This is a genomic window from Comamonas terrae (assembly GCF_001544075.1).
GTDB classification, from domain to species: domain Bacteria; phylum Pseudomonadota; class Gammaproteobacteria; order Burkholderiales; family Burkholderiaceae_C; genus Comamonas; species Comamonas terrae.
This window is the reverse complement of record NZ_BCNT01000006.1, coordinates 54,720-111,173: the sequence shown is the minus strand read 5'-3', so window position 1 is coordinate 111,173 and position 56,454 is coordinate 54,720. Positions and strand designations below refer to the sequence as shown.

50 protein-coding genes and 1 riboswitch (2 of these 51 running past the window's edge) are annotated in these 56,454 nt (G+C 66.0%); of the genes, 29 read left to right on the top strand and 21 right to left on the bottom strand.

Translation table 11 applies throughout. The annotated features are described in order from the left end of the window. The 5 genes in view from Cte04_RS10780 to Cte04_RS10760 are tightly spaced (at most 33 nt apart) and all read left to right on the top strand, a layout consistent with a single transcriptional unit that may run on beyond the window. On the top strand, positions 1-199 hold the 3' end of the coding sequence (locus Cte04_RS10780; RefSeq protein ID WP_066476516.1) for a xanthine dehydrogenase family protein molybdopterin-binding subunit. Its footprint begins 2,189 nt before the window's first position; the window shows 199 of its 2,388 coding nt (coding positions 2,190-2,388); its start codon lies beyond the left edge, outside the window; the stop codon is at positions 197-199. Between the two features lie 20 nt (positions 200-219). After that, complete coding sequence (locus tag Cte04_RS10775) at positions 220-1,014, top strand: FAD binding domain-containing protein (RefSeq protein ID WP_066477076.1); 795 nt, start codon at positions 220-222, stop codon at positions 1,012-1,014. 28 nt (positions 1,015-1,042) lie between these two features. Further along, the gene (locus Cte04_RS10770) at positions 1,043-1,963 is read left to right on the top strand and encodes an AAA family ATPase (RefSeq protein ID WP_066476513.1); all 921 of its coding nucleotides are present in this window, start codon (positions 1,043-1,045) and stop codon (positions 1,961-1,963) included. Position 1,964: 1 nt separating this feature from the next. Then, entirely contained in the window at positions 1,965-3,218 is a 1,254-nt protein-coding gene (locus Cte04_RS10765) for a vWA domain-containing protein (RefSeq protein WP_083526614.1), read from the top strand. A gap of 33 nt (positions 3,219-3,251) precedes the next feature. Next, the gene (locus Cte04_RS10760; RefSeq protein WP_066476508.1) at positions 3,252-3,938 is read left to right on the top strand and encodes an SRPBCC family protein; all 687 of its coding nucleotides are present in this window, start codon (positions 3,252-3,254) and stop codon (positions 3,936-3,938) included. 60 nt (positions 3,939-3,998) lie between these two features. Here Cte04_RS10760 and Cte04_RS10755 read toward each other — a convergent pair whose 3' ends face one another. Next, entirely contained in the window at positions 3,999-4,379 is a 381-nt protein-coding gene (locus Cte04_RS10755; RefSeq protein ID WP_066476506.1) for a nuclear transport factor 2 family protein, read from the bottom strand. Between the two features lie 301 nt (positions 4,380-4,680). Between Cte04_RS10755 and Cte04_RS10750 the strand changes: the two genes are divergently transcribed. The 5 genes from Cte04_RS10750 to Cte04_RS10730 all read left to right on the top strand — a co-directional run bounded on the left by Cte04_RS10750 (position 4,681) and on the right by Cte04_RS10730 (position 15,110). Next, entirely contained in the window at positions 4,681-6,324 is a 1,644-nt protein-coding gene (locus tag Cte04_RS10750) for an efflux RND transporter periplasmic adaptor subunit (protein ID WP_441529263.1), read from the top strand. An 81-nt stretch (positions 6,325-6,405) separates the two neighbouring features. After that, complete coding sequence (locus Cte04_RS10745; protein WP_066476503.1) at positions 6,406-9,591, top strand: MdtB/MuxB family multidrug efflux RND transporter permease subunit; 3,186 nt, start codon at positions 6,406-6,408, stop codon at positions 9,589-9,591. Positions 9,592-10,198: 607 nt separating this feature from the next. Next, complete coding sequence (locus Cte04_RS10740; protein ID WP_157081944.1) at positions 10,199-10,402, top strand: hypothetical protein; 204 nt, start codon at positions 10,199-10,201, stop codon at positions 10,400-10,402. Further along, entirely contained in the window at positions 10,399-13,572 is a 3,174-nt protein-coding gene (locus tag Cte04_RS10735; RefSeq protein ID WP_066476501.1) for an efflux RND transporter permease subunit, read from the top strand. The genes Cte04_RS10740 and Cte04_RS10735 overlap by 4 nt, the downstream gene beginning before the upstream one ends. 23 nt (positions 13,573-13,595) lie before the next feature. Then, positions 13,596-15,110: an efflux transporter outer membrane subunit gene (locus tag Cte04_RS10730; protein WP_157081950.1), complete on the top strand. Its 1,515-nt coding sequence runs from the start codon at positions 13,596-13,598 to the stop codon at positions 15,108-15,110. A gap of 110 nt (positions 15,111-15,220) precedes the next feature. Here Cte04_RS10730 and Cte04_RS10725 read toward each other — a convergent pair whose 3' ends face one another. Together Cte04_RS10725 and Cte04_RS10720 are read right to left on the bottom strand one after the other, a co-directional pair. Then, positions 15,221-15,586, bottom strand: a complete 366-nt coding sequence (locus tag Cte04_RS10725; protein ID WP_066476494.1) for a hypothetical protein — start codon at positions 15,584-15,586, stop codon at positions 15,221-15,223. Between the two features lie 170 nt (positions 15,587-15,756). After that, on the bottom strand, positions 15,757-16,359 hold the full coding sequence (locus Cte04_RS10720; RefSeq protein WP_066476491.1) for a short chain dehydrogenase: 603 nt from the start codon (positions 16,357-16,359) through the stop codon (positions 15,757-15,759). A 101-nt stretch (positions 16,360-16,460) separates the two neighbouring features. Here Cte04_RS10720 and Cte04_RS10715 point away from each other — a divergent pair, with 101 nt between their 5' ends. Beyond that, positions 16,461-17,342, top strand: coding sequence for a LysR family transcriptional regulator (locus Cte04_RS10715; protein WP_066476488.1), 882 nt, complete (start codon positions 16,461-16,463; stop codon positions 17,340-17,342). On the opposite strand, the gene Cte04_RS10710 is transcribed toward Cte04_RS10715, so the two are convergent. After that, positions 17,311-17,742, bottom strand: a complete 432-nt coding sequence (locus Cte04_RS10710; protein WP_083526612.1) for a GFA family protein — start codon at positions 17,740-17,742, stop codon at positions 17,311-17,313. The genes Cte04_RS10715 and Cte04_RS10710 overlap by 32 nt on opposite strands. Positions 17,743-18,029: 287 nt before the next feature. Here Cte04_RS10710 and Cte04_RS10705 point away from each other — a divergent pair, with 287 nt between their 5' ends. Both Cte04_RS10705 and Cte04_RS10700 read left to right on the top strand, forming a co-directional pair. Continuing rightward, entirely contained in the window at positions 18,030-18,827 is a 798-nt protein-coding gene (locus tag Cte04_RS10705) for a DUF899 domain-containing protein (RefSeq protein ID WP_066476484.1), read from the top strand. Between the two features lie 237 nt (positions 18,828-19,064). Next, the gene (locus Cte04_RS10700; protein WP_245633344.1) at positions 19,065-19,700 is read left to right on the top strand and encodes an ABC transporter ATP-binding protein; all 636 of its coding nucleotides are present in this window, start codon (positions 19,065-19,067) and stop codon (positions 19,698-19,700) included. Here the strand turns inward: Cte04_RS10700 and Cte04_RS10695 are convergent. From Cte04_RS10695 to Cte04_RS10675, 5 genes are all read right to left on the bottom strand, one after another. After that, positions 19,687-20,520 carry a LytR/AlgR family response regulator transcription factor gene (locus tag Cte04_RS10695; RefSeq protein ID WP_066476472.1) on the bottom strand — a complete coding sequence of 278 codons (834 nt, stop codon included), beginning with the start codon at positions 20,518-20,520 and terminating at the stop codon, positions 19,687-19,689. The two genes, Cte04_RS10700 and Cte04_RS10695, sit on opposite strands and share 14 nt — an antisense overlap. After that, positions 20,520-21,608: a sensor histidine kinase gene (locus tag Cte04_RS10690; RefSeq protein ID WP_066476470.1), complete on the bottom strand. Its 1,089-nt coding sequence runs from the start codon at positions 21,606-21,608 to the stop codon at positions 20,520-20,522. Before Cte04_RS10690 ends, Cte04_RS10695 begins: the two co-directional genes overlap by 1 nt. Before the next feature lie 40 nt (positions 21,609-21,648). Beyond that, on the bottom strand, positions 21,649-21,951 hold the full coding sequence (locus Cte04_RS10685; protein ID WP_066476469.1) for a 2TM domain-containing protein: 303 nt from the start codon (positions 21,949-21,951) through the stop codon (positions 21,649-21,651). 44 nt (positions 21,952-21,995) lie between these two features. Beyond that, positions 21,996-22,409 carry a DUF2306 domain-containing protein gene (locus Cte04_RS10680; RefSeq protein ID WP_066476467.1) on the bottom strand — a complete coding sequence of 138 codons (414 nt, stop codon included), beginning with the start codon at positions 22,407-22,409 and terminating at the stop codon, positions 21,996-21,998. Between the two features lie 283 nt (positions 22,410-22,692). After that, entirely contained in the window at positions 22,693-22,971 is a 279-nt protein-coding gene (locus Cte04_RS10675; RefSeq protein ID WP_066476459.1) for a PsiF family protein, read from the bottom strand. Positions 22,972-23,170: 199 nt separating this feature from the next. On the opposite strand from Cte04_RS10675, the gene Cte04_RS10670 reads away from it, so the two are divergent. Next, entirely contained in the window at positions 23,171-23,998 is an 828-nt protein-coding gene (locus Cte04_RS10670) for an undecaprenyl-diphosphate phosphatase (protein WP_066476457.1), read from the top strand. A gap of 15 nt (positions 23,999-24,013) precedes the next feature. Then, positions 24,014-24,640 carry a DUF1697 domain-containing protein gene (locus Cte04_RS10665; RefSeq protein ID WP_306302926.1) on the top strand — a complete coding sequence of 209 codons (627 nt, stop codon included), beginning with the start codon at positions 24,014-24,016 and terminating at the stop codon, positions 24,638-24,640. 155 nt (positions 24,641-24,795) lie between these two features. Here Cte04_RS10665 and Cte04_RS10660 read toward each other — a convergent pair whose 3' ends face one another. After that, positions 24,796-25,749, bottom strand: a complete 954-nt coding sequence (locus Cte04_RS10660) for a LysR family transcriptional regulator (protein WP_169798046.1) — start codon at positions 25,747-25,749, stop codon at positions 24,796-24,798. Positions 25,750-25,851: 102 nt separating this feature from the next. On the opposite strand from Cte04_RS10660, the gene Cte04_RS10655 reads away from it, so the two are divergent. Together Cte04_RS10655 and Cte04_RS10650 are read left to right on the top strand one after the other, a co-directional pair. Continuing rightward, positions 25,852-26,838 carry a Bug family tripartite tricarboxylate transporter substrate binding protein gene (locus Cte04_RS10655; protein ID WP_169798045.1) on the top strand — a complete coding sequence of 329 codons (987 nt, stop codon included), beginning with the start codon at positions 25,852-25,854 and terminating at the stop codon, positions 26,836-26,838. A gap of 9 nt (positions 26,839-26,847) precedes the next feature. After that, positions 26,848-28,035 (top strand): M20 aminoacylase family protein, encoded by a 1,188-nt coding sequence (locus tag Cte04_RS10650; RefSeq protein WP_066476445.1) that lies wholly within the window; start codon positions 26,848-26,850, stop codon positions 28,033-28,035. 247 nt (positions 28,036-28,282) lie between these two features. Here the strand turns inward: Cte04_RS10650 and Cte04_RS10645 are convergent, their stop codons facing one another. Further along, on the bottom strand, positions 28,283-29,164 hold the full coding sequence (locus Cte04_RS10645; RefSeq protein WP_066476442.1) for an alpha/beta fold hydrolase: 882 nt from the start codon (positions 29,162-29,164) through the stop codon (positions 28,283-28,285). Positions 29,165-29,210: 46 nt separating this feature from the next. Beyond that, the gene (locus tag Cte04_RS10640) at positions 29,211-30,200 is read right to left on the bottom strand and encodes a proteasome-type protease (RefSeq protein WP_066476439.1); all 990 of its coding nucleotides are present in this window, start codon (positions 30,198-30,200) and stop codon (positions 29,211-29,213) included. A 272-nt stretch (positions 30,201-30,472) separates the two neighbouring features. On the opposite strand from Cte04_RS10640, the gene Cte04_RS10635 reads away from it, so the two are divergent. Further along, positions 30,473-32,395, top strand: a complete 1,923-nt coding sequence (locus tag Cte04_RS10635) for a methyl-accepting chemotaxis protein (RefSeq protein WP_066476437.1) — start codon at positions 30,473-30,475, stop codon at positions 32,393-32,395. Between the two features lie 3 nt (positions 32,396-32,398). Here the strand turns inward: Cte04_RS10635 and mutS are convergent, their stop codons facing one another. Together mutS and Cte04_RS10625 are read right to left on the bottom strand one after the other, a co-directional pair. Then, entirely contained in the window at positions 32,399-34,993 is a 2,595-nt protein-coding gene (mutS, locus tag Cte04_RS10630; RefSeq protein WP_157081940.1) for a DNA mismatch repair protein MutS, read from the bottom strand. 265 nt (positions 34,994-35,258) lie between these two features. Then, positions 35,259-36,185, bottom strand: coding sequence for a LysR family transcriptional regulator (locus Cte04_RS10625; protein ID WP_083526609.1), 927 nt, complete (start codon positions 36,183-36,185; stop codon positions 35,259-35,261). 109 nt (positions 36,186-36,294) lie between these two features. Between Cte04_RS10625 and Cte04_RS10620 the strand changes: the two genes are divergently transcribed. The 4 genes from Cte04_RS10620 (at position 36,295) to Cte04_RS10605 (ending at position 40,946) form a co-directional block, all read left to right on the top strand. Further along, positions 36,295-37,779, top strand: coding sequence for a nitronate monooxygenase (locus tag Cte04_RS10620; protein WP_066476431.1), 1,485 nt, complete (start codon positions 36,295-36,297; stop codon positions 37,777-37,779). Positions 37,780-37,849: 70 nt separating this feature from the next. Beyond that, the gene (locus Cte04_RS10615) at positions 37,850-39,091 is read left to right on the top strand and encodes a class I SAM-dependent methyltransferase (protein WP_066476428.1); all 1,242 of its coding nucleotides are present in this window, start codon (positions 37,850-37,852) and stop codon (positions 39,089-39,091) included. A 121-nt stretch (positions 39,092-39,212) separates the two neighbouring features. Beyond that, positions 39,213-39,986, top strand: a complete 774-nt coding sequence (locus tag Cte04_RS10610) for an SDR family oxidoreductase (RefSeq protein WP_066476426.1) — start codon at positions 39,213-39,215, stop codon at positions 39,984-39,986. A gap of 42 nt (positions 39,987-40,028) precedes the next feature. Further along, positions 40,029-40,946, top strand: a complete 918-nt coding sequence (locus tag Cte04_RS10605; protein WP_066476424.1) for a LysR family transcriptional regulator — start codon at positions 40,029-40,031, stop codon at positions 40,944-40,946. Positions 40,947-40,964: 18 nt separating this feature from the next. On the opposite strand, the gene Cte04_RS10600 is transcribed toward Cte04_RS10605, so the two are convergent. Both Cte04_RS10600 and Cte04_RS10595 read right to left on the bottom strand, forming a co-directional pair. Beyond that, positions 40,965-42,035 carry a sterol desaturase family protein gene (locus Cte04_RS10600; RefSeq protein WP_066477056.1) on the bottom strand — a complete coding sequence of 357 codons (1,071 nt, stop codon included), beginning with the start codon at positions 42,033-42,035 and terminating at the stop codon, positions 40,965-40,967. A gap of 260 nt (positions 42,036-42,295) precedes the next feature. Continuing rightward, positions 42,296-43,192, bottom strand: a complete 897-nt coding sequence (locus Cte04_RS10595; RefSeq protein ID WP_066476422.1) for an inositol monophosphatase family protein — start codon at positions 43,190-43,192, stop codon at positions 42,296-42,298. A 252-nt stretch (positions 43,193-43,444) separates the two neighbouring features. Here Cte04_RS10595 and Cte04_RS10590 point away from each other — a divergent pair, with 252 nt between their 5' ends. The 4 genes from Cte04_RS10590 (at position 43,445) to thiC (ending at position 48,162) form a co-directional block, all read left to right on the top strand. Then, on the top strand, positions 43,445-44,245 hold the full coding sequence (locus Cte04_RS10590) for an RNA methyltransferase (protein WP_066476417.1): 801 nt from the start codon (positions 43,445-43,447) through the stop codon (positions 44,243-44,245). A 37-nt stretch (positions 44,246-44,282) separates the two neighbouring features. Then, positions 44,283-45,095: a serine O-acetyltransferase gene (gene cysE, locus Cte04_RS10585; RefSeq protein ID WP_066476415.1), complete on the top strand. Its 813-nt coding sequence runs from the start codon at positions 44,283-44,285 to the stop codon at positions 45,093-45,095. 16 nt (positions 45,096-45,111) lie between these two features. Beyond that, positions 45,112-45,771, top strand: coding sequence for a nitroreductase (locus tag Cte04_RS10580; protein ID WP_066476413.1), 660 nt, complete (start codon positions 45,112-45,114; stop codon positions 45,769-45,771). A gap of 69 nt (positions 45,772-45,840) precedes the next feature. Then, positions 45,841-45,962, top strand: a riboswitch (TPP riboswitch). A 265-nt stretch (positions 45,963-46,227) separates the two neighbouring features. Continuing rightward, complete coding sequence (thiC, locus tag Cte04_RS10575) at positions 46,228-48,162, top strand: phosphomethylpyrimidine synthase ThiC (RefSeq protein ID WP_066476412.1); 1,935 nt, start codon at positions 46,228-46,230, stop codon at positions 48,160-48,162. On the opposite strand, the gene Cte04_RS10570 is transcribed toward thiC, so the two are convergent. Next, positions 48,137-48,379, bottom strand: coding sequence for a hypothetical protein (locus Cte04_RS10570; RefSeq protein WP_157081938.1), 243 nt, complete (start codon positions 48,377-48,379; stop codon positions 48,137-48,139). The genes thiC and Cte04_RS10570 overlap by 26 nt on opposite strands. A 234-nt stretch (positions 48,380-48,613) precedes the next feature. Continuing rightward, positions 48,614-49,603, bottom strand: a complete 990-nt coding sequence (locus tag Cte04_RS10565) for a YiiX/YebB-like N1pC/P60 family cysteine hydrolase (protein ID WP_066476409.1) — start codon at positions 49,601-49,603, stop codon at positions 48,614-48,616. Between the two features lie 661 nt (positions 49,604-50,264). Between Cte04_RS10565 and Cte04_RS10560 the strand changes: the two genes are divergently transcribed. Then, entirely contained in the window at positions 50,265-51,335 is a 1,071-nt protein-coding gene (locus Cte04_RS10560) for a putative endonuclease domain-containing protein (RefSeq protein ID WP_083526607.1), read from the top strand. 407 nt (positions 51,336-51,742) lie between these two features. On the opposite strand, the gene Cte04_RS10555 is transcribed toward Cte04_RS10560, so the two are convergent. From Cte04_RS10555 to yjgA, 3 genes are all read right to left on the bottom strand, one after another. Further along, a complete protein-coding gene (locus Cte04_RS10555; RefSeq protein ID WP_083526606.1) occupies positions 51,743-52,951 on the bottom strand; it encodes an ABC transporter substrate-binding protein in 1,209 nt (402 codons plus the stop codon). Positions 52,952-53,307: 356 nt separating this feature from the next. Continuing rightward, complete coding sequence (mog, locus tag Cte04_RS10550; protein WP_066476398.1) at positions 53,308-53,907, bottom strand: molybdopterin adenylyltransferase; 600 nt, start codon at positions 53,905-53,907, stop codon at positions 53,308-53,310. Continuing rightward, on the bottom strand, positions 53,900-54,604 hold the full coding sequence (gene yjgA / locus Cte04_RS10545) for a ribosome biogenesis factor YjgA (protein ID WP_066476392.1): 705 nt from the start codon (positions 54,602-54,604) through the stop codon (positions 53,900-53,902). The genes mog and yjgA overlap by 8 nt, the downstream gene beginning before the upstream one ends. Positions 54,605-54,669: 65 nt before the next feature. Here yjgA and pmbA point away from each other — a divergent pair, with 65 nt between their 5' ends. Together pmbA and Cte04_RS10535 are read left to right on the top strand one after the other, a co-directional pair. After that, a complete protein-coding gene (gene pmbA / locus Cte04_RS10540) occupies positions 54,670-56,091 on the top strand; it encodes a metalloprotease PmbA (protein ID WP_066476389.1) in 1,422 nt (473 codons plus the stop codon). Between the two features lie 312 nt (positions 56,092-56,403). Further along, positions 56,404-56,454, top strand: partial view of an EamA family transporter gene (locus Cte04_RS10535; protein WP_441529264.1) — the start only. The gene runs 843 nt beyond the window's last position; the window shows 51 of its 894 coding nt (coding positions 1-51); its start codon is at positions 56,404-56,406; its stop codon lies beyond the right edge, outside the window.

Below are 56,454 nucleotides of genomic sequence, written 5' to 3'. Positions count from 1 at the left end.
CAGGCTGGGCACGGTGTGCACGCCCTGCACGCACAACCCGCTGGGCACCAAGGGCTGCGGCGAGGCCGGGGCCATCGGCTCGCCGCCGGCCGTCATCAACGCCGTGCTCGATGCCCTGCATCCGCTGGGCGTCAGGGACCTGGACATGCCGGCCAGCCCGCACCGGGTATGGGAAGCCATCGACGCCGCGCGCGGCTGACAAGAAAGGAAGACATCGCCATGTATGCCTTTACCTATACCCATCCTGCTTCGGTGGCCGAAGCGCTCGCCGGCGAAGGCCAGTTCCTGGCCGGAGGCCAGAGCCTGCTGCCCTCGATGAAGCTGCGCCTGGCCCAGCCCGGCGCCATCGTCGACCTCAACGGCATTGTCGAGCTGGCCGGCATTCGCGTGGCCGGCGGCCAGGTCGAGATCGGCGCCATGACGCGCCATGCCGACGTGGCGGCCAGCCGAGAGGTGCAGGCCGCCATTCCGGCGCTGGCGCAGCTGGCCGGCGGCATCGGCGACCGCCAGGTGCGCGCGCGCGGCACGCTGGGCGGCTCGCTGGCCAACAACGATCCGGCCGCCTGCTATCCGAGCGCCGTGCTGGGCCTGGGCGCCACGGTGGTCACCGACCGGCGCGAGATCGCGGCCGACGACTTCTTCCAGGGCATGTACACCACGGCGCTGGATGGCGGCGAGCTGATCCGGTGCGTGCGCTTTCCAGTACCGCAGGCGGCCGCCTATCTGAAGTTCAAGCAGCCGGCCTCGCGCTTTGCGCTGGTGGGCGTGTTCGTGGCCCGCACGGCCCAGGGCGTGCGCGTGGCGGTCACGGGCGCGGGCCTGTCCGTGTTCCGTCATGCGGAGCTGGAGGATGCGCTCAACCGCAGCTTCACGCCCGATTCGGCCGCCGGCGTGAAGATCGACGACAGCGAACTCAACAGCGACCTGCATGCCAGCGCGCGCTACCGGGCCCAGCTCATCAGTGTGCAGACACAGCGTGCGGTGGCGCAGATATTGAGTGCGAAAACTGCCTGAAACTTAAGTGGAGAAAGCGCTGGCAGCTATGAAAAGCGGAGAAGACCCCGTGGCGTCCATCGATGCGCTGATCGCCGCCCTGCGCGAGCAGGGCTATTTCGCGGATCGGCGCCTGGCCACGGCGGTATTCCTGGCACTGCGCCTGCAGCGGCCGCTGCTGCTGGAGGGCGAGCCCGGCGTGGGCAAGACGGCCCTGGCCCAGGCGCTGTCCGCCGTGCTGTCGCGCCAGCTGATACGCCTGCAGTGCTATGACGGCCTGGAGCAGCGCGAAGCGCTGTATGAATGGAACTACACGGCACAGCTGCTGCATCTGCGCGCCTCGGAAGCCGGACATCAGGAAGCCGGTGCCGATGAAAGAGAGCGCGAGCTGTACCAGCCGCGCTATCTGATTCGCCGGCCGCTGCTGCAGGCCTTGCAGGCGCCCGCGCCCGGCGCCGTGCTGCTGATCGACGAGGTGGACCGGGCCGACGAGCCTTTCGAGGCCTTTCTGCTCGAATACCTGGGCGAGTACCAGGTCAGCATTCCCGAGCTGGGCGTGGTGGCGGCCCGGGTACCGCCCGTGACCATTCTGACCAGCAACCGCACGCGCGACCTGCACGATGCCGTCAAGCGCCGCTGCCTCTACCACTGGCTGGACTACCCCGAGCGCGAGCGCGAGCTGGCCATCGTCCAGGCCAAGGTGCCCGAGGCCGCCGCCGCGCTCACGGCCCAGGTGGCGGACTTCGTGGGCCGGCTGCGCAGCCGGCCCTTCGCCGATGCATTCAGCCGCGTGCCGGGCATTGCCGAGAGCGTGGAATGGGCCAAGGCCCTGGTGGCGCTGGACACCCTGGTGCTGGATCCTGAGCTGGTGCACGAGACGGCCGGCATTCTGTTCAAGCAGCGCGAGGACATTGCCGCACTCACGCCCGAGCGGCTTGCCCAGCTGCTGGCCCCGCAGGATGAATCCTGACATGGCCGCCCCGGGACCCGCACGCGCCAGCTGGTGGGGCGATGCGCGCAGCGGCAAGCTGGCCGCCAACCTCGTGGGCTTTTGCCGCGCGCTGCGCCGCGCTGGCCTGTGCGTGGATGCACAGCGCATGGCACTGGCCCAGCAAAGCCTGGGCCTGGTCGGCCTGGCGCGCGAGGACATGGCCGCGGCGCTGGAGGCCGTGCTGGTCTCGCGTGCGCAGGACCGCGGCGTGTTCCGTGAAATGTTCGCCGCCTACTTCCGCAATCCCGAGGTGGCCCAGCAGTTGCTGACCCAGCTGCTGCCGCGTGCGCCCGAGGCCGTAGCGCCACGCCGGCGGCCACGCGTGCAGGAGGCCATGGCCACGGCCTGGCCCAACACCGCCCCAAAGCCGGCACAGGAAGAGGACGAGCTGCTGCTGGATGCCGCCATGTCGGCCGGCGACCGCCAGCGGCTGCGGCATGCGGACTTCGAGCAGCTCAGCGCCAGCGAATACCGGCTGGTGCAGCAGCTGGTGCGCGATATCGCCTTGCCGCTGCCGCGCTACCGCAGCCGCCGCAGCCTTGCGGCTGCGCGCGGGGCGCAACTGCACTGGCAGGCCAGCCTGGCCCGGGCCGCGCACACGGGCGGCGAACTGCTGCAGCTGCGTCGGCGCCAGCGCCGGATGCGGCCCTTGCCCTGGCTGGCCCTGGTCGATGTCTCGGGCTCCATGGAACGCTATGCGCGCCTGCTGCTGGCCTTTCTGCACCAGGCCACCAGCCCGGCGCGCCATCCGCTGCTGCGCCGGCATGTCTACAGCCTGGGCACGCGGCTGCAGGATCTCGAGGCTGCGTTCGCGCTGGCCGATCCCGACGCCATGCTCGGGCAGCTCAATGCCTGCATAGCCGAGTTCGGCGGCGGCACGCGCCTGGGCGAAAGCCTGGCCCAGCTGCGCCGCGAAGGCGCACGCCACCTCGTGGGCCGGCGCACGCTGGTGCTGCTGGTCAGCGACGGCCTGGATACCGGCGATGCCGGACTGCTGGAGCGCGAATTGCTCTGGCTCAGGCGCCATAGCGCGCGCCTGCTGTGGCTCAACCCCCTGTTGCGTTTTGACGGGTATGCCCCATTGGCCCAGGGCGCGGCCGTGCTGCATCGTCATGCGCATGCCATGCTGGCGGTGCACAACCTGCAGTCGCTGCAGGAACTGGCGGGCCATCTGGCGCGGCTGCTGGCCATGCCCGCGGTGGGGCTACCTGCCGGGCAACGCACGGTTTCATGACAATCTGACAGATGACTGCGAAAGGAGAGCCTTATGGAAATGCGCGCCAGCCGCCCCCTTGCCGTAAGCCAGCAACAGGCCTGGGAGGCGCTCAATGACCCGCAGGCCCTCAAGGCCTGCCTGGCCGGCTGCGAGAAATTCGAGCCGGCCGAGGATGGCGGCTACAGCGTGGTCATGGCCGTCAGGATCGGCCCGGTCTCCGCCCGGTTCAACGGCAAGATTGTGCTGTCCGATGTGGTGCCGCCCGAAAGCTACACGATTGCCTTCGAGGGGCAGGGCGGTGTGGCAGGCTTCGGCAAGGGGCAGGCGCACGTGCGGCTCGCGCCCTATCCCGAGGAGCCCGGTGATGCGCAGCGCTGCCTGCTCGCGTACGAGGTGCAGGCCCAGGTCGGCGGCAAGATCGCCCAGCTGGGACAGCGCCTGATCGACGGCGCGGCCCGCAACATGGCCGACGATTTCTTTGCCCGCTTCGATGCGCTGCTGCAGCAGCGCCACCCTGTGCAGGACATCGACGATGCGCTGGCGGCCGTACCGGCCGACGAGATCGATGCCGACGAAGTCGATACCCGCTCCTGGGAATACGATGCGGCCAATGCCGCGACCACGCCGCTGGATGCCGCGCCGGTCACGCCGCCCCATGAAAAGTCCGGCTTGCCGCTGTGGACCTGGGCGCTGGCGCTGGTTCTGGTCCTGGGCGTCGTCTGGCTCTTGATGAAGTAGGCCGCAGGATGCAAAAAGCCCCGCCTGCCTGCGCAGTGCGGGGCTTTTTTGCGGTTCGGCTTACTGGGGCTGGGCGTGGAAAGCCTTGTTGGCGATCTTCCAGCCCTGCTCGGTCTTGAGCAGCAGGAAATAGTCGGTGAAGGTCACGGCGCCATGGTGCAGCGTGACCTTGGCCATGGCGGCCGTGCCGACGATGTCCAGATAGTCGATGGTGCGGCGGCGCGTGGCTTCGTCGGCTGCGGGCGTGTTCTTGAAGCGCTGGCAGTAGAAGTCCAGGTCCCAGGAAGTCAGCGGGCCTTCGCGCACGGATTCCAGGCGGGCCGTGGGCATGAAGGCGGCGCGCATGTGCTCGGCGTTGTCTTCGGCATGGCCGCGCATGTACAGCTCCAGGGGCACGCGCACGGCGGCTTCTTCGGGATGGTTGGTCAGACGGTCGGTCATTGAATAATCTCCTTGGAACCAAGAAATGGGGGAGCCATTGCCCGGCAATGGCATGCCGCCTGGAGGCCTGGGACGGCCCGCCGCAGCCGGGCGCAATCCGGGCAGATTGGCTGAGCCTCAAGCATAGGCCGCTGGCGCCGGGGATTACCTGCACCGGAGTCAGCACAGTTTCCGTCGCACGCAGGGCTTGCACGCTCGCCCTGACGAGGGAATGCAGGCCGATGCAGCGACGTAAATCCCTCGTAAAGCGAACGTAAATGCTGGCAAAGCCGGCCATGGCCGACCCGGGCGCGCTTTGCAAATGGATACCATTGCCGCCAAGCCAATTGCCATCACGGTTGCCCCGACCGTGCCCCACACCATGCACAGCCCTTTCTCCTTCAGCGCCCAGCCTCCATCTTCGCAACGCGGCCGGGTCAGCCCGGCCATGATCGGCGGCCTGGTGCTGGTTCTTGCCGCAGCAGGGGGGGGCGTCTGGTGGTACAAGCACCGTGCTGGCGGCGATGCGTCCACTGCCCAGGCCCAGCCCGGCGGCCAGGCGGCCGGAAGAGGTTCCCGCGGCGGCGGGCGTGGCGGCCCGGGCGGCCCTGGCGCCTTCGGTGCCGGCCAGGCCCAGCCTGTTTCCGTGGGCGTGGTGGACAGGCGCGACATGCGCGTGCTGGTCAGCGCCATCGGCACCATGAACGCGCGGGCCACGGCCGTGGTGCGGGCCAAGGTCTCGGGTGAGCTGCAAAAGCTGCATTTCAAGGAAGGCGATGAGGTCAAGGCCGGCCAGCTGCTGGCCGAGATCGACCCCCGCAGCTTCCAGGCCAGCTATGACCAGGCGCTGGGGTCGCTGCAGCGCGACCAGGCCCTGCTCAAGAACGCGCAGCTCGACCTCAAGCGCTATCAGGAGCTGCAGGCCCAGGATTCGATCGCCAGCCAGCAGGTGGACACCCAGGCGGCGCTGGTGCGCCAGTACCAGGGCACGGTGGCGGCGGACAAGGGCCAGGTCGATGCGGCCCGGCTGCAGCTCGGCTACACCCGCATCACCGCGCCGATTGCGGGCCGGCTGGGCCTGCGCCAGGCCGATCTGGGCAACGTGGTCAACCCTTCGGATGCCAACGGCATCGTCACCATCACCCAGGTGCGGCCCATCGATGCGCTGTTCTCGCTGCCCGAGGCGCACGTGGGCACGCTGGCCGGCCAGCTCGCGGAGGGCACGGACCTGCCCGTGGAGCTGTGGGACCGCGACCAGAAGCAGCTGCTGGCCAAGGGCCGGCTGAACTCGCTGGACAACACCATCGACACCGCCACCGGTACCGTGAAGGCCAAGGCCGCCTTTGCCAATGCCGACAACCGGCTGTTCGCCAACCAGTTCGTCAACGTCAAGCTGCAGGTCAATCTGCTGGAGAACGTGCTGACCGTGCCGGTCACGGCCGTGCAGAACAACTATGTATATCTGGTGCAGTCCGACAAGACGGTGACGCAGCGCAAGATCAAGGTCGGCGTGACCGACGGCGACCGCGTCAGCGTGCAGGGCGATCTGCAGCCTGGCGACCAGGTGGTGACCGACGGCATCGACCGCCTGCGCGAAGGTGCCCAGGTCACGGTGATCGCGGCCGACAAGGTGCAGAAGGTGGACCAGGCGGTACAGGATGCGGCCAGCCAGCCGCGAGGGATGCGCAATCTCACGCCCGAGCAGCGCGCCAAGCTGGCCTCCATGACACCCGAGGAGCGCAAGGCATTCTTCCAGAAGCTGCGTGCCGAGCGCGGTGCGCAGGGCGGCCCGGGCGCAGAGGGCCGAGGCCCGGCCGCCGCGGCCGACGGCGCCAATGCCCGCGGTGGCGCGCCGCACGCCAATCCGGGCGACGCCGGCCCGGCCGGCGGCAAGCCCGCAGAGCCTGTCACTCCCGCCCATCCGGGAGCGCCCGCGGCCCCTGCAGGCGCCGCCGGCGCACGATGATGGCTGGCGCCATGAACCGCTTGGCTTCCATGCTGCCGGCAGGCACCTGACAGCTCTTCTTGACAGGCAACCACGGCCATCATGAATATTTCCCGCCTCTTCATTCTCCGGCCCATTGCCACCTCGCTGCTGATGGTGGCCGTGCTGATCGCCGGCATCCTGGCCTACCGGCTGCTGCCCATCTCGGCCCTGCCCGAGGTGGACTACCCCACCATCGAGGTCACCACGCTGTATCCGGGCGCCAGTCCCGACGTGATGACTTCCAACGTCACGGCGCCGCTGGAGCGCCAGTTCGGCCAGATGCCGGGGCTGGACCAGATGTCCTCGACCAGCTCGGGCGGCGCCTCGGTGATCAGCCTGCGCTTTTCGCTGGACATGTCCATGGACGTGGCCGAGCAGCAGGTGCAGGCGGCCATCAATGCGGGCACCAACCTGCTGCCCAGCGACCTGCCCATGCCCCCGCTGTACAGCAAGGTCAACCCCGCCGACGCGCCGGTGCTGACGCTGGCCATCACCTCGCCCTCGCTGCCCGTGATCCGCGTCAACGACCTGGTCGAGAACCGGCTGGCGCCCAAGCTCTCCCAGGTCAAGGGCGTGGGCCTGGTGGCGATCGCGGGCGGGCGGCGCCCCGCCGTGCGCATCCAGGCCAACCCCGCGGCGCTGGCCAGCTACGGCATGACGCTGGACGACCTGCGCACCGCGATTGCGGCCTCCAACGTCAAGGCCGCCAAGGGAGGTTTCGACGGCTACAGCCGCGCCTCCACCATCGATGCCAACGACCAGCTGCAGTCGGCCGCCGAGTACCGCAATCTGATTGTCGCGTTCAAGAACGGCAATCCCGTGCGCCTGGCCGACGTGGCCCAGACCGTGGACGATGCGGAAAACACCCGCCTGGCCGCCTGGGCCGGCACGCCCGAGCACGGCTCCACGGCCGCGGTGGTCCTCAACATCCGCCGCCAGCCGGGCGCCAACGTCATCCAGACCGTGGATGCCATCAAGGCCCTGCTGCCCCAGCTCAAGGAAACGCTGCCGGCCTCGCTGGACGTGCAGATCCTGACCGACCGCACGGTCACCATCCGCGCCTCGGTGGAGGACATGCAGTGGGAGCTGGCGCTGGCCATCGCCCTGGTGGTGATGGTGATCTTCCTGTTCCTGCGCAGCGCCTCGGCGACCCTGATTCCCAGCGTCGCCGTGCCGCTGTCGCTGGTGGGCACCTTCGGCGTCATGTACCTGGCGGGCTTTTCGATCAACAACCTGACCCTGATGGCCCTGACCATCTCCACGGGCTTCGTGGTGGACGATGCCATCGTGATGATCGAGAACATCGCCCGCTTCGTGGAAAAGGGCGAACCGCCGCTGCAGGCGGCGCTCAAGGGCGCCAAGCAGATCGGCTTCACCATCATCTCGCTGACCATTTCGCTGATCGCGGTGCTGATCCCGCTGTTGTTCATGGGCGATGTGGTCGGACGCCTGTTCCACGAGTTTGCCATCACCATGGCCGTGGCCATACTGATCTCGGCCGTGGTCTCGCTCACGCTCACGCCCATGCTGTGCGCGCGCTTGCTGCGCCATGAGCCCGGGCAGGGCGAGCCCGGCGCAGCCGGCGCAAAACCTGCCGGCCGCTTTTCCGTCGCCATGGGCCGCTTCTTCGACAAGGTCATCGCCGAATACGGCCGCCTGCTGAGCTGGGTGCTGGACCACAGCCCGCTGACCTGGATGGTCTTCCTGGCCACGCTGGCGATCACGGTGCTGCTGTACTTCGTGGTGCCCAAGGGCTTCTTTCCCGAGCAGGACACGGGCACCATCGCGGCCACCACGGAGGCCGACCAGTCGATTTCGTTTGCCGCCATGGCCGAGCGCCAGCAGGCGCTGGCCGAGCACCTGCTCCAGGATCCGGCCGTGCAGAGCATCTCGTCCTTCATCGGCGTGGACGGCACCAACACCACGCTCAACACGGGACGCATCCAGATCGACCTCAAGCCCCACGGCCAGCGCGATGCCATGCCCGTGGTGCTGCGCCGCCTTTCCGACGATGCGCGGCAGATCGCCGGCATACGCCTGTATGCCCAGCCCGTGCAGGACCTGACCATCGAGGACCGCCAGGCGCGCACGCAGTACCAGCTGCTGCTGTCATCGCCCGACATGAACCAGCTGTCGGCCAGCACCAACACCCTGGTGGAGCGCCTGCGCCAGTTGCCCGAGCTGGTCGACGTCAGCAGCGATCTGCAGAACCAGGGCCGCCAGGCCTATGTGCAGATCGACCGGGCCCAGGCCAGCCGCCTGGGCGTGACGGTGGCGGCCATCGACTCGGCGCTGTACAACGCCTTCGGCCAGCGGCTGATCTCCACCATCTTCACGCAGTCCAACCAGTACCGCGTGGTGCTGGAGGTGGGGCCGCAGTTCAAGCTCGGGCCCGAGGCGCTGCAGACCATTTACGCGGCTTCCACCAGCGGCCCGCCCGTGCCGCTGACCTCGGTGGCCACGGTCAGCGAACGCCCCATGGCCCTGGCCGTGAACCACGTGGGCCAGCTGCCGGCCGCCACCATTTCCTTCAACACGGCCGGCGGCGTCTCGCTGGGCCATGCGGTCAAGGCCGCGCAACAGGCCATGCAGCAGATGCGCGACGAAGGGCAGTTGCCGCTGTCGGTGGATGCGCAGTTCCAGGGCGCGGCCCTGGCCTTCCAGGCCTCGCTGTCCAACACCCTGCTGCTGGTGCTGGCGGCCGTGGTCACCATGTATATCGTGCTGGGCGTGCTCTACGAGAGCACCATCCACCCGGTCACCATCCTCTCCACGCTGCCCTCGGCCGGCGTTGGCGCCCTGCTGGCGCTGCTGATCGCGGGACTGGACCTGGACATCATCGCCATCATCGGCATCGTGCTGCTGATCGGCATCGTCAAGAAGAACGCCATCATGATGATCGACTTCGCGCTGGAGGCCCAGCGCGACGAGGGCATGAGCGCGCGCGAGGCCATCCACCAGGCCTGCCTGCTGCGCTTTCGCCCCATCCTGATGACCACGCTGGCGGCCTTGCTCGGTGCCTTGCCCTTGATGATCGGCACCGGCGTGGGCAGCGAGCTGCGCCATCCGCTGGGCGTGACCATGGTCGGCGGCCTGCTCGTGAGCCAGTTGCTCACGCTGTTCACCACGCCGGTGATCTACCTGACCTTCGAACGCTGGGCCGAGCAGTGGCGCATCAGGCGCGGCCTGCCGGCGGTCAAGCACACGCCGCGCAGCGAGGATGAAGTGGAGGGCGGGCATGTTTGAGTTTGCCGTTGCTTGTGCTTTGGCGCATGCCCGTTTTGCGGGCAGAAGCCGGGTTTCGCCCCGGCGGGCGAGTTCCTTTCTTGCTCGTACAAGAAAGGAACCAAAGAATACGGCCCCGCTGTCTACGACCCCGCTGCAAAGCAGCGGGGCAACCTGTGTCGTGACGCTTGCGGGGTGTGCCGCCCAACTCGCTTTGCGCCAAAGGCGCGCCGCTCAGGCAAACGGCGGCAAGCCAGATCACGAAGCGGCTGCACTCTGCGGTGCAGCCGCCACCCCGCAAGCGCCACGCCACAGGCGCAGCCAAAGGGGAAAATTCCATTCGGGCCATCGCTGCGCTCGGCCTGGACCGTGCTTTGCCGCTGCGCGGCTCGCCTTTCGTCACAGCTCTTGCAGGCTGTCCGTATCTCCCCTTTTGTCTGCGCCTGCGGCACGCCATTCTGGCTGCGGGCAGGTGTGCCGAAGGACACGCCTGCTTTGTGATCTGACTTGCGCCCGTTTGTTTGAGCGTAGCGCTCCAGGCGCGCAGCGAGTTGGGGCGCACCGCAGCCTGAATGGCGTGACGCAGGTTTGCCCGGAGCGAAGCGCAGGGACGCAGACGGCAGGGGGCGTGTTCTTTGCCTTCTTTCTTGCACGAGCAAGAAAGAAGGTCGCCAGCCGGGGCGAGACCCGGCCTCGAAAAGCATACGCTCTGCAGTATCAAAAAAAAGAGCTAAAAGCGAAGGACTGCAAAGGGGTTAAGGTCTTTTTGGCTATTGAATACCGCTTCGCCGACAGCGGCACCACCCAGCCTATGGGAGCAGCGCACCCATGAGCATCTCCACCCCCTTCATCTTCCGCCCCATCGCCACCATGCTCCTGACCATAGGCATGGCGCTGGCCGGCGGCATGGCCTATTTCCTGCTGCCCGTGGCGCCGCTGCCGCAGGTGGACTATCCCACGATCTCGGTCACGGCCAGCCTGCCGGGCGCGGCGCCGGACACCATGGCGGCCACGGTGGCCACGCCGCTGGAGAGGGCGCTGGGCGCGATCGCGGGCGTCAACGAGATGACGTCCAGCTCCAGCATGGGCAGCACGCGCATCACGCTGCAGTTCGACCTGTCCCGCACCGTGGACAGCGCCGCGCACGACGTGCAGGCCGCCATCAACGCGGCGCGCACGCTGCTGCCTTCGGGCATGCCCAGCAATCCGACCTACCGCAAGGTCAACCCGGCCGATGCGCCCATCATGATCCTGGCGCTGACTTCGGACAGCCTCACGCGCGGCCAGATGTACGACGCGGCGTCCACGGTGCTGGCGCAAAAGCTCTCCCAGGTCGAGGGCGTGGGCCAGGCCTCGATCAGCGGCGGCGCCTTGCCGGCCGTGCGCGTGGAGCTCGATCCGCTGCGCCTGGCGGCCAACGGCATTTCTTTGGAGCAGGTGCGCACGGCGATCTCCAGCACCAATGCCAACCGCCCGCTGGGCGCGGTGGAGCGCGAGGACCATTACTGGCAGGTGGCCACCAACGACCAGGCCCGCACGGCGGCCGACTATGCGCCGCTGGTGCTGGCCTGGAAGAACGGCAATGCCGTGCAGCTGCGCGACGTGGCCGAGGTGACCGACTCCGTGCAGGATGTGCGCAACTACGGCGTCTCCAACGGCAAGCCGGCCATCCTGCTGCAGGTGTTCAAGCAGCCCGATGCCAACATCCTGCAGGCCGTGGACAAGGTGCGTGCGCTGCTGCCCCAGCTCAAGGCCTCGATTCCCGCGGCCATAGACATCACCATCATCTCGGACCGCACGCCCACGCTGCGCGCCTCGGTCAAGGAGGTGGAGCGCTCCCTCGCGATATCGGTGGCGCTGGTGATCATGGCGGTCTTCGTGTTCCTGCGCAACGCGCGCGCCGCGCTGATCCCGGCCGTGGCCGTGCCGGCCTCGCTGCTGGGCACCTTTGGCGTGATGTACCTGTGCGGCTACACGCTGGACAACCTCTCGCTGATGGCCCTCACCGTGGCCACGGGTTTTGTCGTGGACGACGCCATCGTGGTGCTGGAAAACGTGCTGCGCCACATGGAGCGCGGCAAGCCGGCCATGCGCGCGGCGCTGGACGGCGCGCGCGAGATCGGCTTCACCGTGGTCTCCATGAGCCTGTCGCTGATCGCGGTGTTCGTGCCCATTCTGTTCATGGCCGGCATCGTGGGCCGGTTCTTCCGGGAGTTTTCGGTGGTCATGGCCTCGGCCATCCTGGTGTCCATGGTGGTCTCGCTGACCACCACGCCCATGATGTGCGCGGCCCTGCTGCGCACGCCCGAGCAGGAGGCGCGCCGGCGCGCGCAGATCGCCGCCAGCCCGTGGCGCAGTCGATGGCATGCGTTCTGGCAGCGCATCTCGGATGCCATCGGCCGCTTCGAGGACGGCATGACCTCGGTCTACCGCAGGACGCTGGCCTGGTGCCTGCGCCGCCAGCCGCTGGTGATCGCCGTGCTGCTGGGCGTGGTGGGCCTCAACGTCTATCTGTACGTGGCCATCGACAAGGGCTTCATGCCCAGCGAGGACACGGGCCGCGTCATGGGCTTCATCCGCGCGGACCAGTCCACTTCGTTCCAGGCCATGCAGCGGCGCATCCAGCGCTTCCTGGCCATCGTGCAGGAAGACCCTGCCGTCGAATACGTGACGGGCTTCACGGGCGGCGGCCAGGCCAATGCGGCCAATATGTTCATGTCCCTCAAGCCTTTGCCTGAGCGCAAGGTGTCGAGCGACGAGGTCATCAACCGCCTGCGCGAAAAGCTCAAGAACGAGCCCGGCGCACGCCTGTTCATGATCACGCAGACCGATGTGCGCATCGGCGGGCGCCAGAGCATGGCCTCCTACCAGTACACGCTGCAGGCCGACGACAACGCCGAGCTGCGCCTGTGGGAGCCGCGCATACGCCAGGTGCTCTCCACGCTGCCGGAGCTGACCGACGTGAACAGCGACGTGCAGGACAACGGCATGCAGACCACGCTGGTGATCGACCGCGACCAGGCCGTGCGCCTGGGCCTGACCGTGGCGCAGATCGACAACACGCTCAACGACGCCTTCGGCCAGCGCCAGGTCGGCGTGATCTACAACCCGCTCAACCAGTACCGCGTGGTGATGGAGGCAGCGCCCCAATACCTGCAGAGCCCCGAAACGCTGCGCGGCTTCTTCTTCGTCAACAGCGCTGGCAAGCAGGTGCCGCTCACGGCCTTTGCCAAGATCACGACCACCAGCACGCCGCTGTCCGTCAACCACCAGGGCGGCACGCCGGCCAGCACCGTCAGCTACAACCTCGCGCCCGGCGTGTCGCTGTCGCAGGCCAACGACGCCATCCGCAACGCGATTGCCGAGCTGGGCGTGCCCGTTTCCATCCGCGGCTCGTTCGCCGGCTCGGCCGGAGCCTTCCAGCAGGCGCTGGCGGGGCAGCCGCTGCTGATCCTGGCGGCCATCATCACCATCTACCTGGTGCTGGGCGTGCTGTACGAGAACCTCGTGCATCCCCTGACGATCCTCTCCACGCTGCCCTCGGCCGGCGTGGGCGCGCTGCTGGCGCTGATGCTGTGCCGGACCGAGTTCTCGCTGATCGCCTTCATCGGCGTGATCCTGCTCATCGGCCTCGTGAAGAAGAACGCCATCATGATGATCGACTTCGCGCTGGAGCGCGAAAAGGGCGGCCATGTCACATCGGCCCAGGCCATCTACCGCGCCTGCGACCTGCGCCTGCGTCCGATCCTGATGACCACTTTTGCCGCCATCTTCGGCGCGCTGCCGCTGGCCCTGGGCCGGGGCGACGGCGCGGAGCTGCGCCAGCCACTGGGCATTGCCATCGTCGGCGGCCTGCTGGTCAGCCAGCTGCTCACGCTCTACACCACGCCCGTGGTCTACGTGCTGCTGGACCGCGCGCGACAGGCCGCGCGGCGTGCCTGGGCCCGGCGGCCGGGCCGCGGGCGCGGCAGCCCGGCAGCAGCCCTGCCCGCGGGAGAGTGACCATGAAAGCATTGGCTGAAAATATGAAACAGATCGCCTGCAAACCCAGCGTGCAAAAGCGCAAGCAGCTCACTTTTTTGAATTCGGCAACATTCCTCGCCGTGCTGGCGCTCGGCGCTACGCTGGCCGGCTGCTCGCTGCAGCCCACCTACCAGGTGCCCAGGCTCGACGTGCCCGCGCAGTTCAAGGAAGCCACGCCCGAGGCCGCGCAGGCCGGCATCTGGCAGCCTGCGCGGCATGGCGCGGACGCGGCAGCGCTGGATGCGGTGCCCGAGAAATGGTGGACCGTCTATGGCGATGAAACGCTGAACCGGCTGCAGGAAGAAGCGGCCACCGCCAATCCCTCGGTGGAGCAGGCCGTGGCGCGCCTGCGCACGGCCCAGGCCGCGGTGGCCAGCAGCCGCGCCGGCCTGTTTCCCACGCTCGGCACCACGGGCAGCGGCTCGCGCGCGCTCACAGGCGGTGGCACCTATGTCAACTCCAACAACGAGAACATCGCGCGCAGCGGCACGATCAACAACACCTTCTCGCTGGGCCTGAACGCCAGCTGGGAGCTGGACCTGTGGGGCCGTCTGTCGGGCCAGGTCGATGCGAGCCGGGCCAGTGCCCAGGCCAGCAGCGACGATCTCGCGGCCGCGCGCCTGTCCGCCCAGGCCTCGGTGGCCCAGACCTATTTCTCGCTGCGCGCCGCCGAAGCCCAGGACCGCCTGCTGCGCGAGACCCTGGCCAACTATGAGCAAAGCCTGCAGCTCACGCGCAACCGCTACCGTTCCGGCGTGGCTTCGTCGGCCGACGTGGCCCAGGCGCAGGCGCAGTACAAGAGCACCCAGGCCCAACTGCTGGAGGCCCAGATCACGCGCGCCCAGTACGAGCATGCGCTGGCGGCCCTGCTGGGCAAGGCGCCGGCGGCCTTCAGCCTGCCGGCCACCGCGCAGCTGCCCGCGCCGCCCGCCGTGCCGGCCATGCTGGCCTCGACCCTGCTGGAGCAGCGCCCCGACATCGCCGCGGCCGAGCGGCGCGTGGCCGCGGCCAATGCCCAGATCGGCGTGGCGCGCGCGGCCTTCTTCCCGTCTCTGACCCTGTCGGCTTCGGCCGGCTACCGCAATTCCACGCTGTCGAACCTGCTGAGCACGCCCAACCTGTTCTGGTCGCTGGGCCCGGCGCTGGCCATGAGCCTGTTCGACGGCGGTGCGCGCTCGGCGGCCGTGGAGTCGGCCCGCGGCGCGCTGGACCTGGCCGCCGCCACCTACAAGCAGACCGTGATCACGGCGCTGCAGGAGGTGGAGGACAACCTGGTGGCCGCCAGCCAGCTGGCGCAGGAGCAGCAGGTGCAGGCCGAAGCCCTGGCCGCCGCGCGCAAGGCGCTGACCGTGGCCGAGAACCAGTACAAGGCCGGCACCGTGGCTTATCTGAACGTGCTGTCGGCCCAGACCACGGTGCTCGGCGCCGAGAACAATCTGATCAATGTGCGCAACCGGCGCCTGACGGCGGTGAACACGCTATTGAAGAATGTGGCCGGGAAGTGGAAAACTCCCTGAGGCGCCTTGCGCCTTCCCCTGGAAGGGGGAGGCGACGGCCTTGCTGCGGGGAGGCCCTTGCTCGCCGCCTCTGGCTGGGAGGATGCCCGTTTCATGAGCAGTCGCGGGCGTTAATCGTTCAGCTCGAAGGCGCTGCGCAGCGCCTCTCCAAACCAGCTGCTGCCCGACAGCGACAGGGTGACCGTGGTGCGGCCGGTGGCCGATGCCTCCAGCGCCAGGCGGCCGCTGGCCTCATCGAAGCGGGCGGTCAGCGGCTGGCCCGCATCGTCCTGGGCCTGCAGGTCGTAATCCCAGTCGCCGCCTTCGTCGACGGCGCCCTGGCGGCCCTTGAAGTCCCGGCTGGCCCAGCGCAGCAGCCGCTCCACCTCGGCCGCGAGAGCTGGCACGCGCGCCGCGCCCACGCTGGCCATGGCATCCCAGGTGCCCGTGCCTTCCTCGTCTTCGCTGTAGTCAAAATCCAGATAGTCCAGTGCCACGATTGAAGGCTCCTTGTAAATTTGCTTGCGGCATAGGCACCGGATGCTAACTTGCGGCCCTTCCTGCTTGGGCCTTCAGGCGCTGCTTGCGGCAATTTTCTTGAGGTCCTCGGGTTGCAGATCCGCGGTTTCGCTGCGCTGCGGCAGCCGCCCGAAAGCCGCTGTGGTCCTCACTGCCATACGCGGTAGACCCGTCCTGTCTGCGGGCCTTCCACGCTGCGCACATAGGCCAGTGTGACGCGCTCTGCCGGCACCGGCTCGAAACCCGGAAACAACGGCCCGTAAGCGGCTTGTGATTCCGTAAGCATGGTCGGGCTCACGGCATTGATGCGCAGGCCGCGCGGCAGCTCGATCGCCGCCGCGCGCACAAAGCCCTCGACCGACGCATTGACGGCGGTTGCATTGGCGCCCTGAAGAATGGGCTCCTCGGCCACGATGCCCGTGGTCAGCGTGATGGAGCCTCCGTCGCGCAGAACATGCTGGCCCAGCAGCGCCAGACGCACCTGGCCGAGCAGCTTGTCCTGCAGGCCGATGTTGAAGTCCGCAGGCCGCATCGTCGCCAGAGGCCCGAAGTGCAGGCCACCGGCTGCCGAAACAATGGCGTCCAGTGGACCGATTTCCCTGAACAGATCTTCCACGCTGTCGTCGCGCGTGATGTCGACGCGGTAGTCGCCATGACCGCGGCCTGCGCGAATCACCTCATGCCGTCCGGCCAGCGCGGCAACCACCGCACGGCCCACGGTGCCGCTTGCACCGATCACCAGGATTTTCATCACCCGTTCCTTTTAAAAAATGGATGGAGGAATTGTTTTACGAAGTGGTGCTTTGATAAACATGCATATAGTTTGCGAATTCAAAACCAAAAATTAGCAATATGGACAAGCTGCGCGCGATGGAAGTCTTTGTGGCCACGGTCGATGCAGGCAGCTTCGCGGCGGCGGCCACGAAGCTGGATCTCTCGGCCGTGATGGTGGGCAAGCACATCCAGGCGCTTGAAACGCAGCTGGGCGCACGGCTGCTGGAGCGCACGACGCGGCGGCACCGGCTCACCGAAATTGGCGCGGCCTACCTCGAGCGCTGCCGCGACGTGCTGGCCAGCGTGCAGGCCGCCGACGGCATCGCCGACACCTTGCGCGCGGTGCCGCAGGGCACGCTCCGGGTCACGGCGCCCGTGTCCTTTGGCGCCCACCGGCTCACGCCGGTCATTGGCGACTATCTCGCGGCATACCCGCAGGTGAAGGTGGAACTGAACCTGAACGACCGCCTGGTCGATCTGGCCGAAGAAGGCTTTGACTGCGGCGTGCGCATGAGCCATTCCATCGACGAGGGCCTGATTGCGCGCCCGCTGGCCGCGTCCCGCATGTTCGCCGTTGCCAGCCCCGGGTGGGTGGAGCGCCATGGCATGCCGGCGCACCCGTCGGAGCTGGAGAAATTTCCGCTGCTCAGTTTTGCCGTCTGGGGCCCGCGCCATGCCTGGCGCTTCACTCGGGGAGCAGAGGTCGTGGAAGTGCCGGTGAGCGGGCAATTCAGCACCAACAACGGCCAGGCGCTGCTCAATGCGGCCCTGGCAGGCATGGGCGTGGTCATGCAGGCGGACTCGCTGCTGGCGCCGGCGATCGCAGCAGGGCAGGTGATACCGCTGCTGGCCGATTGGGAGCTTCCCACGCGCCCGGTGCATCTCGTTCGGCTGCCCGAAGCAAGGCCCAGCGCCAAGCTGCGCAGCTTTATCGACTTTGTGGCGGCGCGGCTGGGCTAGAGCCTGCGTGGCCACCGTCGGGGCTCCATGGCGGCCGCGAGCCCGCGTGTGCCTGCCGATGCCTGTGTGGCGTGAATGGCGTGTCCAGCGTGCCGAGGGCAAGGGAGATCCAGCTCGCCCATTCGCCTTCCGCCTGGTGCCAAGTCAACGGAGAGCCGCAGGCACCGCAAAAGGTGCGCGCCACGCCCGGCGAGGACGCATGGCTGCGTACCCATGCCTGGCCGTCGGTGAACGAGAAGTCGGACAGCGCAACGCTGCCGTACGAGCCGAACGCGGCGCCATGGGCCTTCTGGCATATCCCGCAGTGGCAATGCGTGACGGCCTTGATCTCGGATCGCACCTCGTACTTGATCTGGCCGCAAAGGCAGCTGCCGTGGAAGGGGGGCGGTTGATTGCGCATGGAGTGGTGGCTTCATTCAGCCCGTGTGGAGATGGGTGCGGGTCGGGCAAGAAGGGGTATTGTGGCCCGTCAGGCACATTGCCCTGGATGCCTGCCTGAAACGGGGGGGGGCTGCAAGCCTGCGCCATGTCCCGCAGCCGTGCAATCACGACAATCTTGTTACTCCCCGCTGTGCGCCTGATTGCATAGAGTTGTGTCCCATGGCGCCGCTCGCAACCGGCCGGGCCGCCGATGAACGGCCGCACAGGCCCGCAAGCCGGGCGGCCCTTGGAGCCAAGGAGTAGATCATGCACATCAGCACAACCGAAGCAGCGGGCCCCAGCCATCCTGTCGTGTCCCCTGACCAGTGGATGGTCCGGCGCAAGGCGCTGCTGGCACGCGAGAAGGAATTGACCCGCCTGCGCGACCAGATCGCCAGCGAACGCCGCGCACTGCCGTGGCGGCGCATCGACAAGCACTATGTGTTCGACACGCCCGAGGGGCCGCGTTCGCTGGGGCAATTGTTCGAAGGCCGCAGCCAGCTGCTGGTGCAGCATTTCATGTTCGTGCCGGGCTGGGAGCAGGGCTGCCCCAGTTGCTCGTTCATGGCCGACCACGTCGACGGCATGTCCGTGCATCTGGCGCAGCGCGATGTCCGCTTTGTGGCCGTTTCGCGCGCGACCTTGCCCGAGATCGAGCGCTTCCGCCAGCGCATGGGCTGGCAGTTCCAGTGGGTGTCCTCGCATGGCACGGACTTCAACCGCGACTTCGGCGTCACCTTCACGCCGCAGGAAGTGGCCAGCGGCCATGTCGACTACAACTATGGCCAATGGCCCTGGGGGGGCGAGGAGTGGCCGGGAATCAGCGTGTTCTGCCAGGATGGCGCAGGCAACATCTTCCACACCTATTCGACCTACGGTCGCGGCGTGGAAGTGATGATGGGCACCTATGCCATGCTCGATCTTCTTCCCTGGGGCCGGGGCGAGCGCGATGTGCCCCACAAGATGGAATGGGTTCGCCACCACGACCGCTACGAGCCCATGCAGGCCGGAAAACCAGCGGCTGCTGCCGGTGCGTGCTGCCATTCCCACCGTGCCGCGCCATGACGGGCCTTGGGCCCTGGCGGGCGTTCGCCGGTGTCAGGATGGCTTGCTGCAGCCTGGATGTCGGCCCCCGTGGACGGCAAAGCCCGGGAGAGTCCGCCATGGCATAGTGCGCTGGAGAACGCGGCATGCCATGGGCATGCCGTACCCGATGGTAATGAGAAAGATTGCCAGTAAACGCAGATGCATCAAGCGCAAGCAGCTATGAATAGTGAAGTGGATCGACGGCCTGGGCCGCTCATGGTTTCGGCAAGAAGCCTGTGTTTCGGCTATCCGGGCCGGGCGCTGGCGCGCGACGCCAGCCATGAATGGACAGCGGGCCTGCATCTGCTGCAGGGCGACGAGGGCACGGGCAAGACCAGCTGGCTCAAGGTGCTGGCCGGTCAGCTTGCGCTGCAATCGGGCGAGCTGCGCTTTGCCGCCGGGCCACTGCCTGCGCATGAAATCTTCTGGCAGGATCCGCGTGCCGAGCTCGATGCCGTGTTGCGCGAATGCCGGATGGATGACTGGGTGGCAGGCCAGGCCGCCCGGTATCCGCGCTGGTCGCAGCCGGCCTGGGAGGCGCATGCCGGGGCGCTGAACCTGCTGGGCCATGGCCACAAGCCGCTGCGGGGGCTGTCGGCCGGCTCGCTGCGCAAGCTGTGGCTGGCGGCGGGCTGGGCCAGCGGCGCCGCGCTGACGCTGATCGACGAGCCGCTGGCCGCGCTGGACCTGCCTGCGGTGCGCCATGTGCAGCAGGCGCTGGCGGGCTTTGCATGGCGCCATCAGGCGCCGCGGGTGGCGGCGGGCGAGCCGCCGCGCTGCATCATCGTGGCGCACTGGGACCGCATGCAGGGGCTTGCCTGGGATGGCATAACCGAGCTCACATCGGCTTGAAGCGCGTGGCGTACAGGCGGCTGACCGCGAGCCTTTCGGGGCGCTGGCGCAGCTGCAGCCACATGCGTCCGGCCTCGTCCTTGTGCACGCTGGCAATGCTGGCGGCCTGGACCACGCAGCCGCGGTGGATCTGCCAGAACTGCGTGCCGTCAAGCTGGGGCAACAGATCCTTGAGCGGCGTGCGGATCAGGTATTCCTGCTGTGCCGTGAGCACGCGTATGTACTTGTCGGCGGCTTCCAGGTAGACCACGTCCTGCATGCGCACCATGTGGATCTGGCTGCCTGCGCTGGCCTGGATGAACTGCAGCGGCGCGGGGGCCGATTGCTGGAATTGCCGCTGGAACTGCAGTTGTATCTGCTGCAACTGGCGCAGATGCTCGAGTTCCTGCTGCTGCCGCTGCTCCGGCGTTTGCACGCCGCTTTGCCGCTGCCGCTGTGCCCACCAGCGCTGCAGGCGCTGCACGGTTTGCGCCAGGCGCGGGGGCTGCACGGGCTTGAGCACATAGTCCACGGCCTGGGCCTCGAAGGCGGCAATCGCATACTGGTCGTAGGCCGTCACGAAGACCAGGGCCGGCAGGGCCTGCCGGTCGGGCCAGGCGTCGGCCACTTCGGCTGCGGCGTCTATGCCGCTCTGGCCCGGCATGCGGATGTCGAACAGCAGGATGTCGGGCTGCAGCTCCAGTGCTTTCTGCGCGGCGCTGAGCCCGTCGCCCACGGTGGCGGCGATCTGCAGTTCGGGCCAGGCCTGGGCCAGCGCCTGCCGCAGGGCCTGGGCCAGCAGGGGTTCGTCTTCGGCGATCAGGGCGCGGGGTGCGTGCATCAGATTTCCTGGTGGTTTGTGTGCAGGGGAATGAGTATGCGCGCCAGCGTGCCGCCGCCGTCTGCGGAACTGAGCTCGAGGCAGGCGGCCTTGCCGTAGCAGTTGAGCAGCCGTTCGCGCACCTGGGCGGTGCCGAAGCCCGAAGCTGCGGCGGGTGCCGCAGCGGCCGGATGCTCGGACAGGCCGCGGCCGGTATCGCGCACGCAAAGCTCCAACCGTACGCCCTGGCCTTCCTGCAGCATGCGCGCCGCCACGGCGATGCTGCCGCCGGCCAGTTGCGGCTCCAGGCCGTGGCGTATGCAGTTTTCCACCAGCGGCTGCAGCAGCAGCGTGGGAACGGGCGTGGCGGCCAGGGCCTCGGGCAGCTCCAGCGTGTAGCGCAGGCGCTCTCCCATGCGTATGGCCATCAGGGCCAGGTAATCGTCCAGCCGCTCGAACTCGTCGCGCAGGCTGTGCATCTGGCTGCGCGATCCGCCCAGCGTGGCGCGCAGGTAGGCGATCAGGTGACGGAGCATGGCCTGGGCCCGTTCAGGGTCGCTGGCCACCAGCACCTGCAGATTGGCCAGGGTGTTGAACAGCATGTGCGGCTCCAGCTGGGTCTGCAGCAGCTTGAGCTGGGCCTCGGCCGCCTGGCGCTGCGCCTGCTCGGCCTGCACCTGCAGATAGCGCGACTTGCCGACCAGATAGAACACCACCGACATGCCGGCGCTGGTGACGATGGTGATGACCATGGGAAACAGCAGCATGGGCGCGTGCCGCTGCCCGGGCTGCGCATGGGCCTGGTAGGCCTGGCCGACCCAGTTGCCCAGCGCAAAGCCCAGCGCGATGCCGGAGGCGACCAGCGCCACTCCGCGCCAGCCTCCGGGCCAGGGAATGTCGCTGCCGCGGCTCAGCCACATCCTGCCCAGGTCGATGGTCAACCAGCTGGGCAGGCCTATGGCCAGCGAATAGACGAGATTCACGTCCCAGCGGCCTTGCTCCATCAGCGTCAGGACCAGGGTGATCAGCAGGCATACCGCTGCGGTGATGGCGCCATGGCGCAGCAGCGTGGCCGGGCGGGAGGCCGCAGCGAGAGCAGGTGGCGCCATGGCGCGATAGGTGCTTGGCATGGTGGGGCGGGATTGAAGGCTACTTTGTATTCAGGCTTTGCAGGGCGCGCAACTCCCTGTTTACCAGGTGCGTCCACAGTGTGCCGCGGGGACTGCAGAGCCAGACGGCCGCACCGTGAATGGCCAGCCCCAGGCCCCAGAAGACGGCGGGGTAGATCGCCCAGTGCCGGCCATGCAGCGCCGCCAGCGCGGCCAGGCCCAGGTTCACCAGAACATAAACCGTGGCATGCAGATACCAGCCCAGCTTCATGCGGGCGCGGCGCCGGGCCAGCCTCAGCAGGGCATGGGGCGAAACTGCAGGGTCATGGTTGCAGCTGGACATACGAGACTCCTTCGGTGCGGGTTGGGTGAAAAGCGTCGGCTCTCTCAGAGAGCCAGCATCTGGTGCCAGAACCAGTCGCCGATCAGCCGGCCCGGCACCAGCGTGAAAATGCCCGCCGTCACGCAGGCGCCGAAGTAGAGCTTGCGCATGGTGCGGCTGTGCTGGGCGATGCGGCCCCGGCTCAGGCTCCAGAATGCATAGGCCAGGCCTGCCAGCGTCAACGGGATCAGCAGATGGATGGGTGTGAAGCCCTGCCAGTTGGGCAGCTTGTGGTCGCGGATGAAGATGGTGGTGATTGCAGTGGCCAGCATCAGCAGCACAAATGCATAGCCCGCAGCGCGGTGCAGGCGTGGCTTTGCTGCCGAACCGCTACGGCGGGCCCACAGGGCGACGGGGCCGATGGCCGTGGCAGCGATGGCGCAGCCCATGTGGGCGGCGATCAGAGGTGTGAGTTGCATGGTCGGTAGCCTTCGGTGCGAGGGAGCGATGAGCGCACTTTGGCTCCGGGCCGCGGCGGCGGCCATGTGTTTGCGACGGAATGCCGATCGGGCGGTGCGAACGGCGGCAGGCTGCGATGAAACGGGTCGTGCCGATCCCCCGGTGGCCGGCAAGGCTTGGTCACGGCTGCCTCATTTCCCGGGCATTGATGCCCGGGAGCGGCCGGGTGGCAATAAAAAACGCCATGGTCCGGGAACCATGGCGTTTTCGGGAAGCGTTCTTGGCCTGGAGGCGCGAAGCGTGTCAGTCCTTCTTCAGGCACTCGCTCATGAAGGCCTTGCGCTCGTCGCCCTTCTTGCCGGCCGCATCGGCGTTGCAGGATTTCATGCGTTCCTGCTGGCGCTTCTTGCCGTCGGACAGGCAGGACTTCATGAACTCCTTGCGTTCATCACCTTTCTTGCCGGCGGCTTCGGTGTTGCACGTGCCCATCAGTTTCTGCTGGGCGGTTTGGGGCTTGTCGCCAGCGGCCATGCTCATGCTGCAAGCCAGGGAGACTACTGCCAGGACAACGAGTTTTTTCATGATGGAGTGGTATTGAAAACGCCGACAGCCGGCGCGTCGCCATTGCAGCACAGCTTCATGCCTTTGCCTATGCATTTGCCCCGCGCCTTGTAAAAATTTGCGATTTGCGGCGCCACCATGGGGGCCGACATGAAGGCTGCAAACGGCGCGTGGATAATGGGCGGCTTTTGTTTTCTACCCAGTTCGAAGGACGATTCGCGTGGATACTTTACTGCTGCTCAAGGCGGCCATCATGGGCATTGTGGAGGGCCTGACCGAGTTCTTGCCCATTTCCTCCACGGGACACCTGATCCTGGCCGGCTCGCTGCTGGGCTTTGACGATGCCAAGGCCAAGGTGTTCGACATCGCCATCCAGACCGGCGCCATCTTCGCCGTGATCCTGGTCTACTGGCAGAAGATCCGCACCACGCTGGTGGAGCTGCCCTCCAGCCGACAGGCGCAGAAGTTCGCGCTCAATGTCTTCATCGGCTTTCTGCCGGCCGTGGTGCTGGGCCTGCTGTTCGGCAAGTTCATCAAGGCCCACCTGTTCACGCCCGTCGTGGTGGCCACCACTTTCATCCTCGGCGGCTTCATCATCCTGTGGGCCGAAAAGCGCCAGACCCGGGCCGTGCGCGTGCAGGCCGTGGAAGACATGACGGCGCTGGACGCGCTGAAGGTCGGCCTTGTGCAGTGCCTGGCCATGATTCCCGGCACCAGCCGCAGCGGCGCCACCATCATCGGCGGCATGGTGCTGGGCCTGTCGCGCAAGGCCGCCACGGACTTCTCCTTCTTCCTGGCCATTCCCACGCTGATCGGCGCGGGCGTCTACAGCCTCTACAAGGAGCGCCACCTGCTGTCCATGGGCGACGTGCCCTTGTTCGCCGCGGGCCTGGTTTTCTCCTTCATCAGCGCCTGGCTGTGCGTGCGCTGGCTGCTGCGTTATATCTCCAGCAACAGCTTCGTGCCCTTTGCCTGGTACCGCATCGCCTTTGGCATCATCGTGCTGGTCACGGCCTTCACGGGCGTGGTGAGCTGGCATGATGCCTGAGCGGGACGCTGTCATATGAATGAAAAGCCACCGCAGGGTGGCTTTTCCATTTGGAGAAGTCGTGACGCCGGCCCGGCTGCACCGGGACGGCAATCCCGGCACCATCGAGGCGCCAGACTCGGAATCATGAAAACGTTCATTGCTCTTCTTCGCGCGGTCAATGTCGCAGGCACCGGCAAACTGCCGATGGATGTGTTGCACAGCATGTGCGAGCAGACCGGCTTCGCGAACGTGCGCACCTATATCCAGTCCGGCAATGTCGTTTTCGACACGGCCATGCCGGCCAGCGCCGTGCAACGGGAACTGGCGGCGCGGCTGCAGGACTATTGCGGCAAGCCTGTAGGCGTGATTCTGCGCGATGGCGCGCAGATGCGCAGCGTGCTGGCGCGCAATCCGTTTCCCCATGCGGACCCGGCAAAGGTGGCCGTGCTGTTTCTCGATGCGGCATCGGCGCCGGATGCTGTTCAGGCAGCCAAGGGCCAGACGGACGAAGAAGTGGTGGCGGGCGACCTGGAGGTGTTCATTCACTATCCGTCCGGCATGGGCCGATCCAGGCTCCGATTGCCCGCGGCAACTGTCGGCACTGCGCGCAATCTGAATACCGTGGCCAGGCTTGCGTCGATGGCATTGGGCGGAAAGTGACCAGCTCCATGGGGAACGTTCATCTTCATCCGGGCCAGTCGGTACCTGCGCCGGCTAGTGCGCCATATGGCCAGGAGGGCTGTTTTCGGCCTCTGGCGACCAAAAATAAGCCTTCATCGAGGCATCGGCGCAATCCAAATGGAACAGCGTGGACCTTACTGTGATCTGTGCGCCAAATATTCAGTGAGCAGATTCACCCCATGTTTTTCGGGAGTTTCCGGCACCAGCAGGCCAATTGCGGCCAGGGTGGAAGGAAACTGCAGCGCCAGCACCTGCAGCCAGCCGGCCTGCACAAAGGGCTGGACCACACTGAGCGGCGTCAGTGCTACTGCATCCGTGGTGCGCAGATATTCCAGCAGCATGGGCAGAGAACGCGTGATCAGCGGCGAGCGCTGCGGTGGCTGCCCGCAGGACTTGAATAAATGCTCGAAAGCCGCGTGCATCTGCGTGGAAAGGGGGGCCAGAACCCATTGCTGCCCAAGCATCTGGTGTGCATGCAAGACACGCTTGCGATGCAGCGGATGGGAGGGCCCTGCCACTGCAACCACGCTGTCCTGCAGCAGCGGAACGAAACGTGTACCGCTGGCTGGCGTTGCGGGCTCACGCACAAGCACCATATCGAGCGTGCGCGCCGCCAGCGCAGCCAACAGCGCATGGTGGCCGTCTTCCACCACTTCCACACGCAATTGCGGATTCTGCTGAAGAAATGGGCCAAGCTCTCGGCCTAGAAAACCCGACAAGGCCCCTGTAATCGCCCCCACGCTGAGCACACCCTGTGCGCCTTCGGCGGCGGCAGCCAGCATTTCTGCGCAGCCGGTGAGCGAGCCCAGCATGCTGCGCAGCAACGGCAGCAGGTCGCGGCAGATCAAAGTGGGACGCACTCCGCGCGCATGGCGCTCGAAAAGCGGCAAACCCACCATTCGCTCCAGTTCGGACAAGGCTTTGGTTGCCGACGACTGTGTTTGCCCTACCACCTCGGCTGCGCGCTGGATGCTGCCCAGGTCGGCAATCAGCACGAGCAGCTGCAACTGGCGTAGCCGTGTGCGTGCCAGCAACCGGTTGAGCAAGGCCGAGGAGCGCCCGGAATGAGGTAGATGCGAGGTAGTCATGGATTGCATAGCTAAGTGCAATTTAGCACTTAAAAGATGGATGTCATGCCTCAGACTTGTTCCGTCCGCGATCAAGGATCGCCGCCCATAAGGAGACATGTCATGACCTCTGCGCCCCCTTCATCTGTCCGTCGCCGGCTCTGCACGGCGGCCACCGCCTGCGCGGTCTGGGCCCTGGCTGCCCCTGCCATGGCGGCCGGCTTTCCGGACAAGCCCATCACCTTGGTCGTCCCGTTCGCTTCGGGCGGTTCCATCGATGCCGCCATCCGCATAGTGCAGCCCAGGCTGTCGGCTGAACTGGGCCAGCCCGTGGTGATCGAAAACCTCGGCGGTGCTGGCGGAGCCCTGGGGGCAGCCAAGGTGGCCAGTGCCGCCAAGGACGGATACACGTTGCTGGTGGGCTCCATCAACGATGTGGTGCTGGTACCCGTGCTCAACAAAAACGTGCGCTACGGCCCCGGGGACTTTGCGCCCATCGGCCCTATCAGTTCGAATTCGCCCCTGCTGGTGGCCCGCAGGGATTTGCCCGCGAATGACCTGGATGGCGTGATCTCTGCATTGCGTTCCAAGCCGGAATCCATCAGCTACGGCAGTCCTGGCATGGGGACCATGCAGCATCTGGTCATGGAGGACCTGCAGCAGCGCGCCCATGTGCGGATGCTGCATGCACTGTACAAAGGCGCCGGCCCGCTGCTGACGGATTTGCTGGGCGGCCAGATCGATCTGGCCGTGATGGTGCCGGCTACTGCCTTGCCGCATATTGAAGCCGGTCGCATCAAGGTTCTGGGAGTGGCCAGTTTGCAGCGGCAGCCCATGATCAAGAACATTCCCACGCTCAACGAGGGCGGGATCGTCAAGGGGCTGGAGATGAACGGCTGGATGGGTCTCCTGGCTCCAAAGGGTGTCGCGCCAGATCGCATAGCCCGCCTGAAGACGGCGCTGGAAGCGGCGCTTGCGGCAAAAGGCGTACCCGAGCAGCTGACGGCCATGGGCATGCAGGTGGCCACGGCGGCCGAGCAGCGCCAGTTCGCCGACCAGATTGCACGCGACGAGGCCAAGGCCCGCAGCTTGAGCGTGAAACTGCAATAGGGGCACGCCATGCCAATCATTCAAGCCATTGCCGACAACGCCGAGTTCCGTCAGATTCGCCGCGATCTGCATGCCCATCCTGAACTGGGATTTCAGGAAGAGCGCACGAGCGCGCTGGTGGCCGACTGCCTGCAGCGCTGGGGCTATGAGGTCACGCGCGGCGTGGGCGGAACAGGCGTGGTCGGCACGCTCAGGCGCGGCCAGGGCGCGCGCCGCATAGGCCTGCGCGCCGACATGGACGCTTTGCCCATGCAGGAACTCAATACCTTCGCACACCGTTCACGGCACGCAGGCCGTATGCACGCCTGCGGCCATGACGGCCACACGGCGATACTGCTGGCAGCCGCCTGGTACCTGGCCCAAAGCGGCAGGTTCGACGGCACGCTGCACTGCATTTTCCAGCCCGCCGAGGAAGGTGGGCAGGCGGGTGCCCGCGCCATGATCGAGGACGGCCTCTTCGAGCGCTTTGACTGTGATGCCGTCTTCGGCCTGCACAATGCGCCGGGTCGTGCCACAGGGAGCTTTGGCGTGCGCGCCGGACCATTCATGAGTTCCAGCAATCGCTTCCGCATCGACCTGAAAGGCAAGGGAACCCATGCCTCGCAGCCCGACACCGGTGTGGATCCCCTGATGTGTGCGGGCCAGATCCTCATGGGCCTGCAGACCATCATTTCGCGCAACCGCACGCCCGACGATGCCGCCGTGCTTTCCGTCACGCAGATCCATGGCGGCGATGCCGTCAACGTGATTCCCGACAGTGCCTGGCTGGGCGGCACCGTGCGCACCCAGACCGCAAGCACGTTGGACATGATCGAGCAGCGCATGAAGGAGATCGTGCAAGGCTCGGCCATGGCCTATGGCTGCGAAGCGCAGTGGCACTTTGAGCGAAACTATCCGGCGCTGGTCAATGACCCCGAGCAGACTGCGTTTGCGGTATCGGTCATGCAGGAGGTCGTGGGGGACGAGCGGGTGGACGCCCAGGCCCCCCGACTGACCAATTCCGAGGACTTTGCCTTCATGCTGCAGCAACGTCCCGGCTGCTATGTATTGCTGGGCAATGGCGAAGGCGGCCACCGCCTGCCCGGCCATGGCCCTGGTCCCTGCCAGGTGCACAACCCCTCGTACGACTTCAACGATGCATTGATTCCCATCGGGGCCAGCTATTTTGTGCGACTGGCGGAGAGTTTCCTGAAGTGAAGTGCGGCAAGGCATGCATTGGTGCTGACATCGGCTGTTGGGCCGTCGTCTGCATCGGTCCCCGATGATCGCGGTGCAAGCCTGGCCAGGAGGCCGCGATACAGCCACGGTTGACGGCAATTGCCCAAGGCAGGCCTGGCCGGCAAAAAAATCGAAGGGCTGCAATGGGTCGATCTCCGCCATTGCGTCTGCCTTGCAGAAAGCGCCCTTGCAAATAAGCGGGCGCCTTCTTTTTGCAGCATGCCGCTCAGGCCTTGTGCAGCTCAGCCGTCTGCGCCAGGTTCAGCAGCGCCGCCTCCATTGCCGCGGCCGTGGCTTCGGGCCGCTCCATGGGGAACAGGTGACCGCCGTCCAGCATCATGATGCGCCCGCGCGTGACGCGTTCGGTCAGTTCCATGCCGACCTGGCGCATCTCCACCGAGGCACGCCCGCCGATGAAGGCGGCCGGGCAGCGCAGCGGGTGGCGGCGCAGCTGGCTGGCGAAGTTGCTCGGCAGGGTGTTGTAGATGGCGGTTTCCACTTCGCGCGTGAACAGCAGCGTGCGCTTGCCGCCGGCATCGGCCAGGCCGTTTTCCACATAGTCCTGCAGTACCTGCGGATGCCATTGGGCAAAGGCCTTCTTGCTGCGGAAGTGCTCCAGCGCCTCCTGCGTGCTGGCCCAGGTGGTGCGGCGGCGCTGGCTGATCTTGCCGGGCGAGATGGAGCCCACGAGCTGGGTGCGCTTGGCCAGGCCCAGCGCGTTGGCCTTCCAGCCGCCGATCAGCGGCGAATCAAGCATGAGCACGCCGCGCACCAGCTCGGGGTGGCGAGAGGCTGTCATCACGCTGAGCAGCCCGCCCAGCGAGTGGCCGGCCAGGAATACGGGCTGGCCCAGGCGCTCGACCTCGGCGCGCACGAACTGGTGGAGCTGCTCCACCAGATGGGGCCAGTTGTTGCTGACCGGGTAGCGCGGGTCGTGGCCGAAGCGCTCCACGCCGCGCACTTCCATGCCGCGCTGCTGCAGCAGTGAGATCAGCAGCCGGTAGGTGGGCAGCGGAAAACTGTTGGCATGGGAGAACACCAGCGGCAGCGGCTTGCCATGCAGGAATGCAGGAGGGTCTGCAGGCGTGCGGGTACGGAGCTTGGTCATGGCAGGAAATGGCTTTGCAAGCGCGCAGGAAGGCCGGCGGTGCCGGTCAGTGCCCACCCTGGCGCTGCAGGCGCGCCTGCTCTTCCTGGTCGTGCAGGCGCTGGTAGGCCTGGGCCGTGCTCAGGCCCTGCTGCACGGGCTGGCGGGGCTGTCGCAGGGCGGCGGGTGGCAGGGCGCCCGCGCGGCGGTCGACGGCCTCGGTATCGCCCTGCCGCGGCGAGGCCGGCGGCGCGCCCACCTTGGTCAGCGGGCGGGCGCGCGCGCTGTGCACGCGTATCGGTGTCTGGGTATCGCCGCCGCTCCAGGCCGGGTCCTCGATGCTGTCGAACACATTGCGCAGGCGTTGGCCCCAGCTGTCATGCAGCATGCGCAGATAGGGGTTGGATTCGTCCAGGCAGACGATCTTGTCGGTGGCAAAGCGGTTGTTCTCGTAGACGATCAGGTCCAGCGGCAGGCCTACCGAGAGATTGGACTTGAGCGTGCTGTCCATGGAGACCAGCGCACATTTGGCGGCTTCGTCCAGCGGGGTTTCGGCGGTGATCACGCGGTCGAGCACAGGCTTGCCGTACTTGGATTCGCCGATCTGGAAATAGGGCGTCTCGCTCGTGGCCTCGATGAAATTACCGGCCGAGTACACCTGGAACAGGCGCATGCCTTCGCCCTGGATCTGGCCGCCGAAGATCAGCGAGACATTGAAGTCCACGCCCGCGCGCTGCAGTGCAGCCGCCTCGCGGTCATGCACATGGCGCACGGCCGCGCCCAGCACGCGCGCGGCGTCGAACATGCTGCGCACATTCCAGATGGTCAGGGCCTCGCCCGTGGCGCTGTCCTGCAGCTGGAAGCTCTCGAGCAGCTCGCGCACCGACTGGGTGATGGACAGGTTGCCCGCCGACTGCAGCACCATGAAGCGGTCGCCCGGGTTCTCGTAGATCATGACCTTGCGATAGCAGCTGATCTGGTCCAGCCCCGCATTGGTACGCGAGTCGGACAGGAACACGAGACCGGCGTTGAGCTTGAGGGCGACGCAGTATGTCATGGGTGATAACAACAATAATGAAAAACGTATGAAGGCCAGGCGCAGCAAGCGCTTGATGCTTTCATTTGAGTAGCGATAAACGCTGGCTGCAACGCGATTCTAGAAGGGTTTGAATATTGGCGGCGGCGGCTCTGGAACTGCCGGCGCTACCCAGTCTGTTCCCTGCGCCGGATGCAGGCTGAGGAAGTCCCTGAGACAGGCTGCCTGGAGGCGTGAGAAGATGCCGCCCCTTGTTGGAACACTTGCTTACAGTCGGTTGGAGGAGGGAGCCCATGCACGCATTTCGCAATCTGTCGATACGGACCAAGCTCATGGCCAGCATGGTGGCCTGCCTGCTGCTGTTCGTGAGCATTTCCACGGCGCTGGGCTTTGTGCTGACGGGCGCCAGCCTGCGCGAGCGCGTGGTGGGCCAGGAGCTGCCCGCCGTGGTGGGCGAGATCCGCAACGACATCCTGCGCCAGATCGGCACGCCGCTGGCCGTAGCCCGGTCGATAGCCGGCAACAGCTTTGTATTGGACTGGGAAGCCGCGGGAGAGCCGGAAGAAGGCAACGCGGCCTGGGCCCAGTACGCCCACGCGGTCAAACAGCAGGCCGGGGCCTCCTCGGTGTTCTGGGTCTCGGGCACCACGGGCCGGTATTTCGGCGAGCAGGGGCCGGTGCGCAGGCTGGCGCCCAAGGGCGAGGGGGACCAATGGTTCTACGACCTGCTGGACAGCGGCAAGCAGCAGGTGCTGGAGATCGACAAGGACGTGAGCTCCAGCGTCTACATGCTGTTCATCAATGTCAGGTTCGATGCGGGCCAGGGCCGGCAGGGCATTGCGGGCCTGGGCCTGTCGGTGGATGGACTGGCCCAGGCCGTGCGTGGCTACAAGGTGGGCGAATCCGGCTCGGTCTCCCTGGTGCGCGGCAACGGCAGCATCCTCGTGCACCGCGATCCGGCCCTGGTGGACGGCAAGCACTGGCTCAAGGACCGGCCCGGCTTCAGTGCCGATCTCAGCGCCGCGCTGCTGAACCGCGAGCGCTTTGCCCATGCCATGTACGAGGCGCCTTCGGGCCGCCAGATCATCGCTTCCTCCTACGTGCCCGAACTCGATGTCTATGTCATCGCCGAGCTGCCCGAGACCCAGGTGCTGGGCGGCGTGCGCCGCACGATTGCGCTGACCTCGGCCGTGGCTGGCGTGGTGGGCGGCGGCATCGGCCTGCTGGTGATCTGGCTGGTGAGCCGGGCCATTGCGGCGCCCGTGGGCCGTGCGGCGCGGATGCTCGAAGAGATTGCCGACGGCCATGGCGACCTGAGCCGGCGCATGCCCGTGGAAAGCCATGACGAGGTGGGCGCGCTGGCTGCGGCCTTCAACCGCTTTGTCTCCTCGCTGGAGCGCATGGTGGGCGCGGTGCGCCAGGCGGCTGATTCGATTTCCGTGGCCAGCTCCGAGGTGGCCCAGGGCAACCAGGACCTGAGCCAGCGCACCGAGCAGGCGGCCAGCGCCCTGCAGCAGACGGCGGCATCGCTGTCGGTGCTGACGGACAGCGTGCAGGCCAATACCGAGGCCACGCGCAGCGCGGGGCAGCTGGCGCAGTCGGCGCGCGGCGTGGCCGAGCGTGGTGGCGCGGCCTTCCAGCAGGTGGTGGTGACCATGGAGGGCATCCACCATGCGTCGCGCAAGATCGCCGACATCATCGGCGTGATCGACGGCATTGCCTTCCAGACCAATATCCTGGCGCTCAACGCGGCCGTGGAGGCCGCGCGCGCCGGCGAGCAGGGCCGCGGCTTTGCCGTGGTGGCGGCCGAGGTGCGCAGCCTGGCCCAGCGCTCGGCCGAGGCGGCCAAGGAAGTGCGCCAGCTCATCACCGATTCCGTGACCCAGGTGGGTAGCGGCTCGCAGCAGGTCGAGCATGCGGGCGCCACCATGCATGAATTGCTGGATGCCGTGGCAAAGGTGGCGCGCATCATCGAAGAGATCAGCGATGCCTCGCAGACGCAGGGGCGCGGCATTGCCGAGATCAACCAGTCCGTGGCCGGCCTGGACGACGCCACGCAGCAGAACTCCGCGCTGGTCGAGCAGTCGGCCGCCGCCGCGGCCAGCCTGCGCGAGCAGGCCGCGCGCCTGATGGGCGAAGTCTCGGCCTTCAAGCTGGGCGAAGGGCCCCAGCGGAGCCAGTCCTCACAGCATCGGCAGAAACTGCTGGAGGCCTGAGGATCAGGCGGCGCTGGCGCTCAGCTTCTTGAGCTGATACAGCGCCTCCAGCGCCTCGCGCGGGGAAAGCTGGTCGGGGTTGATGTCGGCCAGGGCCTGGGCCAGCGGGTTGTGGGCCGGAGTCTCTTCCACCAGCTCCGGCGCGTCGAACAGATTGACCTGCAGGTCATCCTCGCCGGCCTTGGCCTCCAGGGCTTCGAGCGCATGGCGCGCATGGTGAAGCACGGCGGCCGGCATGCCGGCCAGCTTGGCCACCTGGATGCCGTAGCTGCGGCTGGCAGGGCCGGCCTGGATCTCGTGCAGGAACACGATGTCGTGCCCGGCTTCGACCGCGCCCACGTGCACGTTGACGGCGGCCCTGGCCCGGGCGGGCAGCTCGGTCAGCTCGAAATAGTGGGTGGCGAACAGCGTGAAGGCCTTGGTCTTGTCGTGCAGCTGAGAGGCAATGCCGCTGGCAAGCGCCAGGCCGTCGAAGGTGCTGGTGCCGCGGCCGATCTCGTCCATCAGCACCAGGGAGTGGGGCGTGGCCGCGTGCAGGATCTGCGCGGCCTCGGTCATCTCCATCATGAAGGTGGACTGGGCATTGGCCAGGTCGTCGGCCGCGCCGATGCGGGTGTGGATGGCATCGATGGGCCCCAGGCGGCAACTGGCCGCCGGCACATAGCTGCCCATGCTGGCCAGCAGCACGATCAAGGCTACCTGGCGCATATAGGTCGACTTGCCGCCCATGTTCGGGCCGGTGATGATCTGCATGCGCGTGTTGGCGTTCATGCGCGTGTGGTTGGCGATGAAGCTGCCGCTGGAGGTCTCGGCCATGCGCGCCTCCACCACGGGGTGGCGGCCGGACTCGATCTCTATGCAGGGCTGGCTCACGAACTCGGGCTCGGCCCAGTTCAGCGTGAGCGAGCGCTCGGCCAGCGTGCAGAGGACGTCGAGCGCGGCAATGGCCTGGGCCACGCGCGAAAGCGCCGGAACATGGGGCTGGAGCTGGTCCAGCACCTGCTCGTACAGCCATTTCTCGCGCTGCAGCGCGCGCTCCTGGGCCGACAGGGCCTTGTCCTCGAAGGCCTTGAGCTCGGGCGTGATGTAGCGCTCGGCGTTCTTCAGCGTCTGGCGGCGGCGGTAGCGCTCGGGCACCGCATCCTTGTAGCTGTTGGTGATCTCGATGTAGAAGCCGTGCACTTTGTTGAACTGCACGCGCAGGTTCGGAATGCCGGTGAGCAGTTTTTCCTTGGCTTCCAGCTCCAGCAGGAATTCGTCGCAGTTGTTCTGGATGGCGCGCAGCTCGTCGAGCTCGGCGTCGAAGCCCGAGGCGATCACGCCGCCGTCGCGCACCAGGGCCGCGGGCTCTTCCATGATGGCCTGGGCCAGCAGCTCGGCGCAGCCTTCGGGCGGCACCAGATCGGTGAAGATTTGCATCAAATAGGCCGCAGGCGCTTGTCCGGACTGCGCCAGCAGCTTCGCTTTCTGTAGCGTCTTGCCCAGGCCCACCAGCTCGCGCGGGCGCACCTGGCGTAGCGCCGTGCGGGCCGTGATGCGCTCCACATCGCTCACGCCCTTGAGCTCGGCGCGCAGCGCCTGCCAGGGGGCGGCCACGGCGTTGCCCGCGCCGCGCAGCACGCGAATGGCTTCCAGCCGCTGCATGGCGCTCCTGCGGCTGCGCTCGGGCTCCAGCAACCAGGTCTTGAGCAAACGGCTGCCCATGCCCGTCATGCAGGTGTCCAGCAGCGAGAACAGCGTGGGCGAATCCTCGCCGCGCAGCGTCTTGACCAGCTCCAGATTGCGGCGCGTGGCCAGCGGCAGCGCGATCAGTTCATCGTCGCGCTGGACTTGAATGGCGTGGATGTGCGTGAGATTGCGCCCCTGCGTGTGCTCCGCATACGAGAGCAGGGCGGCGCTGGCGGCGTGGGCCAGCGCCAGGCCCTCGGCCTCCCAGGCCTTGAGGCTGGCGGCGCCCAGCAGCTCCAGCAGCTTGCGCTCGCCCAGGCCCGCGTCGAACTGCCAGTCCGGGCGGGGCGACAGCGGGCATGCGATGGAGCCGGCATGCTTGATGGCAAACAGGCTCTGCTCGAAACGCTCGGTCACGCCGGCGCTGTAGATCACCTCGCTGGGCGCGATGCGCGACAGCCAGGCACCCAGTTCGTCGGCCGCGCATTCGGCCATGTGGATGCGGCCTTGCGTCACGGCCATCCAGGCCAGGCCCACGCGCTGGCGTCCCGCCGTGTGCAGGGCCAGCAAGATGGCTTCGCTCTTGTCCGACAGCAGCTCGCTGTCCGTCAGCGTGCCGGGCGTGACCACGCGCACCACCTTGCGCTCCACCGGGCCCTTGCCAACGCCGATCTCGCCGACCTGCTCGCAGATCGCCACGGATTCGCCCATCTTGATCAGGCGGCCCAGGTAGTTCTCCAGCGCATGGAAGGGCACGCCCGCCATGGGAATCGGCATGCCGGCCGTCTGGCCGCGCGTGGTGAGCGTGATGTCCAGCAGGCGCGTGACCTTTTCCGCATCGCCGAAGAACAGCTCGTAGAAGTCGCCCATGCGGTAGAACACCAGCGTGTCGGGATGCTGGGCCTTGAGCTGCAGATACTGCTGCATCATGGGCGTGTGCTGCTCAAGGGGGACTGCGCTAAGTGTTTGATTTATCCAGGAATCACTCATAACAAAAACTCAAATCAATCACTTAGTTGGATTTGTCGGGGATCGCCAGCCCTGTGGCCCGGATCGCCCGCGGCACGGGCTGGCCGAGGCCGCGCCGGGCACTGGCAGGGAGGCAGTGCAGCGGCTGGCAGAGGGTGAGCATTATTGTCCATGCACGGGCTGCGGTCGGCTTGCGGGGTGTTGCGGGCAGGTGGCTGTTACGGTGCTAGCTCTGGGCCGGCATGGCGGATCGGGATGGCACCGTGGCAGGCCGTGCTGTGATCGGTGGGATCGGCCCCGGCGGTTCCTGCATCTGCTGCCGCGCGATCATGCGCAGCCCCTGGCGCGCGCGCGACAGTGCTTCCTCGTCGTGCTCGGCCGCATAGACCGCGCAGACCGAATGGGAGAACTGCGGCGCATGGTGAACGGCGAACAGCTGGCCGCTTGCTATGAAGGGCGCCACCGTGCCCGAGCGGAAATAGCCGGCGCCGCCCACGGTCAGCAGATAGGTCAGGGCCAGCGGGCCCAGCGAAATGGTGACCGGCGCATGGGGCAGGTCGGGAAAGGCTGCACGGTGGCTGGCCGCAAAGCCCGGGCCCCAGTCCACATGGATATAGCGTGCGGGGTCGAGCCGGCCGTCGGCGCTGCTGGTGACCATGACCAGCTTTTCCTCCAGCAGCAGCTCGCAGACCAGGCGCGGCCGCTGCGGGGGGCTGTAGAGCACGGCCATGTCGAGCGAGCCGTCCTCCACGCGGTCCAGCAGCCGGGCCGGCACATCGACATCGGCGCGCAGCGCGACCTCGGGGCAGACATGGTGCATCCAGACCAGCCAGTCGGCCAGCAGCGGGTGCCAGATGCTGGGCTCGCCGCCCACGCTGATGACCTGCTCGCGCCCCGGCGGCAGCGCCACATGCTGGCGTGCGCGCTCCCAGCCCTGCACCAGGCTGGCGGCATGGCGCACGAAGCGCTCGCCGGCCGGCGTCAGCCGGGCGCCGGCCTTGTTGCGCACGAACAGCGGCCGCCCCAGCTGCTGCTCCAGCGTGCGCACGCGGGCACTGATGGCGGTCTGGGTCAGGTGCAGGCGCTCGGCGGCCGCCACGAAGCTGCCGCTGTCGGCGATTTCAAGAAAGGTGCGGGCCAGGTCGATGTCCATGAAATCAGAGCAAAAAAAATGATTTGAAATCAAATAATAATTTGTTTGTGTGCATTGAAGCGAGGGTCCATCATGGGGCTGTCTCCGTTTTTTCCGCAGGAGCCCGTCCATGCACCGATCTTCACCACAAGCTTCACCCTTGCCGCGCACGGCGCTGTGCGAGCTGCTGGGCTGCCGCCATCCCGTGCTGCTGGCGGGCATGGGCGGTGTTTCGCGCGCGGAACTGGTGGCCGCGGTGACCGAGGCCGGTGGCTTCGGCTTTCTGGGCATGGTGCGCGAGCCGCTGGCGCTGATCCGCACCGAGGTGGAGCACGTGCGTCGGCGCACGGACCGGCCCTTCGGCGTGAACCTGATTCCCGCGGCCACCGATCCGCAGCTGTTGCATGAGCAGGTGGCGCTGTGCATTGCGCTGCGGGTGCCGGTGGTGGGGCTGTTCTGGGATGTGCATCATGCGGTGATCGCCCGGCTGCGCGAGGCAGGCACCGTGGTCGTCCACCAGGTCGGCTCGGCGGGCGAGGCGCTGCTGGCGCAGGAGGCGGGAGCCCAGGCATTGATTGCCCAGGGCGTGGAAGCCGGCGGCCATGTGCGCGGGCGCCTGCCGCTGGCGCAGCTGCTGCCCCAGGTGCTGTCGGTGGCCGGCGTGCCCGTGGCGGCGGCGGGCGGCCTGGCCGACGGGCGCGATGTGGCGCGCGTGCTGGCCCAGGGAGCGCAGGCTGCCGTGCTGGGCACGGCCCTGCTGGCCACGCAGGAGTCCTTTGCGCACGACTACCACAAGCAGCGCGTGGTGCAGGCCCGTGCGGGGGACACGGTGCTGACCGAGGATTTCCACATCAACTGGCCGCCGCATGCGGCCGTGCGGGTGCTGGCCAACAGCGTGACGCGCTGCGAGCGCGGCGATCCTTGCGCGGCCGGGCGCACCGTGATCGGCGAGGAAGAGGGGCGGCCCATCTATCTGTTCAGCACCGATTCGCCGCTGCGCTCCATGACCGGCAACTTTGAAGCCATGGCCCTGTATGCGGGCAAAGGGGTGGACCGCATCACCTCGGTCGAGCCAGCGGGCGAATGCGTGTCGCGCATCGTGGCCGAGGCGGCCCGGCACTGGCGGCTGCTGGAAGGCGAGCCGGTGGAAGTGGCCTCGCCGGTCTGCTATGCGGCCGATGTGGAGCGCGACCGCCATGCGCCCGTCATCGCGCGGCTGGACGAGCTGCTGGAGGCCGAACGCGCCGGCGCGCGCGTGACGCTGCGCAGCGCCGCCCAGGCGCAGGACGGTGAGATGCGCGAACTGATCGAGGCCGTGCACCGCGACGAGGTCCAGTGGTGCGCCATGCTGATGCGCGCCATCCGCAGCCTGCAGGGCACGCCCAGCTCGCGCACCGGCGATTTCTACGACAAGGCCATGGCCTTCGAGAAGCTGGACGAGCGCCTGGCCTTTCTGAACCGCGGCCAGGGCTGGGTGGTCAAGAAGCTGCGCGAGCTGCTGCCCATGGTGGACGATGCGTCCATACGCGAAGGCTTGGCCGAGATGCTGCGGGCCCACGAGGCCAACCTGGACAAGGTCAACCGTCGCCTGGGACTGGTGCGTCCTGCACATTGACGCGGTTCCGTCACAGGCGGGTGCAAGACTTGAATGAATCGGGGGGGGCTTGGCATCAAGGAGGTTCCGGATGTTCTGGGAGAAAAAGCTTGCGCAATGGGCGCAGCAGGTGAGGGCGCAGACCAATGTGCCGGCCCGGCTGGTGTTGTGGAACGGGCTGCAGCTCGACTTCGGCGAGTTCGCCGCGCCCCGGGTTACGATCAAGGTCCGCAGTGCGACCGCGCTGCCCATGCTGCTGGCCCCCAGCCTGGACCACCTCGGCGAAGCCTACGTCAAGGGCCTGCTCGACATCGACGGGAGCCTGGCCGACATCATCCACGTCAGCTATGCGCTGGCGCGCAGCTCGGCAGCGGGAACGGGCGGGGCCGCGGGCCGGCTGGCGCGCGTGGCGCGGCATTGGAGCCACAGCAAGGCCAGCGACCGCAAGGCCATCCAGTACCACTACGACGTCTCCAACGACTTCTACAAGCTCTGGCTCGACGAGAGCATGGTGTATTCCTGTGCCTATTTCGAGAACGGCGACGAGGACCTGGCAATCGCCCAGCGCAAGAAGATCGACCACATCCTGACCAAGATCCGGCTGCAACCCGGTCAGCGCCTGCTGGACATAGGCTGCGGCTGGGGGGCGCTGGTGCTGCGCGCGGCCAGCCGCTTCGGCGCACAGTGCGTGGGCGTGACGCTGTCGCGCAACCAGTTCGAGCTGGCGACCGAGCGCGTGAAGGCCGCGGGCCTGCAGGACCGCGTCGAGATCCGCCTGCAGGACTACCGCGACGTGCCGGGACAGTTCGACCGCATCACCAGCGTCGGCATGTTTGAGCATGTGGGGCGCGAGCACCTGCCGCTGTATTTCTCGCGCATGCATGACCTGCTGGCCGACGACGGCATGGCGCTCAACCACGGCATCACCCTCACCGATGCGGACAGCGGCGCAGTCGTGCCGGAAGGCGGCGATTTCATCGACCGCTATGTGTTTCCCGACGGCGAGCTGCCGCATATCAGCCTGGCTCTGGAATGCATGCAGCGCGGCGGCCTGGAAGTGCTGGACGTGGAAAACCTGCGCCGGCACTATGTGCGCACGCTGTCGATCTGGTCCGGGAATTTCGAGTCGCATGCGCAGCAGATCCGCGCGCTGGTGGATGAGCAGAGGCTCCGCATCTGGCGCGTGTACCTGGCCGGCTGCGCCCATGCGTTCGAGAACGACGATGTGTCCATCTTCCAGGTCCTGTGCCGCAAGGCCGGGCGCAGCGCGCAGCAGATTCCCTGGTCGCGCCGCTACATGTACGACAGCGGCAGGCCTCCGGGCCAGCCTTGAGGGCGGGATTGTTCGCGCTTGCTGGATGATCCATCCCGGCACCGGCGGTTTATCGCCGGTGCCCATCTGCCTAAGCTGGGAGCCGTCTTCAACAGTTCCCATCGACATGCAAGGAGCATCCATGGCAGACCATTCCATCCGCGACAAGGTCGTACTGATTGCCGGCGGCGCCAAGAACCTGGGCGGGCTGGTTGCCCGCGATCTGGCGGCCCAGGGCGCTAAGGCCATAGCCATCCACTACAACAGTGCGTCCTCCCGGGCCGATGCCGAGGCCACGGTGGCCGCCGTGCAGGCTGCCGGTGCGAAGGCCGTGGCGCTGCAGGGCGACCTGACAAGCGCGGCCGCGGTCGAGAAGCTGTTTGCCGACGCCGTGGCGGCCGTGGGCCGGCCAGATATCGCCATCAACACCGTGGGCAAGGTGCTCAAGAAGCCGCTGGTGGAGATTTCCGAGGCCGAGTACGACGAGATGACAGCCGTCAACAGCAAGACGGCCTTCTTCTTTCTCAAGGAAGCCGGCAGGCATGTGAACGACAACGGCAAGATCGTGACGCTGGTGACCTCGCTGCTGGGCGCGTTCACGCCGTTCTATTCCTCGTATGCGGGCACCAAGGCCCCGGTCGAGCATTTCACGCGCGCGGCGGCCAAGGAGTTCGGCGCGCGCGGCATTTCGGTCACGGCCGTGGGGCCGGGCCCCATGGACACGCCGTTCTTCTACGGCCAGGAAGGCGCGGATGCCGTGGCCTACCACCGGACGGCTGCGGCGCTGTCGCCGTTCTCGCCCTCGGGCCTCACGCACATCGAGGACGTGGTGCCTTTCATCCGCCACCTGGTCAGCGACGGCTGGTGGATCACCGGGCAGACGATCCTGATCAATGGCGGCTACACCACCAAGTAGGAACGTGCTGCAGCGGACCGGTGCCGGTTATGCTGCATTGCCATGGACAGAATCGACCGGTATCGCATCTTCGTGCAGGTGGCAGAGATGGGCAGCTTCATCAAGGCGGCCCATGCGCTGGAGCTGCCGCGCGCCACCGTATCGGCGGCCGTGCAGCAGCTGGAGGCCCAGGTCGGCGCACGGCTGCTGCACCGGACCACGCGCCAGGTCAGCCTGACGGCCGACGGCGCGCTGCTGCTGGCGCGGGCGCGCGCCCTGCTGGCCGAGGCCGAGGACATGGAGCAGATGTTCCATGCGCGCGTGCGCCAGGCCGCGGGCCGGCTGCGCGTGGATGTGCCCAGCCGCATTGCGCGCCGCCTGCTGGCTCCCGCATTGCCGGGCCTGCTGCGTGCGCATCCGGCGCTGCGGCTGGTGCTGGGCTCCAGCGACCGGGCGGTGGACCTGGTCCAGGAGGGCGTGGACTGCGTGGTGCGCATAGGCGCTTTGCAGGACAGCAGTCTGGTCGTGCGCCCGCTGGGCCGCATCGCGCTGATCAACTGCGCAAGCCCCGCTTATCTGCGCGAGCATGGCCGCCCCGATGCACCTGCCGATCTGGCGCATGGCCACTGGAGCGTGGGCTATGCATCGCCGCATACGGGGCGCGAACTGCCCTGGAGCTATGTGGAGCAGGGCCGCGGACCCGAGGGCGAGCAGACGCAGGCCCTGCCGAGCCGCGTAGTGGTCAACAATGCCGAAAGCTATATCGCCTGCTGCGAGGCCGGGCTGGGGCTGATCCAGATCCCGCGCTACGACGTGCAGCATCTGCTCGATGCGGGCCGCCTCGTCGAAGTCATGCCGGCCTGCCGCTGCGCGCCCATGCCCGTGGCGCTGCTGTATCCGCATCGCCACCAGCGTTCGCGGCGGCTGGCGGTATTCATCGAATGGTTCGAGGCGCTGATGCGCCCCCACCTGGAACCCTGAACGCTTCGGCTCACGGCCCTATTGCAGTTCGGGGCGCGATCCCGCGGGAGAGGGCACGGGCTGGACGGGGTCCTCGTCGTGGATGGGCCGGTAGCCGGGCCCGAACGACACATCGCCCAGGCGCCAGCCCGCGCGGCAGGTAAATGCGCCCCAGAAGCGGCGCAGCGTGTACCACTGCATGCCGATCAGGCCGCGTTCGTTGTCGGCATCCACCTCGGGGTCGCTCACGCCCGTGGGGCGCAGTTCCTCGCCATGGTAGAGCGCGGTGCCGAACAGCTGGTCCCACCAGGGCAGCACCTGGCCGAAGTTGCAGTTGTGGCGCTCGGGCCGGTCGGGGTCGCGCAGCATGTGGTGGTTGCGGTGAAAGCGCGGTCCCACCAGCAGGCGCTCGCCGAGCCAGCCCAGCCAGCCCAGGCGCAGTGCCACGTTGGCATGCGAGAAGTTCTGCACCAGTTCGCTGAGCAGGCCCAGCAGCGCGAACTCCGAGGGCTCCACGCCCATTGCCAGGCCCACGGTGGCGAGGATGAACGATTGCAGCATGCCGTCCAGGTAGTTGCTGCGGTCGTTGCTCCAGCAGCTCATCTGGCGCTGGCTGTGGTGCATGCTGTGCATGGCCCACCACCAGGGAATGGCGTGCTGGGCGCGGTGCATCCAGTAGTACACGCAGTCGTAGACCACGTAGTACACGGCAAACAGCACATAGGGATGCTGCTCGAACCAGGGAAACCAGGCCTTGAGGCCGCTGGCTTCCTCGGTGGACGGCCCACCGCCGAGCAGATGGGCAAAGGGCATGAGCACCAGGAAACTGAACAACGGAAACAGCCCCAGCAGCATGAGCAGGGTGTAGTGGCGGTCCACCGTGGTGTGGCGGCGGTCGGCCCAGCGCTCGGCCGGCATCAGGCTCTCCAGCGGGCGCATCACGCCGGCGATCAGTAGCAGCTGCAGCGCCGCGATCAGCATCGCCTCGGCGATCTCGCGCGGATCGCCTGCGGCCTGCGCGATGTCCAGCGCGGAAACCACGGGAATCACCGCGTGCGTGGAAATCCAGTGAATGGCCGAAGCCCAATGCTGGCTGAAGAAATCGGTCATGAACCCCATACCTGTCGCGTATCTCAAGAATGGCCCGCCATGCTTGCGCGCTGGCGTGCAGCCGCAGTCCCTGTGCGGCCCCCGACGGGACGCTTTTGCCCTGGGACGGTCCGGCGGCAAAAACAGCGGCGGCGCCCGGGGCGGCAAGAGCGCAATTCTTGCCGGGGTTTTTGCGGATTGTGTGGAGATGGCGGTGCGCTGCCGCAACAAAAAAGCCCAGTCCGGGGGACTGGGCTGGGCGGCCGTGGGCGACCTTGTCCTTATTCGGCGTCGCCGTCCGGGCCTTCGGCTTCAGCGGGTTCGGCAGCGGCGTCCAGGGACTGGCGCACCTCGGCCTTTTCGCCGGCACTGGCGAATTTGCTGTACTTGCCGATCACGGGAATCAGGGCACCGTAGATGCGCGGATTGGCGGCCAGGCATTCCTTCTGTTCCAGGAAGTCGGCTTCGCCCGTGAAATTGCCCACCAGGCCCCCGGCCTCGGTCACCAGCAGCGAGCCGGCGGCCACGTCCCAGATCGACAGGCCGGACTCGAAGAAGCCGTCGGCAAAGCCGGCAGCCACATAGGCCAGGTCCAGCGCCGCGGCGCCGGGGCGGCGCACGCCGGCGGTGCGCTGCATCACGTCGCCCAGCATCTGCATGTACTGCTTGAAGTTGTCGCCGCGGCGGAAGGGGAAGCCCGTGGAGATCAGGCAGTCCTTGAGCTGGGTGCGCTTGGAGACGCGGATGCGGCGCTCGTTGAGGAAGGCGCCGCGGCCGCGCGTGGCCGTGAACAGGTCGTTGCGCGAGGGGTCGTACACCACGGCGTGCTCGATCTTGCCCTTGTAGGCCAGCGCAATGCTCACGCAGTACACGGGGAAGCCGTGGATGAAGTTGGTGGTGCCGTCCAGCGGATCGATGATCCAGACGTAGTCGGAGTTCCGGGAGCCATGCTCGCTGCCCGATTCCTCGGCCAGGATGGCGTGCTGGGGATAGGCGCCCAGCAGCGTCTCGATGATGACGCGCTCGGAAGCCTGGTCCACCTCGGTCACAAAGTCGTTCACCTGCTTTTGCGCAACGCGCACCGATTCCACATCGAGTGCGGCACGGTTGATAAGGGCGCCAGCGGCGCGTGCAGCCTTGATGGCCACGTTGAGCATGGGGTGCAGGTTGGACGACATAAATTGTGAGGGCGTTGGCGGGGCAGCCCGCGGCAAAGGCGGGCCGTACTACGCGGGTAAGAGCGGGAAACGCCACCACCGGCGATGCGGGGCGGCGACAATAGGGCGCAATTGTAGCCAGAGTGCGATTTTTCTGCTGCGCTGGCCGCATGCCCATGAGCGTCGCACAAAAGGCTTGCCCGGCAGGCCGTTTTTTTGCTAGGCGCCATTCTGCCCGAGGGCCGCAGCGGCCCTGCCTCGATTCCTACTTTGATGAAAACCCGATTCGTACTGATTGAAACCAGCCACGCCGGCAATGTGGGCGCTGCGGCGCGCGCGCTCAAGACCATGGGCTTTGACGACATGGTGCTGGTGCGCCCGCGCTACGGCAACGTGCTGCGCAAGGAGGAAACCATACAGCGCGCCAGCGGCGCCCTCGATGTGCTGGGCAATGCCCGCGTGGTGGAGACGCTGGACGAGGCCCTGGACGGCGTCAGCCACCTGTGCGCCACGGCCATGACGCCGCGCGATTTCGGCCCCCCCACGCGCACGCCGCGCGAGCATTTCGATCTGCTCCTCAAAGGGGAGCTGGATACGCGCTCCACTCCTGAGGCTGAGGGCGATTCGACCGATAACCAGCCCACGGCCGGTGCGGCCTGCAACCAGAAGGGGGTGGCCTTTCTCTTCGGCTGCGAGCGCTTCGGCATGAGCAACGACGACGTGTACCGCTGCGACGTGGCGCTGTCGATTCCCTCCAATCCGCAGTTCGGCTCGCTGAACCTGGGCGCGGCCATCCAGGTCGTGGCCTACGAATGGCGCCAGGCACTGGGCGGCTTTCCCGTGGTGGAGCACACGCCCGAGGCACACCGCGCCGACGCGGCCCAGGTGCAGGGCATGCTGGGCCACTGGCAGGAGGCGCTCACGCATATCGGCTTTCTCGATCCGGCCGCGCCCAAGAAGCTCATGCCGCGCCTGAACCAGCTTTTCAACCGCGCGCAGCTGACGCAGGAGGAAATCCACATTCTTCGCGGTGTTGCCAAAGCCATGCTGCAGAGCCAGCCGCCAACCCGCTAGACTTCACAAGCTAAACATTTCCTCACGTTGTTATTTGATGCTTGATCGCCTGCGCTCCGACATCCAGTGCATTCTCGACCGCGACCCCGCGGCCCGCAGCACCTGGGAGGTCATCACCTGTTATCCGGGGCTGCATGCGATCTGGCTGCAGCGGCCCGCGCACTGGTGCTGGACGCACGGCCTCAAATGGCTGGGGCGCTTCATCTCCCACATGGGCCGCTGGCTGACCGGCATCGAGATCCACCCCGGCGCGGTCATCGGCCGCCAGGTCTTCATCGACCACGGCATGGGCGTCGTGATCGGCGAGACGGCCGTTGTCGGCGACGGCTGCACCATCTACCACGGCGTCACGCTGGGCGGCACCTCGCTGTACAAGGGCGCCAAGCGCCATCCCACGCTGGGCAAGAACGTGGTGGTCAGCGCCGGCGCCAAGGTGCTGGGCGGCTTCGAGGTGGGCGACAACGCCAAGATCGGCAGCAATGCCGTGGTCATCAAGCCCGTGCCCGAAGGTGCGACGGCCGTGGGCATTCCCGCGCGCATCATCCCCAGCAAGAACGGCCACAGCGCCGATGTGACCGAGCACGACCACGCGAAGGCCGAAAGCGGGCAGTCCGTGCCCAAGGCCGAGGGCTTCACCGCCTACGGCGTGACGGCCGAGGTCGACCCCGTGGCCCAGGCCATGCGTAGCCTTTCCGAGGGCGCGGCCTGCCATGAAAAGCAGATCGCGCTGCTGTGGGAGGCGCTGGAGAAACTCTCGGCGCGCAGCAAGATGGACGATTGCGTGCCCTGCGAGTCCGAACGGCCCCAGGCCTTCGAGAAGGACAAGATCGACCAGATCATGGGCAAGTAAGCAAGGACCACCCGAAATGGACGTCAGCCAGGCATTGCAGCAGCGCCGCTCGGTGCGCGCATTCCTTTCCAGGCCCGTGGACGCGGCTCTGGTGCGCGAGTTGCTGGAGGGCGCCGCGCAGGCGCCGTCCGGCGGCAATCTCCAGCCCTGGCGCGTGACCGCGTTGGGCGGCAGCGCGCTCGAAGAACTCAACGAGCAGGCGCGTGTGGCCGAGCCCCGGCCGCGTCCCGGCCTGTCCTATCCGCCCCAGCTCTGGGACCCGTACCGCACGCGCCGTTATGCCAATGGGGAGGACCTGTACCGCTCACTGGGCATCTCGCGCGAGGACAAGGCCGCGCGGCTCGCGCAATTCGCCAAGAACGGCGAGCTGTTCGGTGCGCCCGTGGGCGTGTTCGTGGCCGTGGAGGAACGCATGGGCCATGCGCAGTGGGTGGATCTGGGCATCTATCTGCAATCGCTGATGCTGCTGGCCTGCGAAAAAGGCCTGGCCACCTGCGCCCAGGGCTTCTGGCGCATGTACAACGACCTGCTGGTCAGGCACCTGGACCTGCCCGAGGGCTACCAGATCGCCTTCGGCATCGCGCTCGGCTACGAGGACACCGCGGCGCCCATCAACCAATGGCGCTCCACGCGCGCGCCGGCGGCCGAGTGGTGCGTGCTGCGCGGCTTCGATTGAAGCGCCGCAGGTCAGAAGTGTTGCAACACCGCCATCCGATGCCGGCCGGCGCGGCCGTGGCCTATACTGGCGGCTGCTCCGGGGTGTGCGCAAGCACTGAGATGCCTGTGGCGGCGAAAGCCGCTGCATGAGGCGAACCCGACGAACTTGATCCGGTTCATACCGGCGGAAGAAGAGCGGGACCCTGCAGCAGGGCCCATGTGGAAGAAGAGGGCGCAGGCCGTTTTCCCCCGCATGTGCCGTGCCACCCCAGGCAACTCGCGCTTCGGGGAGGGGCCATGGACGGCCACCCCGGGGCGTGGCTATCCAGGGCGAAACCCCCAGCGGTTTCGGGCCGGGAGGATGACGGCGGCAAGCCGCTCATGCCTCGGGCAGTGAGGGAGGCCAAAGGCCTCGGCACAAGGGCAGCGAATTCCTCGGAGCGTTTATCCACGCACAGCTCTTGAGGAGACCGCCATGAACGCCCCCGATCCCATCTTCACCCCGGCTGCCGGCAATGCGCCTGACTCCGCGCGCTTCGCAGAACTGCTGGCCCAGTCGCGCCAGCCCTTTCCGGCTTCCACCAAGAGCTACCTGACCGGCAGCCTGCATCCGAATGTGCGCGTGCCCGTGCGCGACATCGCGCTCACCAACGGCGAGCAGGTCAGCGTGTACGACACTTCGGGCCCCTACACAGATCCCTCGGTGACCATCGACGTGCGCCAGGGCCTGCCCACCGTGCGCAGCACCTGGATCGAGCTGCGCGGCGACAGCGAGTACTACAGCGGCCGCCAGCGCGTGGCGCTGGACGACGGCGGCAAGCGCGGTGAGGAAGATACGCGCGTGGCCCAGCTGCGCGCCGAGGCGGCCGCACTGCAGCGCCAGCCGCGCCGCGCCAAGTCGGGTGGCAACGTGACCCAGATGCACTATGCCCGCCGCGGCATCATCACGCCCGAGATGGAATACGTGGCGCTGCGCGAGAACGGCCGCCGCGAATGGATGGCCGAGTACCAGCAGGACGCGGCCCGCGAGGCCCGCCTGGCCGGCAACAGTCTGGGCGCCGCCATCCCCAAGATCATCACGCCCGAATTCGTGCGCGACGAAGTGGCGCGCGGCCGCGCCATCATCCCGGCCAACATCAACCACCCCGAGATCGAGCCCATGGCCATCGGGCGCAACTTCAAGGTCAAGATCAACGCCAACATCGGCAACTCGGCCGTCACCTCGAGCATCGAGGAGGAAGTCGAGAAGCTGGTCTGGGCGATCCGCTGGGGCGCCGACAACGTGATGGACCTGTCCACCGGCAAGAACATCCACACCACGCGCGACTGGATCATCCGCAACTCGCCCGTGCCCATCGGCACCGTGCCGATCTACCAGGCGCTGGAGAAGGTCGGCGGCATCGCCGAGGACCTGACCTGGGAGATCTTCCGCGACACGCTGGTCGAGCAGGCCGAGCAGGGCGTGGACTACTTCACCATCCATGCCGGCGTGCGGCTGGCCTACATCCACCTCACGGCCCAGCGCCGCACCGGCATCGTCTCGCGCGGCGGCTCCATCATGGCCAAGTGGTGCATGGCCCACCACCGCGAGAGCTTCCTGTACGAGCACTTCGAAGACATCTGCGACATCATGAAGCAGTACGACGTGAGCTTCTCGCTGGGCGACGGCCTGCGCCCCGGCTGCGCGTCCGACGCCAACGACGAGGCCCAGTTCGCCGAGCTGAAGACGCTGGGCGAGCTGACCCAGACCGCCTGGAAGCACGACGTGCAGACCATGATCGAAGGCCCCGGCCACGTGCCCATGCACATGATCCAGGCCAACATGACCGAGCAGCTCAAGCACTGCCACGAGGCGCCGTTCTACACCCTGGGGCCGCTGACCATCGACATCGCGCCCGGCTACGACCACATCGCATCGGCCATCGGCGCGGCCATGATCGGCTGGTTCGGCACCGCCATGCTGTGCTACGTGACGCCCAAGGAGCACCTGGGCTTGCCCGACCGCGACGACGTCAAGCAGGGCATCATCGCCTACAAGATCGCGGCCCACGCCGCCGACGTGGCAAAGGGCCACCCGGGCGCGCGCTCGCGCGACGATGCACTGAGCCAGGCGCGCTTCGACTTCCGCTGGGAAGATCAGTTCAACCTGGGCCTGGACCCGGACACGGCGCGCGAGTTCCACGACGAGACCCTGCCCAAGGACAGCGCCAAGGTGGCGCACTTTTGCTCCATGTGCGGACCCAAGTTCTGCTCGATGAAGATCACTCAGGAAGTGCGCGACTTCGCCAAGGCCCAGGGCGTGGCCGAAGAACAGGGCATTGCCGTGGGCATGCAGGCCAAGGCCGAGGAATTCAACAAGGCGGGCGGTGACTTCTATATCCCGATCATGTCGGATACCACGGCGCGTTGAGTTGCAGCGAAAAATGGCTGTAGTGCTTGATCATCAAGCGCTGGCAGCTATCAAATAAAAAGCGCAGGCTGGCCTGCGCTTTTTTTTGTTGGCGCTGGGATTCTGACTGCTGTACGGCTGTAACTCGTTGCAGCCGTCCGAGGCTGGTTAACCGATGTCTGTTGTGCAGCGGTTGCTGCTGCTCACTGCTGCATCGTGATCTATCGATCACAGCCACATAGTGGTCATCCGAGCTCCTAGGCTGACGGCTGCCCAACGACAGGTTTTAGGCGAGCAGCCGTCAGTGCAGCCCGAGGGAGTGCTGGAGGTCCGCTATTGCGGCTCATGAACAGGCGTTGCCGACCCATTGCGGTCGGTCGCAGTGTGTTGCATCAACCGATTGAATCCGCCAGCGATAGCGGTCAGTCAGCGGCGGCGCGTTGACTGACCGCTATCGACCTGGCAAATGGATCTACTTCGCCAACCAGCTTTCCGCGACCAAGCGACGCAGTTGCACTCCTTCAACGAGGTTCTCATGCAATTGGGCCATTGCCAGGAAGCTTTTTAGTGGGGAGCTCTGTGCTTTCTGCCGCCATGCATGGAGACTTCGACCCCAATGATCAAAGTCACCATTGTCAATGTCGCGAAGCGAATCCAAGCAGTAGTTTTTGAGATCCGGTAGAAGATTGGGCTCCTTGCTCGCCAACTCCTTCATGGCATCAAGGTCGTATCGCCAGTTGAACTCTTGCCGTTCACGTTGCCAGAAATCGAGGTAACCCGATGACTTCAATGCTGCGTGAACTTGATCATCAAACTCCTGGTTCGATACTAGGAGCGCCAGGGCATCGTTGATCGACTCAACCTTGGGGGCGAAGGACCTCACTTGTTGCAAGAATGCATTGGTGACTTGAAGCATTCCATCTGCTCGGTTGGGGCGGCTCTCGATCTCAGCTATTTCCTCAGCAGAAATCTCAACCGCGGGGCTAGGGAGTTCCTGGAGCCAAGGCGAGCCTTTCAGTTGTTCTGGCGTACAGAAGTCAGGGTTGTCGACTAGCTGTATGCCTGCCTCTGCATACGCCCGCGCCACAAGGCGAGAGCAAAACTGCTTCACCCCTCCGCTGCCTTTCGGTTTGGTCACTGAGCGCACGGCCTCACGAAGTGCGTACGTCGTGCCGATCGCAGAGCGGGCATAGGCGATGATCGTTTGCCTTTGCTCGACAGTTAGGGGCTTGATTGGACGAAGTGCGTAGATGGCGCAGTCATTCTCGTAGAAGACCTTCTGCAAATTGCGAGCGTGGACTCCATCTGACGTCGAGTCGATAACGGAGCTATTCGCCACGTAGAGCATCGCGTGAGAGATATCGCTCTTGGTACCGGTACGGACAGACCAGCTCCTAGCTCCTTGGCTCGTAGTCAACAGAATGTCGCCCAACTGAAGCCGTCTGTAGTCAATTGCTTTCATGGTTTCTCCCTCTAGCTTTGATACTCTATATTTTGCCGGCATATTCTGCTACGGATGCACCATCTTGAAGACTAATTCCACGCTGATGCCAACACCTAGGCACAAACGTCATGTTCTACATGCCACGTGCTGCACGTATAGAGGCGGGATGAGCCACAGCCTATTGGGTTGACTAGGCATGTCAAGCTGGAACGGATGCGTCTAGGACGCCATGAGTGTGGTCGCAAAAGTGGATGCTCAACAACTGGGCAATGAGCGTCAGCTCCCGGTATGGACCGGCTGCTCGCGACCACGCGCTGGACGACTGCTTCTGGCCGCTTGCACCAGTTCGTTCTTGTCACAGATAGCAGTCATTCGGGTCGCGTGTTGTCCCAACCCGAACGACCGCTGTCAGGATGCGTGTCGAGTTCACACTGTCGGCCATTAGCTGACTCCGGGAGGACTTTCAGCAACCTGCCGTTCGGTGTGGCACCGTTGGCCTTCGCGCAGGGGTTGTGAATCCGCCAGGATTGACTTGTGCTGTCCTACCTCTCACTATTCGTAAACTATTGAAGTTCAGTGCACGGATTTTTTCGTTATTCTTACCCGGCGCTCAAGCCGACCCGCCTGCGGCTGTCGGCTTATTTTATTCGTTATACAGATTCATAGCATGGAGTTTTGAGTGTCGGACGAGGAAATAAAGAACATAGAAAACCGCCCGGAAGAACTCGCTGGGCTGCCCTTCTATCAGGACTTACCGCCTATGCCGGTCAGGATTGATCTAGAGGGAACTATTGGTGAATTCTTGAACTATGACATTTTCCAGCTTGACGGGGTTCAGCCATTAGAAAAACGACACATGGAGGCAAATAACGGAGTCATAGGTGTAAATGCCTCTACAGAGTCGATTGCTATCTATAAAGAGGAACAGGTTAATTTTCAGCTTATCTACGTTGTCGTCAACGCTTACGGTTTTAGAGAGGTCAATGGTGAGCTAGTCGGCAAACCGTACTGTGTTTCTCTATTGCCGGCTAGTAAACGTGGCGAAATATCCTCCGTTCCACCGGAATGGATAGAGAGTATCGACCTTGAGCGAATGGGTGGGGTTCCAAAGTTGTATAAGGGATTTAATCCGTTCAGAGGTGCTTTTGGTCTACATATATTAGGGATGCATGATTATTCAAAAATAGAGTCAGACATGCTTGGTTTTGTGCACAGTATATATGCACTCTCGGACAGGTTTGAACATAGCGAAGTGCTCTTGCCGGGGATTCCAATGCTGCAAGGCCATAATCAGGTCTTGAATGATTATAAGAAATATAGAAATAACTGGTATTTCAAGCCTTTTAAAAAACTGAAACCTAGAAAGATATGGGGTTGCGACTCTCCTATTGAGCTGTTTCTCATTCATGCAATGGATTCCATCGGCCTGAACCCAGAGCTGCAAACTATTATCTGCGAAGATGGATTTACAGTCCCCAGCTTCCATAAGCTTTGGGAAAACCATAAATCTCGAAAACGCCTGAAAACTATAACTGACGCTGACTTCTACTTCCCGGAAAAAAAGCTGGCTGTATTTTGTGACTCAGTTGCGCACCATTATTCGCCAGAGGCGATAAAGAAGGATCAGGCGATTGATGAGAAGCTCAAAAAAATAGGTATTAGGAGTTTACGAATCTGTGGCCGTGATATTGCTCAATCGCCTATGGAGTCAGCGCGGCTTGTCGAAACTGAGTTGAATAAATCCGTATAACCAGTGGCTATTGTCGGACGCACCTTCGCTGCGCTTCGGCACGCCGCAAAGCCAAGCGTTGCACGACAGCTTTCCCAAGAGCTCTACGGCTGCTCAGGGTCGTCAGGACCAGTTCGCAGCTTACGAAAGCTGCCGTTCAGGTTGTCTGGCACACTGCGTCCAGCGAGTTTCCGGTTTGAGGCGTACCGCGGACGTCTGGTCAGAAAGCGGGTCAACGTCTGGTATCGGCGGCAGCGGTCACAGGCTTGCCAAAGCTCAGCGGCGGTAATCAGCCTGAAGCAGTCAGCTGGGGAAATCTGGGGAGATAGCAGCCAGTGCGATTGCAAACTCAAGACCCCCATCGCCATCAAAAAAGGGCTTTGCCGTCACGGCAAAGCCCTTTCCCTTTTCCAACCCCGAAACCCTAATCACCGCCAATACTGGCACTTGCTCTCCGCCTTGGTGGTCCAGATCTGGTCGGCGGGCAGTTTCTTGACGACCTTGTAGTAGTCCCAGGTGCCCTTGGATTCGGCGGGGCTCTTGACCTGCATGAGGTACATGTCGTGCACGTAGCGGCCGTCCTCGCGGATGTAGCCCTGGCCGAAGAAGTCGTCCATCTTCATGCTCTTCCAGGCTGCCATGACCTTGTCGGCGTCCAGCGTGCCGGCCTTTTCCACGGCCTTGAGGTAGCTCATGGTGGCCGAGTAGTCGGCGGCCTGGATCTCGCTGGGGCGGCGCTGGGTCTTGGCCATGAAGGCGTCGGCGAACTTGCGCGAGGCGTCATTCATGTCCCAGTACCAGGGGGCGGTGAACTGCATGCCTTCGGTGGTCTTGAGGCCCAGGCTGTGGATGTCGGTGAAGAAGATCAGCAGGCCCGCCAGCTTCATGTTCTTGGTCACGCCGAATTCGCGCGCGGCCTTGATGGAGTTGATGGTGTCGCCGCCGGCGTTGGCCAGGCCCAGGATCTGGGCCTTGGAGTTCTGGGCCTGGAGCATGAAGCTGGAGAAGTCGCTGGCGTTGAGCGGCGTCCTGACCGAGCCCAGCACCTTGCCGCCCTTGGCTTCGATGACCTTGCTGGTGTCGGCTTCCAGCGCGTGGCCGAAGGCGTAGTCGGCCGTCACGAAGAACCAGGTCTTGCCGCCGGTGTCCACCACGGCCGAGCCCGTGCCCTTGGCCAGGGCCACGGTATCGAAGGCGTAGTGCACGGTGTAGGGGCTGCACTGCTCGTTGGTGAGGGCGGAGGAGCCCGCGCCGTTGTCGACGAAGACGCGCTTTTTCTCCTGCGCCACCTTGGCCATGGACAGCGCCGTGGCCGAGTTGGTGCCGCCGAACACCAGGCTGATGCCTTGCGTGTCTATCCATTCGCGGGCCTTGCTGGCGGCGATGTCGGCCTTGTTCTGGTGGTCGGCCGTGAGCAGCTCGATGGGCTTGCCCAGCACCTTGCCGCCGAAGTCGTCGATGGCCATCTGTATGGCCACGGCGCCGTTCTTGCCTTCCACGTCCGCATAGAGGCTGGACATGTCGGTGATGAAACCGATCTTGACCTTTTCCTGCGCCATGGCGGGCTGGGCGAATGCGGCAGCCAATGCCAGGGCCAGTAGCGAAGCGGAGGGGGCGGACATGGACAAGCGATGCATGAAGTCTCCTGTAAGTGACTGAGGACCGGCGGCAGGGCCAGATAGTTGCCCTGCTAAGCGCCGCGCTGCATCAGGCATGCTAGGGGCGGGCTGCGGCCCTTGCATCGGGGCAAGCACTTGCGGGAAATCCCAGATTCCCCGGTGGGCGCCGCTTTGTTTTCAGGAGCTGGAAGCGCCTGTGGATTCAGGCATTCAGGATGAATCGACATGGAGTGCAGCGAATCGCGTGCGCAAGATGCTTCTCTTTCAAGAGCGGAAGCTGGTGTTTGCCAAGGCAATCAATCACTTGCGCTGGGGATTCGCGGCAACAAAAAAGCAGCCCGTGGGCTGCTTTGCGGAAGGCGTGAGCGGCAAGCTCAGGCCGCCGGTGTGGCGCGGATGGCGCTCTTGGGGCGGAAGGCCTTGCAGACCTCGTCATGGGTTTCGAGGTAGGGCCCGCCGATCAGGTCGATGCAGTAGGGCACGGCCGCGAAGATGCCGTTGACCTTTTGCGTGCCGTCGGCGTTCTTCAGGCCTTCCAGCGTTTCGGCAATCGCCTTGGGCTGGCCCGGCAGGTTGATGATCAGGCTGCGGCCGCGGATCACCGCGACCTGGCGCGACAGGATGGCCGTGGGCACGAAGGCCAGGCTGATCTGGCGCATCTGCTCGCCAAAGCCCGGCATTTGCTTGTCGGCCACGGCCAGCGTGGCCTCGGGCGTCACGTCGCGCAGCGCGGGGCCGGTGCCGCCCGTGGTCAGCACCAGGGAGCAGCCGGCGTCGACCAGCTCGACCAGCGTGGCGCTGATGCCGGCCTGCTCGTCGGGGATCAGGCGCGGCACGAACTCGATGGGGTTCTTGAGCGCGCGGGTCAGCCACTCCTGCAGCGCGGGCAGGCCCTTGTCCTCGTAGACGCCGCTGCTGGCGCGGTCGCTGATGGAGACGATGCCGATCTTCACGGCATCATGGGTCTCACGCATCGTCGGCCTCCTCGTCGTCCGCGGCAGCATCGCTGTCGGCCTTGCCGGCCTTGTCGGTACTCGCCAATTGCTCGCGCACGAGCTGGAACAGCTCGCGGTAGGCGCGGCCCTTGCCGGTTTCCCTGGGCGCGGCATCGGGGCCGGCGGCCTCGGCGGCCGCAGCGGCTTCCGCCCGGGCCTTGTCCAGGTCCTTGCGGGCCTGGCGGATCAGCGAGCGCAGCTGCTGCACGTCGGTGCCGGGGAAGTGGTCCAGCCAGATGGACAGGGCCGATTCCTCGGCGACCAGGCGGTCGCGCCATTGCTCGGCCACGTGCAGGGCCATCTTCTCGCCGGCCGAGCCGGTGCGCTGTTCGTCCATGGCCTGGCGGATGGCCTCGACCTGCTCGTCATGCAGCTTGCGCATGAGCTTGCCGACGAACTGCATCTGGCGGCGCTTGCCTTCGAAATTGGTGATGCGCTTGGCCTCGGCCAATGCGTCCACGAGCTGGTCGGGCAGCTGCAGGCGCTTGAAGAGGTCGGCGCGCAGCGTGAGCAAATCCTTGCCCAGGTCCTGCAGCGCGTCCATTTCGCGCTTGAGGTCGGTCTTGGTGGATTCGGTCGTGCCTTTGAGTTCGGCCTTGAGCTGAAGATCAAGCTCGCTGCCTTCGGCGACGAACTTGCCCTTCACGAAGTAGCCTTTTTTGGGTTTGCGTGACATGGTTAGGGGGCAATAGGGGTGGCAGCACAGGGCGTGCCGCAGTGGCGGCTATCATAGCCGCCGCTATGAAAAAACCTCGTTCCAGCACCGCAAGCACTTCGAGTGCGCAGGCCCAATCCGAACCGCAGACCGGTTTCAGCTTCAGCCAATCCTTTTTTGAAGGCCTGGTGGACCAGGCTCTGGCGCATGCCAAAAAGCTCGGTGCCACCGATGCCGGGGCCGAGGCGTCGGAGGGCTGCGGCCTGTCCGTGAGCGTGCGCAAGGGCCAGCTGGAGACCGTGGAGCGCAACCGCGACAAGTCGCTGGGCGTGACCGTCTACCTGGGCCAGCGCCGCGGCAATGCCAGCACTTCGGACTTTTCCGAGGCCGCCATCCAGCAGACCGTGCAGGCCGCCTACGACATAGCGCGCTTCACGGCCGAGGACCCGTTCGCCAGCCTGCCCGACAGCGCCGACATCGCCCCGCCCGGCACCCACCGCGACCTTCAGCTCTTCCACCCCTGGGACATCTCCAGCGAGGAAGCGGCCGAGATGGCGCTGCGCTGCGAGGAGGCGGCCTTCAAGACGCACAAGCGCATTGCCAACAGCGAAGGCGCGGGCGTATCGGCCCAGCAAAGCCATTTCTTCACGGCCCATACCAACGGCTTTCGCGGCGGTTATGCCAGCTCGCGCCACAGCATGTCGGTGGCGCCGATTGCCAAGCTGCCCGGCAGGAATGGCGAGATGCAGCGCGACTACTGGTACACCTCGCAGCGCCGCGCGGCCGACCTGGCCTCGCCCGAAGCCGTGGGCCGCTATGCGGCCGAGCGCTCGCTGTCGCGCCTGGGCAGCCGCAAGATCCCGACCACCGAATGCCCGGTGCTGTTCGAGTCCCCGCTGGCCGCCGGCCTGCTGGGCAGCTTCGTGCAGGCCGTCAGCGGCGGCGCGCTGTACCGCAAGAGCAGCTTTCTGCTCGATTCCCTGGGCAAGCCCGTCTTTCCCAGGCACATCGACATCGACGAAGACCCGTTCATCCTCGGCGGCAAGGGCAGCTCGCCCTTCGACGAGGAAGGCGTGCGCGTGCAGGCGCGCAAGGTGGTCGATGCCGGCCGCGTGGAGGGCTATTTCCTCTCCAGCTACTCGGCGCGCAAGCTGGGGATGAAGACCACCGGCAATGCCGGCGGCTCGCACAACCTGACCATGACTTCGCGCCGTACCAAGGCCGGCGACGATCTGGATGCCATGCTCAAGAAGCTGGGCACGGGCCTGTTCGTGATCGAGCTGATGGGCCAGGGCGTGAACTACGTGACCGGCGACTATTCGCGCGGTGCCTCGGGCTTCTGGGTGGAGAACGGCGAGATCGCCTTCCCGGTGCAGGAGATCACCATTGCCGGCAACCTCAGGACCATGTTCAAGGGCATCGAGGCCATCGGCGCCGATGCCTACAACTACGGCGCCAAGACCGTGGGCTCCATGCTGATCAACCGCATGAAGGTAGCGGGGAGCTGAGCCAGCCATCGGCTTCACCGCGCGGAACAAAAAGGCAGCCTTCAAGGGCTGCTTTTTTATAGCTGCCTGCGCTTGATGGACAATGGATTGAGGCTTTTTGGGAAGGGGAATCCTGGGCGGCGGGGGCGCGGTGTTTCCCGCCCGGGCGATTGCCGCGGAACCCGCACGGGGCACCGGCCGGCGCGAAGATTTTCTTTGCATCGCAACAAGTGGCGCGCTCCCGCGCCATACTCGGCGGGTTTGCCGCCAAAGACAACAGCCCGTTCCAGGAGATCCATGCGCAGCGCTTGCCCTTCTTCCTCTCCCTCCGGCATGAGCCGGGCCGACTGGCTCAGCGCCCTGATCGTCATCGTGGTCTGGGGG

Excerpts from the sequence above, each read along its gene's own strand:
- Cte04_RS10660 (WP_169798046.1), bottom strand. The coding sequence starts at position 25,749 with ATGACTACCTCGCATCTACCTCATTCCGGGCGCTCCTCGGCCTTGCTC.
- Cte04_RS10645 (WP_066476442.1), bottom strand. The coding sequence starts at position 29,164 with ATGACCAAGCTCCGTACCCGCACGCCTGCAGACCCTCCTGCATTCCTG.
- Cte04_RS10605 (WP_066476424.1), top strand. The coding sequence starts at position 40,029 with ATGGACAGAATCGACCGGTATCGCATCTTCGTGCAGGTGGCAGAGATG.
- Cte04_RS10765 (WP_083526614.1), top strand. The coding sequence starts at position 1,965 with ATGGCCGCCCCGGGACCCGCACGCGCCAGCTGGTGGGGCGATGCGCGC.
- Cte04_RS10590 (WP_066476417.1), top strand. The coding sequence starts at position 43,445 with ATGAAAACCCGATTCGTACTGATTGAAACCAGCCACGCCGGCAATGTG.
- Cte04_RS10620 (WP_066476431.1), top strand. The coding sequence starts at position 36,295 with ATGCACCGATCTTCACCACAAGCTTCACCCTTGCCGCGCACGGCGCTG.
- Cte04_RS10610 (WP_066476426.1), top strand. The coding sequence starts at position 39,213 with ATGGCAGACCATTCCATCCGCGACAAGGTCGTACTGATTGCCGGCGGC.
- mutS (WP_157081940.1), bottom strand. The coding sequence starts at position 34,993 with ATGATGCAGCAGTATCTGCAGCTCAAGGCCCAGCATCCCGACACGCTG.
- mog (WP_066476398.1), bottom strand. The coding sequence starts at position 53,907 with ATGCGTGAGACCCATGATGCCGTGAAGATCGGCATCGTCTCCATCAGC.
- Cte04_RS10745 (WP_066476503.1), top strand. The coding sequence starts at position 6,406 with ATGAATATTTCCCGCCTCTTCATTCTCCGGCCCATTGCCACCTCGCTG.
- Cte04_RS10680 (WP_066476467.1), bottom strand. The coding sequence starts at position 22,409 with ATGCAACTCACACCTCTGATCGCCGCCCACATGGGCTGCGCCATCGCT.
- Cte04_RS10700 (WP_245633344.1), top strand. The coding sequence starts at position 19,065 with ATGGTTTCGGCAAGAAGCCTGTGTTTCGGCTATCCGGGCCGGGCGCTG.
- Cte04_RS10565 (WP_066476409.1), bottom strand. The coding sequence starts at position 49,603 with ATGAAAGCAATTGACTACAGACGGCTTCAGTTGGGCGACATTCTGTTG.
- Cte04_RS10650 (WP_066476445.1), top strand. The coding sequence starts at position 26,848 with ATGCCAATCATTCAAGCCATTGCCGACAACGCCGAGTTCCGTCAGATT.
- cysE (WP_066476415.1), top strand. The coding sequence starts at position 44,283 with ATGCTTGATCGCCTGCGCTCCGACATCCAGTGCATTCTCGACCGCGAC.
- Cte04_RS10720 (WP_066476491.1), bottom strand. The coding sequence starts at position 16,359 with ATGAAAATCCTGGTGATCGGTGCAAGCGGCACCGTGGGCCGTGCGGTG.
- yjgA (WP_066476392.1), bottom strand. The coding sequence starts at position 54,604 with ATGTCACGCAAACCCAAAAAAGGCTACTTCGTGAAGGGCAAGTTCGTC.
- Cte04_RS10710 (WP_083526612.1), bottom strand. The coding sequence starts at position 17,742 with ATGCGCAATCAACCGCCCCCCTTCCACGGCAGCTGCCTTTGCGGCCAG.
- Cte04_RS10600 (WP_066477056.1), bottom strand. The coding sequence starts at position 42,035 with ATGACCGATTTCTTCAGCCAGCATTGGGCTTCGGCCATTCACTGGATT.
- Cte04_RS10730 (WP_157081950.1), top strand. The coding sequence starts at position 13,596 with ATGAAACAGATCGCCTGCAAACCCAGCGTGCAAAAGCGCAAGCAGCTC.
- Cte04_RS10690 (WP_066476470.1), bottom strand. The coding sequence starts at position 21,608 with ATGGCGCCACCTGCTCTCGCTGCGGCCTCCCGCCCGGCCACGCTGCTG.
- Cte04_RS10775 (WP_066477076.1), top strand. The coding sequence starts at position 220 with ATGTATGCCTTTACCTATACCCATCCTGCTTCGGTGGCCGAAGCGCTC.
- thiC (WP_066476412.1), top strand. The coding sequence starts at position 46,228 with ATGAACGCCCCCGATCCCATCTTCACCCCGGCTGCCGGCAATGCGCCT.
- Cte04_RS10655 (WP_169798045.1), top strand. The coding sequence starts at position 25,852 with ATGACCTCTGCGCCCCCTTCATCTGTCCGTCGCCGGCTCTGCACGGCG.
- Cte04_RS10750 (WP_441529263.1), top strand. The coding sequence starts at position 4,681 with ATGGATACCATTGCCGCCAAGCCAATTGCCATCACGGTTGCCCCGACC.
- Cte04_RS10635 (WP_066476437.1), top strand. The coding sequence starts at position 30,473 with ATGCACGCATTTCGCAATCTGTCGATACGGACCAAGCTCATGGCCAGC.
- Cte04_RS10615 (WP_066476428.1), top strand. The coding sequence starts at position 37,850 with ATGTTCTGGGAGAAAAAGCTTGCGCAATGGGCGCAGCAGGTGAGGGCG.
- Cte04_RS10685 (WP_066476469.1), bottom strand. The coding sequence starts at position 21,951 with ATGTCCAGCTGCAACCATGACCCTGCAGTTTCGCCCCATGCCCTGCTG.
- Cte04_RS10760 (WP_066476508.1), top strand. The coding sequence starts at position 3,252 with ATGGAAATGCGCGCCAGCCGCCCCCTTGCCGTAAGCCAGCAACAGGCC.
- Cte04_RS10625 (WP_083526609.1), bottom strand. The coding sequence starts at position 36,185 with ATGGACATCGACCTGGCCCGCACCTTTCTTGAAATCGCCGACAGCGGC.
- Cte04_RS10705 (WP_066476484.1), top strand. The coding sequence starts at position 18,030 with ATGCACATCAGCACAACCGAAGCAGCGGGCCCCAGCCATCCTGTCGTG.
- Cte04_RS10735 (WP_066476501.1), top strand. The coding sequence starts at position 10,399 with ATGAGCATCTCCACCCCCTTCATCTTCCGCCCCATCGCCACCATGCTC.
- Cte04_RS10580 (WP_066476413.1), top strand. The coding sequence starts at position 45,112 with ATGGACGTCAGCCAGGCATTGCAGCAGCGCCGCTCGGTGCGCGCATTC.
- Cte04_RS10695 (WP_066476472.1), bottom strand. The coding sequence starts at position 20,520 with ATGCACGCACCCCGCGCCCTGATCGCCGAAGACGAACCCCTGCTGGCC.
- Cte04_RS10665 (WP_306302926.1), top strand. The coding sequence starts at position 24,014 with ATGAATGAAAAGCCACCGCAGGGTGGCTTTTCCATTTGGAGAAGTCGT.
- Cte04_RS10715 (WP_066476488.1), top strand. The coding sequence starts at position 16,461 with ATGGACAAGCTGCGCGCGATGGAAGTCTTTGTGGCCACGGTCGATGCA.
- Cte04_RS10755 (WP_066476506.1), bottom strand. The coding sequence starts at position 4,379 with ATGACCGACCGTCTGACCAACCATCCCGAAGAAGCCGCCGTGCGCGTG.
- Cte04_RS10555 (WP_083526606.1), bottom strand. The coding sequence starts at position 52,951 with ATGCATCGCTTGTCCATGTCCGCCCCCTCCGCTTCGCTACTGGCCCTG.
- Cte04_RS10770 (WP_066476513.1), top strand. The coding sequence starts at position 1,043 with ATGAAAAGCGGAGAAGACCCCGTGGCGTCCATCGATGCGCTGATCGCC.
- Cte04_RS10675 (WP_066476459.1), bottom strand. The coding sequence starts at position 22,971 with ATGAAAAAACTCGTTGTCCTGGCAGTAGTCTCCCTGGCTTGCAGCATG.
- Cte04_RS10640 (WP_066476439.1), bottom strand. The coding sequence starts at position 30,200 with ATGACATACTGCGTCGCCCTCAAGCTCAACGCCGGTCTCGTGTTCCTG.
- pmbA (WP_066476389.1), top strand. The coding sequence starts at position 54,670 with ATGAAAAAACCTCGTTCCAGCACCGCAAGCACTTCGAGTGCGCAGGCC.
- Cte04_RS10595 (WP_066476422.1), bottom strand. The coding sequence starts at position 43,192 with ATGTCGTCCAACCTGCACCCCATGCTCAACGTGGCCATCAAGGCTGCA.